Origin of the sequence: Microbacterium sp. LTA6, from assembly GCF_045690355.1 — a bacterium.
Lineage (GTDB): Bacteria > Actinomycetota > Actinomycetes > Actinomycetales > Microbacteriaceae > Microbacterium.
Window position 1 is genome coordinate 3463873 of sequence record NZ_CP147855.1, and the last position, 54682, is coordinate 3518554.

The window sequence follows — 54682 nt, forward strand, 5'->3', positions numbered from 1 at the left end:
AGGTCCTGCGGCGAGCGTGCCGACCGCGTACTCAGCGCATCTCCGAGCCGGACCTGGTCGGGGTCGCCCCGATCCGGGACGACGGGACCGGCGGCATCCGCGCCCCACAGCTCTCTCACCTCCGCTGCCGACGTGACGCACCGGGCGTCGTACTCGCGGAGGAGCCGGTGACAGCCAGCCGAGGCAGCAGAAGTCACGGGCCCGGGAACGGCGCCCAGCGGACGCCCGAGTGCTGCGGCGTGCCCTGCGGTGTTCAACGAGCCACTGCGCCATCCGGCCTCCACGACCACCGTCGCCTCAGCGAGTGCGGCGATCAGTCGGTTTCTGGCCAGAAAGCGCCATTTCGTCGGGGCGGCCCCGCACGGCAGCTCGCTGACGACAGCCCCCGATCGCACGATGCTTCCCAGCAGCTGCTGGTGCCCGCTGGGGTACGCGCGGTCGACGCCTCCGGCGAGGAACGCGACGGTCGCGCCGCCGACCCCGAGTGCAGCGCGGTGTGCCGCCCCATCGATCCCGTAGGCGCCACCGGAGACGATGACGGCACCGTCGGATGCCAGGTCTCCCGCCAGTTCGGCGGCGAGGTGATCGCCGTATCCTGTGGACGCCCGCGCCCCGACGATCGCGACTCTCGGCCCAGCGGTGAGAAGACCGGGATCGCCGCGAACCCAGAGTACGGACGGCGCATGGTCGCCCAGCTCATCCAGTGCCGTCGGCCACTGCGCGTCACCGGGAACCAATAGAGCGGCTCCGACATGTCCGGCCGCGCGCAGCACGTCGCCGACCGCCCGCAGGTCAGCGCGCGGCCGCCAGCGCGCTCGGGCCTCCGCAAGGGCTCGGGAGGTCCGCTCGGTCGCTGCCGGTAGCCGGTCTGTGCCGTGCTCACCGTCGAGAGCAAAACGGAGGGCCGCGCCGGCACCGAGGTCCGCGATGAGCGCGCCGGCCACGCCGTCGCCCGGTTCGGCGATGAGCGACCATGCCGCTCGCGCGATGTCTTCCTCCGTGTCGCCGTCGGGGCGCAGCGCACGTAGTGCCGCGATCGTCGCGGCATCGTCGAGCAGCGAATCCATCATGGGGTCAGTCCTCTCTTCAGGAACAGTGCGCGTCCGACCTCGTCTCGTCCGGGTCTTCCAATCCCACTGAGGTCTGCCATCGTCCAGGCCAGTCGCAACACGCGGTCGTATCCGCGCAGGGTCAACGCACCGCGCTCGAGCGCGCGATCCAACGGCGCCCGCGCATCGCGCTCCAGGCGCAGTGCTCCCTGCCGAAGCCACGTCCCCGGAACCTCGGCGTTGCAGCGCCACGGCGTCCCCGACCAGCGTTCTGCGGCGCATGCGCGCGCGACCAGCACCTGAGCGCGTGCGTCCGCACTGCTCACCTCAGCGCTGACGCCCGATGTCGCGCGGGACGCCGCGACTCGCGCGACCTGCAGTTCGATGTCGATACGGTCCCGGAGCGGTCCTGAGAGCCGCGAGGCATAGCGCCTGATCGCCATCGGCGGGCAGATGCATTCAGCGCCCCGGATCCCGTAGTTGCCGCAGGGACAGGGGTTCATCGCCAGGATCAGTTGGAAGCGGGCCGGGAACGACGCCGTGAATCCTGCTCTGCTCACCTCGATCGTGCCGGACTCCAGCGGCTGGCGCAGGGCGTCGAGCGCGACGCGCGAGAATTCTGCGGCTTCGTCCAAGAAGAGGATCCCGCGGTGCGCCCGCACGATCGCTCCCGGCCTGGCCACCCGGGACCCACCGCCGACCAGCGCCGCCACCGATGCGCTGTGATGCGGCGACTCCAATGGCGGGAGCAACTCGAGGGCGGTGATCGCCTCACCGGTGAGTGAGCGGATCGACGCCACCTCGAGCCCCTCGGCTTCAGTGAGTTGCGGGAGGATTCCCGGAAGGCGCCGTGCGAGCATCGTCTTGCCTGCGCCGGGGGGTCCGCTGAGGAGCATGTGATGCCCACCCGCGGCCGCGACGATCAGAGCGTGGACCGCGTCCTCCTGGCCGACCACATCGGCGAGGTCGATCATCTCATCCTCGACGACCGTCCGAGATGCCATGCCGACCGGATCCACCTCCGGAACCTCGACATCCGCGCCATGCCACGCCGCGACTTGCGCGAGAGACGCTGCGGCGCGAATCTCGATGCCCGGCACCAACCGTGCTTCGGCCTCATTCGCGTGCGGCACGATCACCTGCTCGTATCCCGCCCTCGCCGCTGCGAACACGGCCGGAAGCACTCCGGGCACCGGACGGATGCGACCATCCAGCCCCAGCTCACCGATGTGGACTGTCCGTCCGATCGAGCGCCGGTCCACCGATCCCCCGGCAGCGAGCGTCGACATCGCGATCCCCAGATCGAAACCGGATCCGTGTTTGGGAAGGCTCGCCGGCGACAGATTGACCGTCAGCCGGCGTCGCGGAAGGTCGAGTCCGGCGTTCTTGCAGGCGTTGTGCACGCGCTGCACCGCCTCGCCGAGTGACTTGTCCGGCAGCCCGATGATCTTGAACTCCGGCGTCTGATTGGACAGATCGGCCTCGACTTCGACCAGATGCCCGTCCACACCAGTCAGCGCGACCGCCCACGTCCGAGCTGTCTTCACGACAGGTCCACCAGATGCTCGAGTTCGCCGCACGCGGGATCAGCACCGATGATGCCGATGGCTTCCAGCCGGACCGAGCGCGCACGTGCGAGATCAGGATGCGCCTCGACCCAGGCATGCGCCAACTGCCACAGTCTCCGGCGTTTGCGTCCGTCGATCGCCTCGAACGGATGCCCAAAGGCGGCCGACCGACGAGTCTTCACCTCGATGACCGCGAGATGCGCGCCTCGCACCGCCACGATGTCGAGCTCGCCCTGTGCGCACCGCCAGTTGCGGTCCAGCACCGTGTACCCGAGGTCGATCAGGTGCCGTGCGGCCCGTTCTTCACCGGCTCTGCCGAGGTCATCCTTCGCTGCCATGACGACAGCATCGTCTGCGAGAATGACTCAGCGAGCCCGAATCAGAGCGTGATCACGGCCGATGCGGAAAGGTCGTGAAAGCGGCATCCTGTGCAGAAGTGGTCGCCTCACCGGCCGGCACGGACGAGGGGTCACTCTCCGTCGAGGGAGAGCTCCTGCGGCAGTTCGAACTCTCGGCGCTGGAGCTCTTCGACGTTGACGTCCTTGAACGTGAGAACTCGGACCGCCTTGACGAATCTGTCTGCGCGGTAGATGTCCCACACCCATACGTCGGTCATGGAGATCTCGAAGTAGAAGTCGTGCTCGGTGTCACGGCGGACGACATTCACCTCGTTCGCCAGATAGAACCGGCGTTCGGTCTCGACGACGTACTGGAACTGCGACACGACGTCCCGGTACTCCCGGAACAGCGCAAGCTCGAGCTCGCGGTCGTAGTCGTCGAAGGCTTCCTCATCCATGATGACTCCATCCTAGGAGGCTTGCCGCTCCCCCGCCGCCTCGACGGCCCGGACGGTGCATCAGAACAGGGTGGGGGCGTCCGTGATCGCCCACGATGCACGGTGATACGGGGACAGCCCGAGCGCCCGGATCGCGTCCCGGTGCTCCGCACTGGCGTAGCCCTTGTTCCGGTCCCATTGGTACATCGGGTAGGTCTCGTGCAGGTCTGTCATCAGGCTGTCCCTGGCGACTTTCGCGATCACCGATGCTGCTGACACCGAAGCGCAGTCCCGGTCTGCCTTGATCACCGGGCGCACTCGGAGCGGCTCCGGATGGACCGCGGAGAGGTAGTCGTGGTTGCCGTCGAGGATGACCAGTGCGTTCTGCAGCGCCGCGCCCTGATCCACGACGCTCTGCACCGCCCGCGATGCGGCGAGCCCCAGCGCACGCATGATGCCGACCTCGTCGACCTCCGCCGCGGTCGCCCAGCCCACAGCCGACGCCTGCACCCACGCGGCAGCGCGCATGGCGACGTCCGGCCGCCGCTTCTCCGTGACGAGCTTCGAGTCGCGGAGCCCCTCCGGCACGCGCCGACGCGCCCCTGCAGCATCCATCACCGCCGCACCGACCGCGACAGGGCCGGCCAGCGCGCCGCGGCCGACCTCATCCAGCGAGATGATCAGCTCGCATTCGGAGAGCAGCGAGCGTTCGAGGGTGAGTTTCGGTGCGACGACGGTCATTCCGGATCCGGAACGCCGTTGAAGCTGTCGTGGTGGCCGTCGATGGTGCCAAGGCGATCCAGTGGCCAGGTCGTGAAGAAGGCCTTGCCGACGACGTTCGGCAACGGCACGAAGCCGCCGCTGGGCAGCTCTTGGTGCGCCCGTGAGTCACGTGAGCGATCACGGTTGTCGCCCAGCAGCCAGAGGGAGTCGTCCGGTACGACGACGTCGAAAGCCTCATTCGAGGCCGCGGTGTCTCCCTGGGGCAGATTGAGGTAGTCGAGTTCGTCGATCGGTGCGCCGTTGACGGTGATCTGACCGAGCGCGTTGCAGCAGACGACATGGTCGCCCGGCAGGCCGATCACACGCTTGACCAGGTGGTCCTGGGCATCGGAGGTGGAGAGACCGACGAAAGTCAGAACCCAGTCGACTGCTTCGACGAGTGGCGGACGCGCCGGTGTCTGCGGCTGTGCGGCCAGCCAGCCGCCCGGGTCTTTGAACACGACGATGTCGCCGCGCTCGTAGTCGGTCCAACGCGGTGTGAGCTCGTCGACGAGGATCCGGTCGTTGATCAGGAGCGTGCGCTCCATCGAGGCCGACGGGATGTAGAACGAACGCACGACGAAGGTCTTCACCACGAACGAAACGAGCGCCGCGATGACGATGATGACCACAACGTCGCGGAGGAAGACAAGAACCCCTCGTCGCCGTCTGGTTGCGGCCGCGCGGGCGGAGTCAGTCGTCATCAGTTTCCTTCACCGGTGGAGCACCGTTCTGAGACGGCACATACAAGGGTCGCATATCTCGGACACAACAAAGCACCCCGGGACATCGTGTCCCGGGGTGCTTTGAAAAGTCTGCGCGTCAGTGGTTGTCGCGCTTCTCCTTGATCTTCGCCTTCTTGCCGCGGAGGTTGCGGAGGTAGTACAGCTTCGCGCGGCGCACGTCACCACGGGTGACGACCTCGATGTGGTCGATCACCGGGCTGTGCACCGGGAAGGTACGCTCGACGCCCACCTGGAAGCTGATCTTGCGGACCGTGAAGGTCTCGCGCACGCCGTCGCCCTGGCGGCCGATGACGACCCCCTGGAAGACCTGGATACGGGAGCGGTTGCCCTCGGTGATGTTCACGTGCACCTTGACGTTGTCACCGGGGTGGAACTCAGGGATGTCGGAACGAAGGGAAGCCGCGTCTACGGCGTCGAGGATCTGCATGATCGTCTCTCTCTGCACTCGCCACAGGTCGGATGCATGATGCTGGAAGGAACAAGAATGGGTATGTGCCGCACGGTGCAATCGCGTCCGCGGACTCCCCTGAGGCAGAGCCGGTCACGGCACAAGGACCTATTCTGCCATGGATGCCGCACGCGGCCAAACCACGGGTCAGCGGTCAGCTGCCGGCTTCTCCTGAATGATGAAGACTTCGCCGTCCGCGGTCGACCTCGTCGGGGTCGTCGGGACGTCTGCAGGCGCATCGACGGTCGCCGTGGTGAAGTATCGGATGCTGGCGCCGCTGCCCTTCGCCTCACTCCACAACTGCCACAGCATCAACCAGAACAGCGCGATTCCGACCACGATCGCACCGGTCAGCAGGAGGCCGAACCACGCCTGCGGGAAGAACCCGATCGCGATGGTGAGGCCATGCCAGAGCGTGAATCCGGCCACGTCCCACCACGACACCGCGCGTTCGACGCGCACGGACGGCCGCGATCGGACCAGCAGCGTCAGCAGGAGCTGTCCGATGAACACGGCTGGCATCGAGATCAGCAGGAGCAGGAACGCCCAACCGCCGGCGCCGGTCACTCCCCAGCCGATCAGAAGCCACAGCGGCAGCAGGAACGCCGCCGGAAGGAGCCAGCGGAAGAAAGCCTGTCGCAACCACATACCGCGATGCTACGCCGCTGAAACCTCCCGATCACCGGATTTCGCTGAGAGCTTCCGGTCAACCACCGCGCGCTGATCGGCGAGAATGGAGGGGACGAGAGGAAACCCGATGATCGAACTGCGCACCCCTGCTGAGATCGACGAGATGCGCGCCGCCGGACGATTCGTGGCCGAGACGCTGGCGACGTTGCGCGACGAGACGAAGGTGGGCACGAATCTCCTGTCGATCGACCGCCGCGCGCACGACATGATCCGCAAGGCGGGAGCGGAGTCCTGCTACATCGACTACCACCCGTCCTTCGGAGCGAGCCCGTTCGGCAAGGTCATCTGCACCTCCGTCAACGACGCGGTGCTGCACGGTCTCCCCCATGACTACACACTGCGCGATGGTGACCTCGTGTCCCTCGACTTCGCGGTCTCGGTCGACGGCTGGGTCGCTGACTCGGCGGTGTCGTTCGTCGTCGGCACGCCACGCGACGAGGATCTGCGACTCATCGACACGACGGAACGCGCGCTGGATGCGGCCATCGCCGCCGCTGTCATCGGAAACCGGATCGGCGACATCTCGGCATCCATCGCCGCCGTCGCCCACGGCGAGGGCTACTCGATCAACACCGACTTCGGCGGACACGGCGTCGGTCGAATCATGCACGGCGACCCACACATTCCCAACGACGGCCGTCCCGGCCGGGGCTTTCCGCTGCGCGCTGGGCTGGTCTTCGCGCTGGAGCCGTGGCTCCTGGCGACGACCGATGAGCTCGTCACCGACCCGGACGGCTGGACTCTGCGCAGCGCGGACGGCTCCCGCGGCTCTCATTCCGAGCACACGGTCGCGGTCACCGAAGACGGGCCGATCATCCTCACCGACCGCTCGTTCCTCGGCGTCGACTGATCCGCTTCACGCCGGATCCGCGGGCAGCCACGCCCCCATTGGGCTGGAGTGGCCAAATCCGCATGTATGCCATTCTGGGTGCATGATCCCGCAGGACCGCCATGTGCCGGAGCGTTTGTATCTTGCCCGCCACGGCCAGACGGTCTGGAATCGCGAGCACCGCCTCCAAGGACAACTCGACTCTCCTCTCACTGCCGACGGCATCGCTCAGGCCGAAACCCTCGTGAAGCGACTGTCGGGCCTCGGCATCCGTACCGTCTGCTCCAGTCCGCTCGGCCGTGCGCTGCGAACGGCCGTCATTGTCGCCGAAGGAATCGGCGCGGATCTCATCCAAGTGCCAGAACTCGCCGAGATCCATCACGGAGACATGGCGGGCATGACCTGGGACGAGATCGACACGGCTTTTCCCGGCGCCCGAGAAGATCGTGCGGCCAATCGGTACGGATGGTCGTTTCCGGGCGGAGAGAGCTACGCGCAGGCGCGCGGTCGAGCTCGCGCCGCGCTGACGGCGTGCGGATGGGCTGCGGACAGCCCGCCGCTGCTCGTGTCGCACGAGATGATCGGACGGATGCTGCGTGCCGAAATGCGCGGCCTCGATCCTGCGCACGCCTTGGCGTTGCGGCATCCACCCGGCGTCGTCATCGAGATCGACCGCCGCACCGAGCGCATGCTCTGAGGGGCGCTCAGGCGAAGACGGCGAGCCCGCTCGGTCGCGCCTGGTGGAGGACCGACGTCACCGGCTTGCCGCGCGCCTCCTCGAACAGCTCCGTTGCGAAGTTCCGGAGTTCCTGCACCGAATCAGCGTCGTCCGAACCGCACACCAGCAGTTCCACGCGGGTCGGCGCGCAGACGATCGCTGCACCTGTGAGATCGATTTCGGAGAGCCACAGCTCCGGCGTGAGCACCAGTGAGCAGGCGAGGTCCGGCTCGGACGGCGTGTGGAGCCGGAAACGCCCGTTGCCGCCCTCGATCGCGACATCGGATCCGACCCGGGCGACCATGTTCCGAAGCGCCGTTGAGTGCAGAGCATCCGCTCCGCCGAAATCCGCGACCTGACCGCCCTGGACGAGTTCCCACGTTCCCTCAGGGTCGACGGCGTAGGTGACCCACAGCTCCTCCGAGATGGACGTCGCGAACGGCCTGGCCTCGTCCGGGAATCCAGGGATCCGGCTGAACGTCTCCTCGTTCGCCTCCATCCAGGCCCGGCCGGCGATGAGCGGTACGACGAGCTCGGACGGTGGTACCGTTGCCGCGGACGACGGTGCGGCTTCCTTCTTCTTCCTGCTGAACAGTCCCATGCGTTCCCCCTCCGGCGCCGATGCAGGCCCTCAGCAGGGCCCGCTTCTCGATCTTAGACAGGGGGACGACTCAGCGCGGTGGCTGCTCGTCGCCGAGGAGATCCGGCCGACGACGTCGTGTCCGCTCGATCTGCTGATCACGTCGCCATGCGGCAATGGCCCCGTGGTTGCCGCTGAGCAGGATGCTCGGTACGGCATGTTCGCGCCAGACCGACGGCTTCGTATACGAGGGGTACTCGAGCAGTCCGTCCTCATGGGACTCTTCGACAAGACTCTCTGGATTGCCGACGACCCCGGGCACGAGTCGACCGATGGCTTCGATCATCGCCATCGTGGCGACCTCACCACCGTTGAGGACGTAGTCACCGAGGCTGATCAGACGGACCTCTCCGAGCGAGCCAGCGAAGTCGAAGACACGCTCGTCGATGCCCTCGTAGCGGCCACAGCCGAACACGAGATGCTCTCTGGTGGCCAGTTCGCGCGCGGTCTTCTGCGTGAAGACCTCGCCGGCCGGCGACGGGAAGATGATCGTCGGAGCGTCGCTTCCACGAGTGACCTCGTCGAGTGCCAGTCCCCACGGCTCCGGCTTCATGACCATGCCGGCACCGCCACCGTATGGCGTGTCGTCCACGGTGCGATGACGGTCGCTGGTCCAGTCGCGCAGGTCCCGCACCCGGAGGTCGAGAATGCCGGATTCCTGCGCCTTCCCGAGCAACGAGAGGGTCAACCCATCGAAGTACGACGGGAAGATGGAGAGAACATCTATGCGCACAACGGCACCTGTCCCGGGCCTACTCGGCGGATTCGGCGTCCGCGGTGTCCGCCTGATCGTCTTCGGCGGCATCCGGGAGCTCTTCGAAGAGTCCGGGAGGAGGCGTGACGATCACGCGCCCGGCTGCGACGTCGACGGTCGGCACGATGGCCGCGACGAAGGGAACCATGATCTCGCGCTCACCGGAACGCACGATGAGGAGGTCCTGAGCGGGGAAATGCTCGACCCGCGCCACGCGACCAACGACGGTCTCATCGCGGACGACATCGAGACCGACCAACTGATGGTCGAACCAGGCGTCGTCCTCGACTTCGTCATTGTCCTGATCGATCCACAGGATCGCGCGGACGAGGCTCTCGGCGCCGCTGCGGTCATCGACGTCGTCGAAGAACACGACAGGGCTGCCGTTCATGACCCGGTACTCGCGCACAGTGATGGTCTTGCCGTGCCACGGAGATGCCTCTGGCACCTGCAACGTGAACTCGGCCCCGATGACGAAGCGTCGCTCGGGATTGTCGGTGTACAGCTCGAGCTTGAGCCCGCCCTTGAGGCCATGGGCCTTGACGAGGCGTCCGACTCGAAGCTGGTTCTTACCCTGGTTTCGCTCGTTCGGCACCACGTCAGTCGTCCGCGACGTCGACGCGGACGCGACGCCCGTCGGCAAGGGCGGTGACGAGCGTGCGCAGGGCCTTCGCGGTGCGGCCGCCGCGCCCGATCACGCGTCCACGGTCATCGGGGTGCACACGCACCTCGAGGAGGTCGCCTCGCGGCGACGCGGAAGCGTGGATCTGGACATCCTCCGGGTGATCGACGATCCCCTTGACGATGTGTTCGAGCGCGGCGGCGAGCACGACGATTACTCTGCGTCGGCTGCGGGGGCCTCAGCGGCCTCCGCGTCGGCCTTGGCGGCGGGAGTCTCCTCAGCGGGAGCCTCCTTCTTCTCCACCTTCGGCTTCACGACGGACTTCTTCTTCGCGTCGATCTCGAAGGGGGCCTTGGGGTCTGCGACCCGGAGGGTGGACTTCGCGTCGGCGTCGCCCTTGAACTTGCCCCAGTCACCGGTGATCTTGAGGATCGCGGCGACCTGCTCGGTCGGCTGCGCGCCGACGGAGAGCCAGTACTGCGCACGCTCGGAGTCGACCTCGATGAACGAGGGCTCCTCAGTGGGGTGGTACTTGCCGATCTCCTCGATCACGCGACCATCGCGCTTGGTGCGCGAGTCGGCGACGACGATGCGGTAGTACGGCGCACGGATCTTGCCCATGCGCTTGAGACGAATCTTGACAGCCACGATTCTCCTGAATTGTGTGGAAGGAAAATGAACCGATCGCCTGGAGAGTGGGGTGCACACCCGGCGGAAGCTCTAATAGGTGGACGCGAGCTGGATAGAGGGTCGAGCACGTCGTCCGACCTTCTATTCTGCCAGATCCGCGCGCCAGGAGCGAAACGTGGCGACACGGTCTTTGCGGCGCGTCCTGGCCCGCGTGCCAGAATGTGCTCGTGAAGCTCGAGTTCGCCCCGTCCGCCCGGTCCACTGTCGGCCTGGAGTGGGAGATCATGCTCGCTGATCCGGCCACTGGCGATCTCGTCGGCCGAGCGCCCGAGTTGCTCGCGGCGTTGGAAGCGGAGAGCGCCGACGAACGGCACACCGTGACCGGCGAACTGCTCACGAACACGATCGAGGTCACCAGCGGTGTCGGTCGTTCCGTCGCCCATGCGGTCGACGACATCGCGCAGGCGATCGCGGCCGTCCGCGCCGCCACCGAGCCGGCCGGCATCGAGCTGCTGTCGGCAGGCAGCCATCCTTTCGCCCAGTGGTACGACCAGCGAGTCACCGACAAGTCCCGCTATCACACGCTCATCGAGCGCACGCAATGGTGGGGGCGCAACATGATGATCTGGGGCATCCACGTGCACATCGGCGTCGAGTCGCAGGCCAAGGTGCTGCCGCTCGTCAATGCCCTCGCCGCCTACCTTCCCCACCTTCAGGCATTGGCAGCCTCGAGTCCGTTCTGGGCGGGCGAGCGCACCGGATACGCCTCCAATCGTGCGCTCGTCTTCCAGCAGCTGCCGACCGCCGGTCTCCCCTGGCCCCTGCACGATTGGTCGGAGTTCGAGTCGTACCTCGACGACATGGTCCGCACGGGCGTCATGGCCGATGCCTCCGAGGTGCGCTGGGACATCCGGCCGGCGCCGCGCTGGGGAACGATCGAAGTGCGCGCATGCGATGGCATGTCGACACTTCCCGAGCTCGCCTCGGTAGCCGCACTCACACAGGTCCTCGTCGAGCATTTCTCGCGTCGCCTCGATCAAGGGCTCCCTCTCCCCCAGCTTCCCGCCTGGTATCACCGGGAGAACAAATGGCGGGCGGCGAGGTACGGCCTGGAGGCGCGGGTGATCATCGATGCCGCCGGAACCCAGCTGCCGGTGCGCGAGCACCTCGCCCAGATCCTGTCGGACCTCGCTCCGGTCGCCCAGGACCTCGACTGCGGTCGCGAATTCGGTCGTGTCGCGTCGATCCTCGACGGTGGGGCGAGCTATGCACGACAGCTCGCAGCCGCGGATGCCGCGGACGGCGACCTCGGCGCAGTAGTGCAGCACCTCATCCGCGAGTTCCGCTCAGGTCCCGAGTCGTCCGTCGCCGAGGAGCACCGGTGATGCGGGCTCAGCCCTCCAGCAGCTGACGTGCCAGTCCCTCATCGAGCACGACGTCGGTGATGAGCTCTGCGGCGATCGCGGCACGCAGGCTGACGAGCTTGGGCACGCCGGAGACGACGCACATGCGGCGAGGCACCCGGCGCAGGCGATCGAGACCAGGGCCGGTCGCGCGGGCATTGACGCGGATGTCCTTCCAGCTGCCGTCCGCGCGGAAGAACACCGTCGCCACGTCGCCGATCGCCCGGTCCTCCCGAAGACTCCGATAGTCATCGCGTCCGAGATAACCGCCGACGTAGACCCGGCTCGGCACCTCGGCCGCCGGCGAGCCGAGACTGAACACTGCGATGTCCATCTTCGATTGGAGATCGAGCACGCGGAGTGTGCTGCGCTCCCGCCACATCGCCTCACGCGTCGAGGGGTCATCGAAGAAGGCGGGTACCGGAAACTGCTGCACCTGGGCACCGAAGGCGCTGCCGAAGCGCTGCAGGATGTCGCTCGAGTACTCCACACCACTCGTCTGCGTGTTCCCAGCGCCATTGAGCTGCACGAATGTCGTGTTGTGCGTCTCCTTCTGTGTGAGCCCGCGACTGACGGCACTGATGGTCGATCCCCACGCGATCCCGATGATCATGTTGGAGTCCACGAACTGCGAAAGCAGCCGCCCTGCTGTGAGCGCGACGCGCTCGAGTCGCTCCATCTCACTGACGATCTCCGGCATCGGCACGACGTGAGCGGCGACCCGGTAGCGGTCTCGGATGCGCTGCTCCAGCATGCCCAGCCGTTCGAGTGGCGAGTTGATGCGGATGTCGACGAGGCCGCTCTCCCGCGCGAAACTCAGCAGACGGGAGACCGACGATCGGGAGGTGCGCAGCTCGCGCGCGATCACCTCCATGGTCTTGTCCTGCATGTAGTAGAGCTGCGCCGCCGTGAGCGCGGCGATCAGTTTCGCCTCTTGGGGTCGTGCGTCCGAGTGCGCCATAAAGTCCTCCTCGCAATCGATCCTTGCACATATGTGCACTGGGGTTGCGCACCGTGCTCGTGCGGGTTGATGCTGGTCGCAAGCAAGGAAGAAGGGGTCGAGGATGATCGATCAGACACACTCGTCGGCGGAGCGAGCCGAGGTACGCAACGTCCGCGAATCGGGGCGCACGTCCGTCCTGGTGATCGGCGCAGGGATCAACGGGATATCCACGTTCCGCGATCTGGCCCTTCAGGGCGTCGATGTCGTCCTGGTCGAACGCGGCGACTTCGCGTCCGGCGCTTCGTCGGCATCCAGCCACATGATCCACGGCGGCATCCGCTACCTGGAGAACGGTGAGTTCCGCTTGGTGCGCGAGTCCGTGCAGGAACGCAACGGCCTCCTGAAAATCGCGCCGCACTACGTGAAGCCTCTCGAGACCACGATCCCGATCTACTCCACCTTCTCCGGCATCCTCTCCGCGCCCCTCCGTTTCCTGACGCACAAGAGCGGCAAGCCTCAGGAGCGCGGCGCGTTCCTGATCAAGGTCGGGCTGATGATCTACGACACGTTCTCTCGTGATGGCGGCATGGTCCCCCGGCACCGCTTCCTCGGCCGGAAGCGCTCGCTGTCCGAACTGCCGTCGCTCGACCCGCACATCAAGTACACCGCGACCTACTACGACGCCTCGATGCACGACCCGGAGCGTCTCGCACTCGACGTCCTGCAGGATGGCCGTGCGGCGCACACCGGCGCGCACGCGCTCAACTACGTCGAGGCGATCGCCCGCGACGGCGACAAGGTCGTGCTGCGGGATCGGGAGAGCGGCACGGAGTTCACCATCACGGCCGACGTCGTGGTGAATGCATCAGGACCCTGGACCGATCTCACCAACGACGCCCTCGGCGCGGACACCCGTTTCATGGGCGGCACCAAGGGCTCGCACATCGTGCTCGACCACCCTGAGCTCCTCGATGCCACCCGTGGCCGGGAGATCTTCTTCGAGCACTCCGACGGCCGCATCGTCCTCATCTACCCACTCAAGGGAAAGGTGCTCGTCGGCACGACCGACATCGACGCCGACCCTCGCGAGGTGCCGGTGTGCACGGAGGATGAGGTCGACTACTTCTTCGACTTGATCCACCACGTCTTCCCGCAGATCAATGTGTCGCGCGAGCAGATCGTGTACCGGTTCTCCGGCATCCGCCCGCTCCCCCGCCATGAAGACACCGCCCCGGGCTTCGTGTCCAGGGACTACCGCATCGAAGTCGACAACGAAGGCGCCGCTCCCCTGGTCAGCCTCGTCGGCGGCAAGTGGACCACCTTCCGGGCACTCGGTGAATCCCTCTCCGATGTGGTTCTCGGCCTGCTGGGCCGCACGCGCAAGGTCTCCACCGTGGGCGTCCCGATCGGCGGCGGTCGCGATTTCCCGCGCACGACCAAAGCTCGGCGCATCTGGATCCAGGAGAACCTGCCGGGCGCCGGAGAACGGGCGGAGAAGCTCCTCACCCGCTACGGAACACGTGCGGCAGACGTCTGGGCGTTCATCGAGCAGGGGGATGACGCTCCCCTCGCCGGCGGCGATCTGTCCACCCGCGAGCTCGCGTGGATGGTCGAGAACGAGCTCGTCGCCCGTCTCGAGGACGTCATCCTCCGTCGCACCAGCATCGCCTTCACCGGGCACGCCGATACCGCCGTCCTCGATGAGCTGGCCGATGCACTTGCACAGCTGCTCGACTGGGATCGCAGCCGCCACGACGCGGAAGTGGACCAGACCCGCACGCTCCTCAACGATCGGCATGGACTCACCCTCTCGTCCCGCACCCGCGGCTGACGAGAGATCCGACCGTCGCCCTCCTCGCGACGTTCTCTATCAAGTGCCATGGCAGAGGGGCCATGACACGCAAGAAAGGTCAATGAAGACATGACTGAAGTCAATCTCGGTCTCTACTTCCTCTCGGAACTGGTGGGCACAGCGATGCTCGTCCTGCTCGGCTGCGGCGTCGTCGCCAATGTCGTGCTGGCGAAGAACAAGGGGTTCGGTGGCGGATTCCTGATGATCAACTGGGGATGGGGCCTCGCGGTCTTCGCCGGTGTGCTCGTCTCGGCATACTCCGGCGCGATCCTCAACCCGGCCGTCGGAATCGGCCTCCTCGTCGCCGGCAAGATCACGTTCACGATGTTCCTCGTCGCCACCGGCGCCGAGCTGCTCGGCGCGATCCTCGGCGCGATCGTGTGCTGGGCCGCGTACAAGCAGCACTTCGACCTCGAAGAGGACCCGGCGAACAAGCTCGGCGTCTTCTCGACCGGCCCCGCGATCCGCTCCTACGGCTGGAACCTCGTCACCGAGGTCATCGGCACCTTCGTGCTGGTGTTCGTGATCTTCGCCTTCGCAGATTATGGTGACATCGAGGTCGGCACGCCGGGAGGCCTCGGCCCGCTCAGCGCACTGCCCGTCGCCCTGCTCGTCGTCGGAATCGGCGCGTCGCTCGGTGGTCCCACCGGCTACGCCATCAACCCGGCCCGTGACCTCGGCCCGCGCATCGCGCACGCGATCCTGCCGATCAAGGGCAAGGGTTCCAGCGACTGGTCCTACTCGTGGGTTCCGGTCGTCGGACCGCTCATCGGTGGTGTGCTCGCCGCTCTCGCAGCCCCGGCGCTGCTCGGCCTCGCGTAACCCATTCGCCGTCCACCACTCTGACTTCAAAGGAGAACACTATGGCTGACTACATCATCGCCATCGATCAGGGAACCACGTCCAGTCGCGCGATCATCTTCGACAAGAAGGGCAGCATCGTCGAGACCGGCCAGAAGGAGCACGAGCAGATCCTTCCTCGGGCCGGCTGGGTGGAACACGATCCTGCCGAGATCTGGCGCAACGTCCAGGAAGTCATCGGCCAGGCATTGAGCCGCGCCGACCTCACCAGGCACGACATCGCCGCGATCGGCATCACGAATCAGCGCGAGACGGCAGTCGTGTGGGACAAGACCACCGGGCAGCCGATCTACAACGCGATCGTCTGGCAGGACACCCGCACGCAGCAGATCGTGGATCGTCTCGCCGCCGAGGGAGGCGTCGAGCGCTTCAAGCCGGTCGTCGGCCTGCCGCTGGCGACGTACTTCTCCGGCACGAAGATCGCCTGGATCCTGGAGAACGTCGACGGTGCTCGCGAGAAGGCGGAGGCCGGCGATCTGCTCTTCGGCACCACCGACTGCTGGGTGCTCTGGAACCTCACCGGCGGCGTTGACGGTGGCGTGCACGCCACCGACGTCACCAACGCCTCCCGCACCATGTTCATGGACCTCGAGACTCTCGAGTGGCGCGACGACATCCTCGAGGCATTCGGTGTACCGCGCTCGATGATGCCGGAGATCCGTTCGTCCTCCGAGGTCTACGGCAAGGCCGAGGATTCGTCGCTCCTGCGCGAGACCCCGATCGCCGGCATCCTGGGCGACCAGCAGGCCGCCACGTTCGGTCAGGCTGCGTTCAACACCGGTGAGAGCAAGAACACCTACGGCACCGGTTGCTTCCTGATCTTCAACACGGGCGAGGAGATCGTCCACTCGAAGAACGGGCTGCTCACCACTGTCGGCTACAAGCTGGGCGACGGCCCGACGCACTACGCGCTCGAAGGCTCGATCGCCGTCACCGGATCGCTGATCCAGTGGCTGCGCGACCAGCTCGGAATCATCGACTCGGCTCCCGAGGTCGAAGAGCTCGCCAAGCAGGTCGACGACAACGGCGGCGTCTACATCGTTCCCGCGTTCTCGGGTCTGTTCGCGCCGTACTGGCGTCCGGACGCACGCGGTGCGATCGTCGGGCTCACCCGCTACGCCAACAAGAACCACATCGCGCGCGCCGCACTGGAGGCCGTCGCCTACCAGACCCGCGACGTGCTCGATGCGGTCAATGCGGATGCCGGTGTGGATCTGACCGAGCTCAAGGTCGACGGCGGCATGGTCGCCAACGACGCGCTCATGCAGTTCCAGGCGGACATCCTCGGCGTGCCGGTCGTTCGTCCGGTCGTCGCCGAGACGACGGCCCTGGGTGCGGCATACGCTGCCGGACTCGCTGTCGGCTTCTGGGACGGTCTGGACGACCTCTCCGCCAACTGGCAGGAGGACAAGCGCTGGGAGCCGTCTATGGAGGACGCCGAGCGCGACCGCCAGCTGCGGTTGTGGCGCAAGGCCGTCACCAAGTCGATGGACTGGGTCGACGACGACGTGAAGTGATCTCGCATCGCTGAGAGGGCGGGCTCGGAGGATTTCTCCGGGTCCGCCCTCTTCGTCTGCAACGCGGATGAGTCAGTCGAGCGCAGCGAGGAAGGCTCTCGCGACACTGCGGGGTGAGGCTGCATCCCATGCGACGTACTCGACGCGATGCGGACCATCGAGCACCTGTTCGGACACCACGTCTGCGTGCGATGTCGCGACGGTGCCTGGTGCGAGGAGGGAGACGGCGAGACCGGCAGCGACCAGCCCCAGGATGAGTCCTGCAGAATCCGCCTCGAACGCGACGTCGCGCTCCAGACCCGCCGCGGCGAACGCCGCATCGCTCTGTGCCCGACCGGACGTCCCCGCGGGAAAATCCGCGAAGACCTCTCCGGCGAGATCCCCCAGCACCGCATCGCGCCCGACGAGCCGATGTCCGCGCGGAAGAGCGACCACGAGACGTTCGCGGGAGAGCGAGCGCACCTCCACTCCCGTCGGGACGCTGTCCTCGTGCAACCCGAGGAGCGCGACGTCAAGATCTCCGCGCTGCACGGCGGGGACGAGGGCGTCGCTGTTTCCGACCCGAAGCTCTACCCGCACGGCAGGATGCGCGGCACGGAACCGCACGAGCAAAGCCGGCAGATCCACGGCCGTGACCGTCGGGATCACTCCGAGCCGGAGCGTTCCGACGACGTGGCCCGCAGCCGCTGCGGCGTCTTCCCTGGCTGCATCCGCGGCGGCAACCGCGATCCTCGCCTGCCTGACGAAGGCCTCCCCCGGCTCGGTGAGCCGTACACTTCGGCTGGTCCGCGCGAAGAGCCTCTCTCCGATCTCACGCTCCAGCGCCGCGATCTGATGGCTCAGCGCCGACTGGGTGACGAAGCAGCGCTCCGCTGCACGAGTGAAGCTCGAGGCATCGGCCACCCCGACGACGTAACGCAGTTGCTGAAGGTCCATACGTTCATGATTGCTCTTCATGGATGCGGTGACAACTATGTGTTGGACTCATCAACTCGGTTTGGACAGGCTGGAAGCATGAACCGCCTGACCCTCCTGCTGATCACCGCACTCGCTCCGATCGCCTGGGGCACGACCTACCTCGTCACCACCGAGCTGCTCCCCGTCGGGCATCCGATGTTCGCCGGTCTTCTGCGCTCCCTTCCCGCCGGACTCATCGCGGTCGCCGTCAGCCGGACCCTCCCTCGCGGCGGCTGGTGGTTCAAGTCTTTCGCACTGGGTGCGCTCAACATCGGGGCCTTCTTCCCTCTCCTCTTCCTTGCCGCCGAACGGCTGCCAGGAGGGGTCGCCGCGGCTGTCGCCGGGGTCCAGCCTCTCATCGTGCTCTCGCTCGGGGCTCTCGTCCTGAAGGAGCGGATCCGGCCGATCACCGCGGCGGCGGCCGTGGCCGGCGCAGGCGGTGTCGCGCTCGTCGTGCTCGGCCCGGCGGCACGGCTCGATGCACTGGGCATCCTGGCTGCGCTGGGCGGCGTCACCGCCACAGCGCTCGGCATGATCCTCACCAAACGATGGGGACGGCCCGTCGGCGTCGGACCCGTCGCCTACGCAGGATGGCAGCTCTCGGCCGGAGGCCTCCTCCTGCTCCCGCTCACACTTCTCGTCGAGGGGACGCCAGCTTCGATCGACAGCGGAGCCGTCCTGGGTTATCTGTGGCTGGCAACAGCGGGCGGGATCATCGCGTACACGCTCTGGTTCCGCGGAATCCAGAAGCTGCCGATGATCGCATCCGGTCTGCTCGCTTTGCTCTCCCCGGTCGTGGCGACGCTCCTGGGAACGCTCGTCGCCGGTGAGTCCTTCACGCCGATCCAGGCAGTCGGATTCGCGATCGCACTCCTCGCTCTGATCGGCGGACAGCTCTCCGTCCGCCCCGCCCAGAGCCCGCAACCTCCGCTGGTGGATCCGAACGCCGCGACGGCTCTCACCGTCGGCCGTTGATCGCGGCTCAGCCCTTGCCGAAGAGCTTCTGGATCTCGGCGAGGTCGGCCTCGCTCGGCGCCTGAGCCGCACCACCGCCGAGGCCGAAGCCGGAGCCGGTCGGCTGCGCCGTCGGGAGCCCGGCGTTCTCGGCTGCCCGCTTCGCCGGGTTCCCGGAGCGCGAACCGCTGACCGCCTTGCCCTTCTTGCCGCGCTTCGAGGAGGCGCCAGGGCGCCCCATGCCCGGCATCGCACCCATTCCGGGGATGTTCGGGGTGCCGCCGCGCGCGACGGTCTTCATCATCTTCGCGGCCTGCTCGAAGCGCTGAACGAGCTGATTCACGTCGGTCACCGTCATCCCGGAGCCACGCGCGATGCGCAGTCGACGCGAGCCGTTCAGCACCTTCGGGTTGCGCCGCTCACCCGGCGTCATCGAGCGGATGATCGCTTCTGTACGGTCGATCTCGCGGTCATCGAAGTCTTCGAGCTGCTGCTTCATCTGGCCCATGCCGGGGAGCATTCCCAGCATCTTCTTCATCGAGCCCATCTTCTTCATCTGCTGAAGCTGGTCGAGGAAGTCCTCCAGGGTGAACTGCTCGGTTGCGAGCTTCTCGGCCATCTTCATGGCCTCTTCCTCATCGAAGGCCTGCTGGGCCTGTTCGATGAGGGTCAGGATGTCGCCGAGGTCGAGGATACGGCTCGCCATGCGGTCGGGGTGGAACGGCTCAAGGTCTTCGAGACGCTCACCGGTGGAGGCGAAGAGGATCGGGCGCCCGGTCACGGATGCCACGGAGAGTGCCGCGCCACCGCGGGCATCACCGTCGAGCTTCGACAGCACGACACCGGTGAAGTCGACGCCCTCCTGGAAGGCCTTCGCCGTGTTCACGGCATCCTGTCCGATCATCGCGTCGATGACGAACAGGACCTCGTCCGGGTTCGTGGCCTTGCGGATGTCGGATGCCTGCTTCATCAGCTCGGCGTCGACGCCGAGGCGTCCGGCGGTGTCGATGATGACGACGTCGTGCTGGTGCCGACGGGCGTGCTCGACGCCGTCGCGGGAGACCTTGACCGGGTCACCCACACCGTTGCCCGGCTCGGGTGCGTAGATGGTGGCGCCGGCCTGCTCGGCGACGACCTGCAGCTGGTTCACCGCGTTCGGGCGCTGGAGGTCTGCGGCGACGAGGAGCGGCGTGTGCCCCTCGCTCTCGAGCTGCTTGGCGAGCTTGCCGGCGAACGTCGTCTTTCCCGAGCCCTGGAGGCCGGCGAGCATGATGACAGTCGGTGCGGTCTTGGCGAACTGCAGTCGACGCTGCTCGCCGCCGAGGATGGCCACGAGTTCCTCGTTCACGATCTGCACGACCTGCTGAGCGGGGTTCAGCGCCTTGCTGACCTCGTCGCCGAGCGCTCGCTCGCGCACCTTGGCGGTGAAGTCCTTGACGACGATGAGAGCGACATCGGCATCGAGCAGTGCCCGCCGGATCTCGCGTACGGTGCCGTCGACGTCGGCAGCAGTGAGCTTTCCCTTCGTGCGCAGATTGCGGAAGGTCTCGGTGAGCCGATCGGAGAGCGTGCCAAAGGTAGCCATGGTGCCCACAATCTTACGCGAGCGGAGCCTCTACGCTCAGCGCAGCGCGGAGTTGCTCCCGCGCGCGCTGGTAGCGGCCCCGAGCGGTGGATGATGGGATGCCGAGAACGTCGGCGGCTTCAGCGAGGGTGAAACCGTCTCCTCATGACCTGTCCGGCCGGCCGGAGTTCGTCCGTGCGCGGTTTCAGCGGCCCCAGCGAACTTCATGCACAACGGCGACAGCTTCATCCAGCACCTGCTCCGGCGTGCTCTGCCCGGCTCCACGCACCGCCCAGATGCGCAGCGAAGAGAGCAGCGCCCCCGCGTACGCGGCACCGACGACGTCCGCGCGGATCTCTGCGATGCCTGCTCGCTTCGCGGCTGCCGCGATTCCGCCGGCAAGGCGCGCCTGACGAAGAGCCGAGTCTCGGAGCAGTTCGTCCTCGACGCCCATCGCCGCTGTGTTGCGCAGTGCCAGCGCGAGCGGATCCGGCGCGAAGTCGTGAACCACGGCCACGAGGATCATCTCGACGGCGCTCCCGTCTGCGTCGGCGTCCAATCGCTCAAGGGCAGCGAGAGCGGTCTCGACTCGCGCATCCAGACCCGACCACAGCACGTCGCTCTTCGAGGAGAAGTAGTTGAAGAAGCTCGACCGGCTGACTCCCGCGCGCTGCGTGATGTCCGCCACCGACGTCGCGTCGTATCCCTGCTCGAGGAACAACTCGCAGGCAGCCTCGGCGAGAGTCTCCCTCGACGAGACCTTGGGTCTGCCGGCGCGCGATTCTGTGGCCATCCCCTCACGCTACCGCGACGGCGGCTTCGCGCCGGTCGCGTGCGAGGAGGAGTATTGTTAGACCCGATCCAACTACCTATTCGAAGGTGAAGGCGCATGCTCGACATCCTGACGCCCGGTATCGCTCCGGACTTCGTCCCCTACACCGAAGGGTGGGACCTGCAGCGTCGGGTCCACGCCGACATCGTCGCCGGCGTCCGCCCGGACACACTGATCCTGCTCGAGCACGAGGCCGTGTACACCGCCGGGAAGCGCACGGAGCCACAGGAGCGCCCGCAAGACGGCACCCCCGTCATCGACGTCGATCGCGGCGGAAAGATCACCTGGCACGGACCTGGGCAGCTCGTCGGCTACCCGATCGTGCGGCTTCCCGAGCCGATGGATGTCGTCGCCCATGTGCGCCGCCTGGAGCGGATCCTCATCGACATCCTCGGCCCGTTCGGGGTCGACGGCTACCAGGTCGAAGGACGCAGTGGAGTCTGGGTGCGCCGACCGCTCTCCGAAGACAAGGTCGCCGCGATCGGCGTCCGGGTGCAGCAGGGGGTCGCCATGCACGGCTTCGCCATCAACTGCAACAACACCCTCGCCGGCTTCCGGGGGATCATCCCCTGCGGAATCACCGATGCCGGCGTCACGACGGTCAGCGAGGTGGTCGGCGCGGATGTCTCCCCCGCCGACATCATCGCCAGCGTCACGACCGCGTTCCTCGCCGAGTACGCGGAGGTCGCCGCGTGAGCGCCGCCGCACCGGAAGGGCGAAAGCTCCTGCGCCTGGAGATTCGCAATGCCGAGACACCGATCGAGCGCAAGCCCGAGTGGATCCGCACAAAGGCGAAGATGGGCCCGGAGTACACCGCGCTGCACTCGCTGGTGAAGGAAGAGGGTCTGCACACCGTCTGCCAGGAAGCGGGCTGCCCGAACATCTTCGAGTGCTGGGAGGACCGCGAGGCCACGTTCCTCATCGGCGGTTCGCAGTGCACGCGCCGCTGCGACTTCTGCCAGATCGACACGGGAAAGCCGGATGCCTACGACACCGACGAGCCCCGGCGTGTGGCCGAGAGCGTCGTGCGGATGAACCTCCGCTACGCCACCGTGACAAGCGTCGCGCGAGACGACCTGCCCGACACCGGTGCATGGCTCAACGCCGAGACGGTGCGCAAGATCCACGAGCTGAACCCGAACACCGGCGTCGAGCTGCTGGCGAACGAGCACAATGCCGATCCCGCTTTCCTCGGCCAGATCTTCGACGCTCGCCCCGAGGTCTTCGCGCATAACGTCGAGACGGTCCCGCGCATCTTCAAGCGCATCCGCCCGGCGTTCAAGTACGAGCGTTCGCTCGACGTGTTGACACAGGCGCGGGCTGCAGGGCTCATCACGAAGTCGAATCTCATCCTCGGCATGGGTGAGGAGCCGGAGGAGGTCATTCAGGCTCTGCAGGACCTGCATGACGCCGGCTGCGACATCATCACCATCACGCAGTACCTTCGCCCGACTCCGCGACACCTTCCGGTCGCACGCTGGGTGAAGCCTGCTGAGTTCGTGGAGTTCAAAGAAGAGGCCGAGCGGATCGGTTTCCTCGGCGTCCTCGCGGGCCCACTGGTGCGCTCGTCGTACCGTGCGGGACGCCTGTGGGCGCAGTCGATGCTGTCCAAGGGCCGTGAGATCCCGCCGCACCTCGCGCACATCGCGGAGAGCGCCGATCTCGGCTTCGCGCAGGCCGTCTGACCGGGCCAGTCGGGCGAGGCGACTCGGCGCAACGGAGCGCCGCGTCGCCGCGCTCGACGGATATCAGATGATCGCGGTCAGAACGCCTCCGTCCGCACGCAACGCGGCGCCGTTCGTCGCGGACGATACCGGACTGGCCAGATAGACGACCAGGCTGGCGATCTCCGCGGGATCGATGAACCTCTGCAGGAGTGACGTCGAGTTCCCGGAGATGATGGTGGCCTTCAATCCGTCTACGGGCACGCCCTGCGCCTGCGAGATCCGACCGACGACATCAGCCACCCCATCGGAATAGGTCGGGCCGCCGAGGATCGCATTCACCGTCACCTCGGTACCGCGCGTGAGCTTGGCGAGTCCGTTGCTGAGTGCCAGCATCGCCGCTTTGGTGACGCCGTAGTGCAGCATGTCCACCGGGACGTTCACCCCCGACTCGCTCCCGATGAAGATGACGCGGCCCCTCCCCCTGTCGAGCATGCCGCCCAGCACGTGCCGGGAGAGCCGCACGCCACTCATCACGTTGACGGCGAAGTAGCGCTGCCATTCGTCATCCGCGATATCACTGAAGGGCGCGACCTCGAACAGCCCGACGTTGTTCACCAGTACGTCGACATCGCCCAACGATTCCAACAGGTGCCCCACCTCTGCGGGGTCCTCGAAATCCGCGACGATGCCCTCCACGTCTGCTCCCGGCACCTGCGCCGCGAGCCGCTGCACGGCACTCTGGACTTTCTCCTCGCTACGCCCGTTGATCACGACCGACGCGCCCTCGTCGAGAAGCGCTCGCGCGATAGCGAATCCGATCCCCTGGGTGGAACCACTCACAAAGGCCCTCTGGCCACTCAACTTCAGATCCACGATTCTCCCGTTCACTTGCTCAGTCAAGTCAAGTGTCACTTGCTTTACTTGCTCAGTCAAGTTAAATGGGAAGCGAGACGTCGGCGCATCGCGTAGTCTGACGGCATGGCAGCACACGACTCACCAGCCGCGCTGAGTGGAGAGGACCTCGAGACCTGGGCGTCACTCGCCACGGTTCTGGAGTGGTTGCCTGCCGCTCTCGATGCCCAACTGCTCCGCGACTCGGAGATGACGCACTTCGAGTACGGGATCCTTTTCGCGCTCGCCAGCGCTCCTGAATCGACACTCCGCCTGAGCGTGCTCGCAACCCATGCGAACAGCTCGCTGACGAGGCTGTCGCGTGCGGCGACCCGCTTGCAATCCCGAGGATGGATCCAGCGTGCACCCGACCCTGACGATGGTCGGTACACTCTGGCGATCCTGACCGCGCTCGGACGCGAGAAGTTCGACCAGGCGACGCCCGGCCACGTACAGACGGTCGATCAGCTGGTTCTCAACCCGCTGACCACGTCACAGCGACGGCAGTTGCGCGAGATCAGTCGCCGCGTGCTGCGGGCGATCCGCACGGAAGAAGGCTGGCAGCCGACGTCGTTGGCCGAAACCCCTGGCGGTTGATCCGGAGATCCAGGACCGCGGCGAGCCTAGTCCGCGCTCATCACCGACTGCACGCTGCCGTCGGATCCGAGATTCACCAGCAGGACGTCGTCGGTGGAATCAGCATCCAGTGCGTATTCGAGGACGGCGAACGGCTCTGACCCTCCATGCTCGTCGGCGAGAATCGTCATGCTCATGAGGCGGAGCGACCGGATGATGTCGACCGCCGGGTCGCCACTGACGTCGACCAGGACTTCAGCCAGTTCTTCGCCGTAGACCTCCTGCTGCTGGAGGATGTACTCGGTCACTTCGCTGGCACGATCGTCGACCTCGGCCAGCATTCCGCGGCGCGCCACGGCATCTACGTTCTCCAGTCCCGAGATGAGAGACGCAGCGATGTCGAGGGCGTCAGACGATACGTCTTCCTGATCTGGCGCGGTGAGGTCGACAGTGACGGACTGCTCGCCCAGCTCCACCGTCTCGGACCAGAAGATCGATCCGTCAGGCCCCGACGAGAGGAGTCCGAAGTAGTCGTGTTCGATCGCCATAACGCTATGAAACCAGTCTCTTGGGTGCCGCGGTAGTCCCGTCGTCAGTTGACGAGGGCGGAGACGAAAACATGAGGGGTGAAACCGGTGAGATCATCGATCCCCTCGCCTTGCCCCAGAAGCTTTACGGGGATGCCGGTGCGCTCCTGCACCGCCAGGACGAAGCCGCCCTTCGCGGAGCCGTCGAGCTTGGTGAGGACCAATCCGGTCACCCCTGCATGCTCGAGGAACGCCTCGGCCTGCATGACACCGTTCTGGCCGGTGGTGGCATCCAGGACCAGGAGCACCTCGCTGATCGGCGCCTGCTTCTCGATGACCCGGCGGATCTTTGACAGCTCGTCCATCAGCCCGCCCTTGGTGTGCAGGCGACCAGCGGTGTCGATGATCGCGATCTCGATGCCCTCGCGCTGCGCGAACTCGACAGTCTGGTAGGCGACGGACGCCGGGTCCTGGCCCTCCTGCTGGGGGCGGACGATCGCCGCTCCCCCGCGCTGCGCCCAGGTGGCGAGCTGGTCGACGGCCGCGGCGCGGAACGTATCTGCCGCGCCCACGACGACACTGCGCTGGTAGCCGCGCAGGAACTTGGTGAACTTGCCGATCGTGGTCGTCTTGCCGACACCGTTCACGCCGACGACGAGCACCACGGCCGGGCGTTCGGTGAGCTTGAGTGTGGTGTCGAACTTGGCGAAATGCTCTTCCAACGTCTCCCGGAGCATGCGCTGGAGATCCTGCGGATCCGTCGTGCGGTAGCGATCGACCTTGTCGCGCAGCTCCTGCACGACCCGCTCGCTGATGTCCGGTCCGAAGTCGGCAGTGATGAGGGCGGTCTCGAGGTCCTCCCACGTCGTCTCGTCGATGGTGGGCTTGACGAACATGCCGCGCAATGCGCGACCGAGGGACCAGGACTTCTCCGCCATGACACCAGCCTACGGGTAGCATCCTGAGATGCTTCACGAGCGCGCTCCGTGAGCACGGCTCGGACCTACGAACGCGACGAAGCTCAGCCTGCCGCGGCGCGATCGCCGACGCGCTGGCCGACGACGGCGGATACACCGTCCTGTCGCATGGAGACGCCGTACAAGGCATCAGCGATCTCCATCGTGCGCTTCTGATGCGTGATCACCAGCAACTGCGAACTCTCCCGCAGTTGCTCGAACACGGTGAGCAGACGCCCGAGGTTGGCGTCGTCGAGCGCTGCCTCCACCTCATCGAGGATGTAGAACGGGCTCGGTCGCGCCTTGAAGATCGCGACGAGGAGCGCAACGGCTGCCAGCGACCGCTCTCCGCCGGACAGCAGTGAGAGGCGCTCGATCTTCTTCCCGACCGGACGCACAGAGACATCGATCCCCGTGGAGAGCATGTTCTCCGGATCGGTGAGCCAGATGCTGCCGGATCCGCCAGGGAAGAGCAGCGGGAAGACCTCGCCGAACGCCCGCTGCGTGTCCTCGAAGGCGTCCGCGAAGATCGTCTGCATCCGCTCATCGAGATCGGCGATGATCGTGAGCAGATCCTGGCGAGTCTGCGTCAGGTCCGCGAGCTGTTCGGTGAGGAACGCGTGACGCTGCTCGAGCGCGGCGAACTCCTCCAGCGCGAGCGGATTGACTCGACCGAGCTGAGCGAGCTTGCGCTCCGCCTCGGCGAGCCGTCGCTCCTGGATGCGGCGATCGAACGGGATGGCAGTGTCATCTTCATCGCCGTCCTCGATCACGGCGAGAGGATCGCGCGGCACAGCCTGGTCCGGTCCATATTCCGCAACGAGAATATCTTCGTCGAGGGCGAGTTCAGAGCTCACGCGTTCGAGCAGGCTCGTCAGGTGCAGCTTCTTCTCGTGGATCTGCAGTTCGAGTCCGTGCACGCTCTCGGTGAGTCCGGCGAGCCGCTCTCGCAGCGACGTCTCCTGGGCCCTGAGCCCGGTGAGCTCCGCGTTCTGCGCCGAGCGCGCGGTCTCTGCCTCGGAGAGCGCGACCCGAGCCTCCGTCACCGAGCGATCCAGCGAATCCAGGACCCGGGGCAGTTCCTCGACCACTCCGGTCGCCGCCCCGCGCTGCGCGCGGCGGATCACCGCCCGGCGGGCGGCCTCGGCCGCGGCATCCCGCTCCTGCTCGCGCTGGCGTTCCAGACTCGCAACCCGCGCCTGCGCGGCACGCACGCGCTCACGGAGCGTCTCGATCTCCAGACGGGCGCGCACCTCACCTTCGCGCGCCTGCTCGAGGGCCTCGAGCAGATCGTCGCGGGCCGAAGCGTCGAGCACGGGTCGAGGGGCAGAGATCGCATCGTCGAGTTCCGTCTTCGCCTTCGCGGCCTTGGCCTCGGCATCCGCGACCGCCGCTTGGGCCTGACCGAGGCCGGACTCGAGCCGCTCGCATTCCGCGACGGCCGACTCATGGCGCACCGTGACCCGGTTCACGTGCTCGGCATGGCTGGCGAGTGCCGCGTCGTGCTCACGGAGGAGACGCAGCGCCTCCTTCGCGTTCCGCCTTGTGGTCTCGACTGCCTCGTTCGCATCTTCGCGCGCTTCACGGAGCGAATCGACGATTACCTGCACCTCGGCGAGCCGCTCGGATGCCGCATCGCGCTCTGCGGCGAGCTCGAGTCGGGAGCGCTCTCCACCTGATCCGGTGCGCAGTGTCTGAGCGGTGATCACATCACCGGTGACCGTGACGATGGTCGTGGTGCTGTCGCCTGCCGAATCCAGCGCAGCGCGAGCTGCACGAGCGGCCTCGAGATCGTCCGCGATGAGGACGTGGGCGAGGATGCCGAGCACGCCGTTCGGGGCCGTCACCGTCTCGACTGCCGGCGTCACTCCCGCGATTCGGGGCAGCTCCACGGCCGGTCGCAGCGCGTCGGCGATCACGAAGTCGACCACTCCCCGGCGCTGCTCGGCCGCATCTGCGGCCAGGGCGAACGCATCGGTTGCCGCGTCGACGAGAACGCCCTCTGCCAACGAGCCGAGCACAGCCGCCACCGCCGCTTCGAAGCCTCCGCGCACCTGCACCGCGTCGCCGACGAGCCCTCGCACACCAGATGCGCCGGATCTGACGATCTCGGCCGCGCCCCCGGAGATCGCGAGGGCGCTCCCCAGAGCTGCTGCCTTCGCTGTCAGCGCATCCACCTCGCGCTCGGCGGCGTGCAGACGTTCCCGCAGGGTCTCCCGCTCGGCCTCCGACGCGGTCGCCGCACGCTGGGCGCTCTCGTACGCGGCGGAATGCTCGGCCGCCGTACCCTCAGGCGCCTCCGCATCCTCGATCGCATCCAGGGCGTCGGCCGCCTCGCGACGACGCGTGTTCGCCGCCTCCAGAGCGTTCTCCTGCCGCAGCACCGCACCACGGACCGCGGCAAGGGCAGAGGCGGCGGCATCCGCCGTTCCTCGAAGCGTGTTCAGGCGCATGTCGTACTCGGAGACGAGCGCGCTCTGCTCAGCGATGTCGACGTCGAGAGTGTCGAGTTCGGCTCTGGCGTGCACCACCTCACGGCTCGCAGCGACCGCGGCATCCTGCGCATCGCCCAATCCCGCAGAGATCTCGGTGATTTCGTCCTTCGCCTCGTCGATCGTGCTCTGCGTCACCGTGACGGCCGTCACGGCCGCGTCGTCCTCCTCAGAGCCGAGCAACGCGAGACGCTGATTGGCGAGGGTGAACAGCCCGCGCATCCGCTCCTGCACCTGCTCGAGTCCGAACGCGATGCTGCGCGCCTTGTCGACGGCGACCGAGTTCTGATCCTGTTCGAGTCGGACGATGCTCGCGCGCACGCCCTCTGCCTGATCGGAGAGGACGAGGCGCTCGGTGTGACGCTCGTGCTCTGTCCGGGTGTGATCGGCAAGCGCAGTGCGCAGTGCGACGACATCGTCGGCGAAGATCCGCGCCTTGGCATCTCGGACGACGGCGGCGATCGTCTGCGCTTCTCGGGCGATCTCGGCCTGTCGCCCGAGAGGCTTGAGCTGGCGCCGGATCTCGCCTGCGAGGTCGCTGAGTCGAGTGAGATTCGCCTCCATCGCATCGAGCTTGCGAAGAGTCTTCTCCTTGCGACGCCGATGTTTGAGGATGCCGGCGGCCTCCTCGATGAAGCCACGACGATCCTCCGGGGAGGCCTGCAGGACGGTATCCAGTCGCCCCTGGCCGACGATGACGTGCATCTCACGACCGAGACCCGAATCGCTGAGCAGCTCCTGCACGTCGAGCAGACGGCAGTTCTCGCCGTTGATCGCATACTCGCTGGAACCGTTGCGGAACAGCGTCCGGCTGATCGTCACCTCGGCGTATTCGATGGGCAGCAGGCCATCGCTGTTGTCGATCGTCAGCTGCACCTCAGCGCGCCCGAGCGGTCCCCGTGTGGACGTGCCGGCGAAGATGACATCCTCCATCTTGCCTCCGCGGAGCGTCTTCGCTCCCTGCTCCCCCATCACCCAGGCGAGCGCGTCGACGACGTTGGACTTGCCGGATCCGTTCGGACCGACGATGCACGTCACGCCGGGTTCGAAGACGAAGCTCGTCGGCTGTGCGAACGACTTGAATCCCTTGAGCGTCAGGCTCTTCAGATGCATGCGAACCGCCCGCTCATCGGGCGCACACGCGCATGCTTTGAGGACGGATCACGACTTCACGGTACCGGACTCGCCGATCGATGCTTGACGAACACACCAGACGTTCGCTAGCGTGACTGCTCGGATCGCTGTGAAAGGAGGTTACCGATGATGATTACAACTGCTCGTAGACAGGCCCCAGGCCATGTCGCGTCCAGCGCCTTTGCGCTGCGCACTGCCCTCTCGGTGACCGACCCCAGCTTCCGCCTCGTCGCGGCCGCTTAACAGTTCGGCGCGAGAACTCTGCCCCTATCGGGCATTCTCCGCCTTGCCGGCACCACGCCATCGACTGATCTCAGGATCGTCGATCCCTGGTGCTCCACTCCGGAGCACCGCTCCCGCGCCCGACGCATTCCGCGTCGCGCTCCGCATTCTGCGATCCGCTGCGCACCTTGCGCGCCCCGTGCACCACGCACATCCGTACATCCGTACATCCGTAAGAAATCAACTCTGAAACGAGAAACTCGTGAACACCCTCACGCTGCCCCGCAGCGCATCCCACCCGCCCGATACACAGGACCTCACGGTCCTCGAGATCACCGTCCCCAGCGACCGAAGCGAACTCGCGCTCGCCGATCGATTGTCCCTTCGCCTCGGCCTCTGGCTGATGCAGCGGGGACAACGAGCCCGCAGCCGGTCCGAACGACGTGCACAGCGCGCACAGGAGCTCGGTCTTCTGCTCCTCGAGGAGCGGAACCGCCCACCGTTGGAGACATACGCACTGCTCACCCACGACCTGCAGCGTCAGCTGCGCTGACCTGGAGGTCTCCGAATGAGCATTCCGCTCACCGCAGGTGCGACCCTGCATCCGCTCGTGCTCCCCGCACGGGCGGATGCGGGGCCCACCCCCTTGATCCAGGCCTACGCCGAAGCGCGCAACGCTTCGATCCGCGAAACCACCGGCCGTGACGACGACGCCCTCACGGCCGAGGCGCTGATGCCGCTGCTGCGCTCGAGTCCGGAGCGAACGAGGCGCCAGTGGTACGTCGAGCACGACGGCGAGGTCGTCGGCTGCAGCGCGATCAACCTGCTCACCGATGACGATGGCGCCACCGCAATCGCCACGATCGCACTCGCGAAGCGGCTCTGGGGTCGCGGCATCGGCGCTGCTGCATACCGCGAGTTGGAGGCCGATGCCCGCGGCGCCGGCGCAGAGAAGATCCTGCATTGGGCGGAACACCACGATGAAGAAGGCACCGAACTGCTGCCATCCCCCACCGGGTTCGGTGCGGTTCCGCTCGATCATGCCGCCCGGTTCCTGCGGCGGCAGCTCTACGCCCTTGAGCAGGTCGTGCGCGTGAGCGCCCTGATCTGGGACGAGCAGACGCCCGGAGCACTGACCAGACTGCGCGAGGAGGCAGCGGCACACGCCGACGAGTACCGAATCGTGCAGTGGACGCTGCCTACGCCGGCCGAGTACGTAGACGGATACGCCTGGTTGAAGTCGCGCATGTCGACCGACACCCCCGATGCCGAACTCGGCCAGCCAGAGGAGCTCTGGGACGCCGAACGCGTCGCCCGCCACGATGACCGGTACGCGCAGATGAGCCACACGGTGCTCGTCACCGCCGCGCAGCATGTGGCTACCGGCGTGCTGTGCGCGTTCAACGAGCTGTCCATCGGCCCCGACGAGGCATCCGTCACCCATCAGGAGGACACCCTGGTGGCGGCGCCGCATCGCGGTCACCGCCTCGGCATGCTCGTGAAGACCGCCGGCCTTCTGAGCTGGCGTGAGCACCACCCGCAGTCGTCCAGAGTCGTCACCTACAACGCCGAGGAGAACCGGCCGATGCTCTCCATCAACGAAGCCATCGGCTTCGCCCCGATCGCCTACGAAGGCGCCTGGAAGAAGGTACTGACATGACCACGACCACTCTGACGATCACGCCGCTGAGCGTGCCGCAGTCGGTCGATGCCCCGGACGCGGCCGAATTTCTCGCATACGCCGAGTTGAATCGGCAGATCTGCGATGAGGAGGCCGGCCTTCCGGGCCTTGCCCAGAAGGCCGTCGACATGCTTCCGGGTTGGCTCGATGACACCGACGAGGTCAGCCACGGCTTCGTCGCACGCCGCGACGGAGTCATCGTCGGCATGGTCACCGTCTCCTTCGCGCAAGACGAAGGCGCCAGCACGGCCGAGTTCGACCTGATGGTGCCCCACGAGCACTGGGGGCACGGCGTCGAAGACGCGCTCCTCACGTGCGCCGAGGACGACGCCCGGCTCGCCGATCGCCGCGTCCTGCAGACCTGGACCCTGCATCGCCCCATCGAGGGCCCGCGGATGCTCACACCGAAGACCGGGTGGGGGCGGGTGCCCGCGACCGGGCTCACCGCGTTGTTCGAAGCGAACGGCTTCAGCTTCGAACAGGTGGAGCGCAACAGTTCCTTCGACCTGCGAAACGATCCCGCGCCTGTCGCAGGCGCTCTCGCAGAGGCTGTCGAGAGTGCCGGTGCCGCGTATCGGGAGTTCTCCTGGGTGATGCCGACTCCTGTCGACATCAGGGCGGGCTACGCGGCCGCGCTCGCTCGGCTCTCCACGGACGCGCCAAGCGGAGACCTGGAGATCGACGAAGAGCAGTGGAACGCCGAGCGCGTCGCCCGACGCGATGCCCGGTTGACAGGAAGCGGCCAACTCGTTTCGGTGTCAGCGGTGGAGCACATTCCTTCCGGCACGATCGTCGCGTACAACGAGCTCCTGATCGGTGCCGACCGCTCCGAGGTCACGCACCAGATGGGCACCCTGGTCCTCAAGGAGCACCGGGGTCACCGCCTCGGGACCATCGTGAAGTGCGCGAACCTGCTGCGCTGGCGCGAGCTCGCTCCGGAATCTCCCTGGGTTTCGACCTTCAACGCCGAGGAGAACCGCCCGATGCTCGACATCAACGAGGCGATCGGCTTCGTACCGGTCTCGTACGCAGGCGCCTGGCAGAAGAAGCTCTGAGTCGGCGCCGAGGGCGGAGCGGATCTCATCCTGGAGGATGAGGTCCGATCCGCTCTCTTCATTCTCCTGGCCGACGACGCGGCGACCCCCGGCGGCGAGGCTGGAAGCATGAACGTCGCTGCCATCAATCCGCCCGTCATCGAAGCACACGCTCTCACGAAGAGCTTCGGCTCCACCCGCGCACTCGCCGGCGTCGATCTCGCGATCCACCGCGGAGAATCCGTCGCGATCATGGGAGCATCCGGCTCGGGAAAAACGACGCTGCTGCACGTGCTCGCCGGCATCACCGCACCGGATACCGGACGCGTCACCTTCCGCCCTGCCGCCGGCGCTCCGGTCGAGGTGAACGACCTCGGCGAAACCGCTCGCTCTCGCCTGCGCCGCGAGCGGTTCGGGTTCGTCTTCCAGCAGGGGCTGCTCATCCCGGAACTGACCGCAGTGGAGAACGTCGCGTTGGCGTCGATGATCAACGGCGTGAAACGAGCGGAGGCCATCCCGCACGCTGCGTCCTGGCTTGCCGCCCTTGGTCTTGCCGGGATGGAGGACCGAAGGATCGGCGAACTCTCGGGTGGCCAGGCCCAGCGCGTGGCGATCGCTCGCGCCCAGGCTACGGGTGCAGAGCTGGTCTTCGCCGACGAACCGACCGGAGCACTCGATTCGCAGACCTCGAACGAGGTCATGGACGCGCTGCTGTGGTCGACATCGGGTCAAGGACGCACCCTGATCGTCGTGACGCACGACTCGGAAGTCGCGGCTCGCTGCACGCGCACCATCGCGGTTCGTGACGGCCTGATCCTCTCTGCTGGGGTGTCCGCATGAATCCGAGGGTTCTCGCCATCCTGCTCCGCCCCGCTCCTGGTCAAGGTGCAGTGCTCGCGCTCCCGATCGTCGCCTTCGGCATCGTGACGACGCTGGTGCTGACAGTGATCGGCGGCGCGCAGTCCTTCTGGGGCTGGAGCGATGAATACGCTCCGATCTATCAGGCGCTGGCCGCGACCGCCCTGGTGCTCCTCATCGTTCCGCTGATGAGCCTCGGTGGCGCGGCGGCCCGCCTGTCGGCGCGGCGCCGCGATGAACGCCTCTCCACCCTCCGCCTGCTCGGCGTCTCCCCCGGCGGTGTCGCGATGGCGACTGTTGTCGAGTCGGTACTGGTCGCGGGAGTGGGAGCGTTCGCCGGCGTGCTGGGCCACCTCGCCCTCAGCCCGCTGATCGGTCTCATCCCGTTCCGAGGCCAACCGCTCGGTCTCTCAGCCGTCGTGCTTCCGCCGATGCTCGTCGTCGCCGTCTTCGGCGGCGTGCTGCTCCTCGCCACCGTCAGCGCAGCGGTCGGGCTCCGGCGCGTCGTGATCTCACCTCTCGGGGTGCGCATGCGCACCACCGCATCGAACGTGCATTGGATTCGTGCCGTGATCGCCGCGGTCATCCTCGCGATCGCCTTCGCACTGATCAAGGTCTTCCCCTCGAGCGGCGGATTCATCGCCGTGATCATCGTGCTGGCCGCGCTGTTCGCCGGGGCGCTCGCCGTGCTGAACATCATCGGGCCATGGGCACTGAAAGTAGCCGCTTCCCGCCAGCTGCGGCGCGCCGAACTGCCGGATCGTCTGCTCGCCGCTCGGCTCGTCCTGGATTCTCCGAAAGCGGCCTGGCGGCAGATCGGCGGCATCGCCATGGCGAGCTTCATGGCCGTGTTCGCGGGCACCGGCGTCGCGCTGATGAACGTGATGAGCGACGAGAACGCCGCGGCCGGAGACTTGGCGCTCGCGGCGGACATGCACACCGGACTCGTCATCACCCTCGTCGCGTCGTTCCTCATGGTCGCTGCGTCTGTCGGTGTGAATCAGGCATCGGACATCCTCGATCAGCGCGAACTGCATCGCAGCCTCCATCATCTGGGCATGCCGTTGGACACTGTCGATCGTGCCCGCCGCCGGGCGATCATGTCACCGCTGCTGGTCACCGCGATCGGGTCGTCTCTGTGCGCCGGCGCGCTGGTGCTCCCGCTCCTCGGTCTCGCCCTCGTCATCTCCCCGCTCTCCCTGATGACGATCACGCTTGTCGTCGCCGGCGGCATCGGCGTGGTGTGGGTGAGCACGAGGGCAACGCGCCCGCTGCTCGCGCGGTCGTTCTCCGCAGCCTGATCGACGTCGGGTCAGGCCGTCTGCCGCGCGGCGGACGGGCTGACCCGCACATGGATGCTCTTCATCAACGGCTGATCGCTCTGCGCGCTGAAGTCGGCCGGGCCGATCAGGATGTTCATCTCGGGCATGTAGCCGGCGGCACTCCCGCGCGGCGTGTTGTACGCCACCGCGCGATACTGGCGCAGCTCACGGAGTGAGCCGTCCTTCGACGTCGACACGATGTCGACGAAGTCTCCTTGGGCGATACCGCGATCGCTCATGTCGGTTTCGTTCATGAAGATCAGCTCACGGATGTTCTTCACGCCGCGATAGCGATCGTTGTTCGCGTAGATCGTCGTGTTCCACTGATCATGGGAGCGCATCGTCTGCAATACGAGCATGTCCTCGGATGCCGGAAGCACGTCGTACAACGCCGGCAGGGAGAACTCGGCCTTCCCCGACGCCGTCCGGAAGTCGAGTTCGCGCGCCGGTTGCGGGATGCGGAATCCGTTCGGATGCGCGATGAGATCGTTGAACCCCTCGAAGCCGGGGAGCACCTCGGCCATCACGTCACGGATGACGTCGTAATCGGCGACATAGGATTCCCATGGCAGCGGGCTGTCCGGAAGAACCGCTCTGGCCATCCGGGCAATGATGTCGGGTTCGGACAGCAGATGCTCGGAGGCCGGCTTCTTCTTTCCGACCGAGAGATGCACCATGCTCATCGCATCCTCGACGGTCTGCCCCTGCAGGCCGGATTCCTGCTCGTCCCGCTCGGTGCGCCCGAGGCACGGCAGAATCAGCGCCTTCTCCCCGTGCACGATGTGACTGCGGTTGAGCTTCGTACTCACCTGCACGGTCAGATTGCACTGACTCATGCCCTGTGCGGTGTACAGCGGGTCAGGAACCGCAGCGACGAAGTTGCCGCCGAGAGCGATGAAAACCTTGACCGCTCCCTCGTGCATGGCACGGATGCTCGCGACCGTGTCGAGACCGGGTTCCCGCGGTGAGGTGATGCCGAGGACCGCGTCGAGGCGATCGAGCAGCGCCGCGGGCGCGTGGTGATCGATGCCGCAGGTGCGGTTGCCCTGCACGTTGCTGTGCCCGCGCACGGGTGCGGGTCCGGCGCCAGGGCGTCCGATATTGCCGCGGAGGAGCAGCACGTTCGTGAACTCGCGCACCATGTCGACGGCGTGCTCCTGCTGACTCACGCCGAGGCACCAGCTGATGATCGTCTTGTCCGCCTTGAGGTACAGGCCGCCGGCATGACGAAGCTGCTCCTCGGTGAGCCCGGACTGCAGGACGAGCTCAGACCAGGGAGTCGCCTCCACCAGCGCCCGATATTCGGCGAAACCCTGCGTGTACCTCTCGATGAAGTCGGCAGCGAGCACCGAGGGGTCGGCCTCCGCCGCCTCGAAGACGACCTTCGCGACGGCACGCATCAGCGCCATGTCTCCACCCGGCCGCACCTGAAGGTCGAGCGTTCCCGTGGTGTGCGTCTTGAAGAGCGCCATGTCGACGAAGTCGTGCGGCACGATCGTGCGCGTGGAAGCCGCCTCGACGAGCGGGTTGACGTGCACCACCAGGGCGCCGTTCTTCACCGCGTTCGAGAGCGAGGTGAGCATCCGTGGAGCATTCGACGCCGCGTTGACGCCGATGAGGAAGAGCAGGTCGGTGTTCTCCCAGTCCTCGAGCGTCGTGGTGCCCTTGCCTGTGCCGATGGAGGCACGCAGGGCACGCCCGGACGCTTCGTGGCACATGTTCGAGCAGTCCGGCATGTTGTTCGTGCCGTACTCGCGCATCATGAGCTGGTACATGAAGGAGGCTTCGTTGCTGAGGCGACCCGAGGTGTAGAAGGTCGCCTGATCCGGGCTGTCCAGCGCTCGCAGCTCCTCGCCGATGAGGGCGAAGGCGTCGTCCCAGCTGATGGGCGCGTACCGATCGGTCTCGGGGTCGTAGACCATCGGCTCGGTGAGCCGACCGGCATTCTCGAGCTCGAAATCCGTCCAGGTCGCGAGTTCGGCGACCGTGTGCTTCGAGAAGAAGCCACTCCCCACCCGCTTGTGGGTCATCTCCCACGTCACGTGCTTCATGCCGTTCTCGCAGATGTCGAGCCCGAGCCCGTTCTGGTCGTCCGGCCACGCGCAGCCGGGGCAGTCGAATCCCTTGATCGGATGATTCATCGTGAGCATCGCCAGCGCGCCGCTCACCGGCGCTTTCGAGCGCAGCAGCACTTCACCGACGGAGACCGTCGCACCCCAACCGGCCGCCGGGTGATGGTAATCCTTCTGCGACCACGGCCGATCCGTCACCGGCCCATATCCTCCCTGGCGCGGGATCTCAGGCATGAGCCCGAACGCCACGCCCTGCGTCGACTTGTCATCGAGACTGGTCATTGCCCGACCCCTCCAACTGGAGCGCTCCATCGGCGGGCTCTCCTGTTTCTACGGTCACCCGATGCGGGTGCGAATAGACGTTCATCGACCGACCTCGCAGGAAACCCACGAGCGTCAGGCCTCGTGCCTCTGCCAGTTCGGCCGCCAGCGACGAGGGTGCCGAGACGGCGGCCAGAATAGGGATGCCCGCCATGGCGGCCTTCTGAACGAGTTCGAAGCTCGCTCGCCCCGACACCTGAAGCACCGTGCCTCGCAACGGGAGCCGGTCGTTCAGTACGGCCCATCCGACGACCTTGTCGACAGCGTTATGCCGCCCGACGTCCTCTCTGAGTACGAGCAACTCGCCGGTTTCAGCGTCGAACAGCGCAGCGGCATGCAGTCCGCCGGTCTTGTCGAAGACATCCTGTTGTGCGCGCAGCCGGGTCGGGTATGCGGACAGCGCTTCGGCCGTGACCGCTGCTTCGTCGGTCGAGACGTCGTAGCGTGAGACGGTCTCCACCGCGTCGATACTGGCCTTGCCGCACACGCCGCAGGAGCTGGTCGTGTAGAAGGACCGCGCGAGATCGGGGGCAGGCGGCTGCACGCCGGCCGCCAGAGTGAGATCGAGGACGTTGTAGGTGTTCTCGGCACCACCGGTGCCCGGACCGCCGCAGTGGATCGCGGACTGGAACTCGCTCCCCTCGGCGATCACTCCCTCGGAGACGAGAAAGCCGGCAGCGAGTTCGACGTCATGCCCCGGCGTGCGCATGGTCACCGCCAGCGGCGTACCGGCGACACGGATCTCGAGCGGTTCCTCGGCGGCGAGCGTGTCGGCTCGTCGCTGAGATCCGCTGTCCAACGAGATCTTCAGCACCGACCGCCTCGTCGTGATCCGTCCCATATCCAGAGCGTACCCGGGGTACGGCGGCCTGACGATCCGCACCGTGCGTGGAGCGGTACCGTTGCTGCATGGCCTTCCCACCCCTTGTGGCGCCCGCTGCATCTCTTTCCGACGCGGAACGCGTGCGCACCGCACGACAGTTGCGACTGACCGAGATCGGCGAACTCGGACAGCTCCGTCTCTCGGCCGCACGCGTCGGCGTGCTCGGCGCCGGCGGGATCGGCTCCCCCGTACTGCTGTATCTGGCCTCCACCGGGGTCGGCACGATCGGGATCATCGATGACGACGATGTGGAGCGCAGCAACCTTCAGCGCCAGATCGCCTTCGGCACGGCCGATGTCGGGCGCCCCAAGACGACCGTGGCCGCTGAGCGCATCCGCGCCCTCGCCCCGGATGTCCGGATCGTCGAGCACCGCGCGCGACTGACCGACGCGAATGCCCAGGAACTGCTCGGCGGCTACGACCTGATCATCGATGGCAGCGACAGCTTCGACACGCGCTACGCGGTCGCCGATGCCTGCGATGTGCTCGGCATCCCGCTGGTGTGGGGGTCGGTTCTGCGATTCGACGCACAGGTGAGTGTCTTCTGGTCTCGCCCGTCCTCAGGCTCGCCCATGCGCCTGCGCGACGTCTTCCCGGAGCCGCCGGCCGCCGGCACCGTTCCTTCGTGCGCGGACGCCGGAGTGCTCGGATCGCTGTGCGGACAGGTGGGCTCGATGCTGGTGACCGAGGCGGTCAAACTGATCTGCGGAATCGGCGAGCCGTTGGTGGGCCGGATGCTGGTGCTCGACGCGCTCAGCGGACGAACACGGGAGATTCCTCTCGCTGCCCCGTCCCGCCCTGCGGCGCTCCCCCGGGTCTCCCCGGAGGAGCTCGCGGAGCTGATCGCCGAAGAGCCGACGATCACTCTGCTCGACGTCCGGGAGCCCGACGAGTTCGCCGCCGGGAGCATCCCCGGAGCACGCTCCGTTCCGCTGCGCACTCTGCTCGCGGATCCCGCCGCCGTGGACGTCACCGGAACCATCGTGGTGTTCTGTCAGCAGGGTCCTCGGGCGCGCGCCGCGGGGCGTGCGCTCGCGGCCGCGCACCCTGACGCGGATCTCCGCCTCCTCGCCGGCAGCTATGCGGCCTGGTCCGCCGCGTTCGAACCGTCCGGGACGCTGTGATGATCACCGTCGACGAACACCGCGCGCGCATCCTCGAGGCGACGTCCGCGCTCCCCGCCGAGCGTCTTCCGCTCGCAGCGGCACTCGGGCTCGTGCTCGACGAGAATGTCACGAGCCGCTGGCCGGTTCCGCTCTTCGACAACTCCGCCATGGACGGCTACGCCGTGCGGCGGGCGGATGCGACCGCTGGTGCGGTGCTGCGCATCGTCGCCGACGTCGCGGCGGGTTCGAGCGAGGATCCGTCGCTCGGCGCCGGAGAGGCAGCGCGCATCATGACCGGCGCGCCGATCCCCTCGGATGCCGACGCCATCGTCCCCCTGGAGCAGACCGATCTCGGGACAGCGATCCAGGAGACACCTCCGGATCAGATCACCGTCCTCACGGCGCCGACTCCCGCCGCGCATATTCGCCCCCGCGGCGAGGACTCCCCCGCGGGGGCTCTGGCCGTCGCCGCGGGCACGCCGCTCGGCGCCTGGCAGCTGTCGTCGATCGCGTCAGCCGGTCATGATCACGTCCTGGCGATTCGCGCGCCGCGAGTGGCCGTGATCTCCACGGGTAGCGAGCTCATCTCTCCCGCAGGCACACCGAAGCGCGGACAGATTCCGGAGTCGAACTCAGTGCTGATCAGCGCCGCCGCCCGCTCTGCCGGTGCGGAGATCGTCACGGTGGTCACCGTGGCTGATGATCCGGCCGCTCTGCGCCGCGCGCTGGACGAGCTGGAAGCCGATGTCGTGATCCTCTCCGGAGGCGCAAGCGTCGGCGCGTTCGACGTCGTCAAGGCGGTGCTGGGCGGTGAGCGCGGCGTGCGATTCGACGCGGTCGCGATGCAGCCGGGCAAGCCCCAAGGCTTCGGAGTCCTCGATTCCGGGATGCTGGCGTTCTGCCTGCCGGGGAATCCGGTGAGTGTGGCAGCGTCATTCGAGATGTTCGTGCGTCCCGCGCTGCGCCGGCTGGCCGGACACACCACGATCGAACGGGCTCAGGTCATCCGCACCGCCGCAGTCGGCTGGCGGTGCCCTCCGGGGCGCGTGCAGGTCCTGCCCGCCGTGATCGACGGCGAGACCGTGCGACCGGCGACGAACCGCGGCAGCGGTTCGCATCTGGTCACGTCGCTCGCCATCGCTTCGGCATTCGCGATCATTCCCGCAGAGGTCGAGCGGGTCGAAGAAGGAGATCCTGTGACTGTGATGGTCCTGTCATGAACCAGCCGTTCACGCACCTGGACAGCGCGGGCCACGCGCGGATGGTCGATGTCACCGAGAAGCAGCCGACGGTGCGCTCGGCGACGGCATCCGGATTCGTCCGCTGCTCCCCCCTCGTGGTGTCCGCACTCCGCGACGGGACGACGCCGAAGGGCGATGTCCTGGCTGTCGCCCGGATCGCCGGCATCCAGGCGGCGAAACGTACCGCCGAGCTGCTGCCGCTCGCACACGTGATCGGCGTGCATGGGGCGCAGGTCGACCTCGAGATCGTCGACGACGGCGTGCAGATCGAAGCCACCGTCCGCACGGCCGATCGCACCGGCGTCGAGATGGAGGCCTTCACGGCGGTGAGCGTCACGGCGCTCGCTCTCGTCGACATGGTCAAAGGCCTCGACAAGTCGATCACGATCGAGAACATCGCTCTGCTCCGCAAGACCGGTGGGAAGAGCGGCGACTGGGTGCGCGTACCGTGACAGCTTCGTCACCTGAATCGGCGGCGATCGTCCTCGCCGGCGGCCGCGCGACACGCATGGATGCCGCGGACAAGGCGTCAGTGGTCCTGGATGGCACAGCACTCGTGGATCATGTGTTCGCCGCCGTGCGCGGATGCGCGCCGATCATCGCTGTCGGCCCCGACAGTCTCTCGCGTCCGGGGATCCGCGTGGTGCGGGAGGATCCCCCGTTCGGAGGGCCGGTCGCGGCCATCTCGGCAGCGCTGAATGCATTGGACGGAGTGGATGTCGTCGAGACATGGTTGCTCGCCTGCGACCTGCCGCGTGCGCAAGATCTCGTCGCCCTGCTCGCCGCCGTCGCGATCCCCGATGATGCGGATGCCGTGATCGCTGTCGACGCAGACGGACGCGAGCAATGGCTCGCCGGCCGGTATCGGCTCAACGCGCTCAGACGCGCAGCTGCGGCGCTCCCCGAGGTTGCCGGCGTCTCCATGCGGAGCCTGATCGCTCCGCTCACGCTGCATGCGGTCGATGACGCCGGAACCGCACTCGACCTTGATACCTGGTCCGCCATCGAGGACTATCGGAACAGTCGAAAGGATCACCATGTCTGACTCCCCCGCCGACCTCGACGTCTGGGTTGCGGAACTCGCCGACGCACTCGGCCTCGAAACCGCAGAGGTGCCCACAGGTCTGCTGCTGGACGTCACGCGCGAAGCCGCGCATGCCATCATCAGGCCGGCTGGGCCGCTGACGACCTATCTCATCGGCCTCGCCGTCGCACAGGGCATGCCGGTGGAGGAAGCGGCGGCGCGCACGCGCGCAGCCATCGAGGCCAGGGCGACGGCATCCGAGGTGCAGTCATGAAGCTTCGGTATTTCGCCGGCGCGGCCGATGCCGCGGGACGCGAGGAGCAGCAGGTCCACGGCCCGATCACGCTCGGCGCACTGCGGGTGGTACTGAGCACGGAGCACGGGCCGGAGTTCGCCGACGTGCTCGGGCGCTGCTCGCTGCTCGTCGACGGGACGCGCGGCGGGGACGACGTTGTCGTGCCGGATGACGCGACCGTCGACGTGCTCCCGCCGTTCGCCGGCGGCTGAGGGCACTCGCCGCAGAGGAGCGCGCCCACAGGCGATCAGGTCGCGAGGCTCCCCAGCCCGACCCAGATTGCAGTGCCGTCGGCTTCGACCTGCTTCTTCCACACCGGGAGTTCGGCCTTGACTCTCTCGACGAGCTCACGGCACACCTCGAAGGCGTCGGCCCGGTGAGCCGAAGATACGGCGCAGATGATCGCCGCGTCGCCCACAGCCAGGGCGCCGATCCGGTGACTCACCGCGATCCGGATTCCGTCGCCGTCGAGAGACGCGGAGATCTCGCCGAGGATCCGCTCCGCATCGGGGTGGGCGCTGTACTCCAGGAGCACGACTTCGCCCGCGGCATCCGGGTCGTGGTCGCGCACGGTACCGACGAAGAGCGCACTGGCACCGGCCTCCGCCCCTGCCACCGCGTCGAGATGCTCTGAGGGATCGAGCACGACGTCGGACACCCGACTGAATGCGATCATGCGTGGTCACTGCCGTCCAGTTGCGCGGCGACGTGCGCGGCGACCTGCAGGACGACCGGGACGCCATCCCGGACCGCCCCAGGGGAACCGGCGAGGTTCACCACCAGGGCACCGTCCACGATGCCGGCGCGCCCCCTGGACAGCATCGCCTGCGGAAACCCTGCGGTGCCGACGCGACGGATCTCCTCGGCGATGCCGGGGATCTCGCGTTGCAGCAGGCCGGTCATCGCCTCGGGGGTGACGTCCCGGGGCGAGAGGCCGGTGCCGCCGGTCGTCACGACCAGACGAGCGCCGAGAGTCACGACCTGACGCACCGCGCCCGCAATGGCCTCGACTTCGTCCGGCACGACGCGAACAGTTGCAGACCACCCGTCCGCGGCGAGAAGTTCAGCGGCGAGCGGACCGGAGACGTCTTCTCGCAGGCCTGCCGCTGAACGATCAGAGACCGTGATCACGGCGGCGGAAAGAGCGGAGGAAGTCACGATTCCCAGTGTAGGTCGCTGTGGGCCCGGTCAGTCGATAGGAACCGGCCCGGACCAGGGGCGGGCGAACCGTTCCGCTGACCCGCGCCCCGGGCATCCACACCCCAGCCGGAAATCCGCTAGGACGTGATCACGTCGCGAACGAAGGACAGCTCCGTGATGCCCTCGGCGGCGAGGAAGTGCCCCGCGCCGGGAACGACCTGTGCCGAGATTCCGAGCTGTTCGGCGAGACGGTCAGTGTGCCCGGGCGGAACGATCGAGTCGTTGTCGGAGCGGACGACCACAAGCCGGCCGATGTGGTGACGAAGTTCCGTCACGTCGCAGCCGCCGCCGATGAATCCGTCCAACTCGGGCAGGGCAGGCAGTGGGTCTACGAAACCCGACACCAGCACCAGCGTTCCCAGCTGCCAGGCACCAGGAAGGGAGCGCAGACAACGCAACACCGCCAGGCAGCCGAGGCTGTGCGCGATCACGATCGTGCGCTCGTCCGGCTGTTTCAGTGCAGCGCGGACGTCGTCCTCCCACTGCTCGGTTTGCGGCATGAGGGGGTGCGCGAGGGGCGGGATCGCGGTCCTGATGCTCTCGGTCTCGAGCTGCTCGGCGAGCCAACCGAACCAGTGATCCTTGGGGGTCGCCCCGTAGCCGTGGAAGATCAGGGCGCGCTGATGCGTTGTGCCTGGAGTCTGAGATGCTGCAGTCGTCATAGGACAGGACAGTAGGGGTTCACGCTAGCGTGAAGGTCAATTCGAGAAAGAGGAGCGAAGCGTGCAGATCGGCGAACTCGCGAAGCTGACGGGCATGAGCACACGAGCACTCCGACACTACGAAGACAGAGGACTCCTGCTCCCCGACCGCACCAGCGGCGGCTACCGCGACTATTCCGAAGAGGATGTGACTCTGGTGGCGCATATCAAGGCGATGATCGCCGCCGGTCTGGGTACCGCCACCATCCGGCGCTACCTCGACTGCGCTCGGCTCGGAGATCACGGGACCTCTTTGGAGATGTGCCCGGACCTCCGCGCCGAACTGAACTCGATCGCCGAGTGCCTCGCCGCGAAGAAATCCGAGCTCCGTGAGACTGAGCGACGACTGAACGAGCTCGCATCGACCAGTTGAGAATGGTGCCTGCCTGGTCGCGCTCGCCGCACATCCGCTCAACTAGCGTTTTCGCTGACAGACAGGGCAGAAGTGTGAAGAGCGGTTCATGAACGCCTCGCGGCGGATGCTGCCGCCGCACCGAGGGCAGGGCTGACCGCCGCGCCCGTAGGCGTTCAAGGAATGCGCGAAGTACCCGGACTCCCCGTTCACGTTGACGTACTGAGCGTCGAAGCTGGTGCCACCCTCGGCGAGTGCCTTCGCCAACACGGCCCGTACCTCGGCGAGCAGCCGGCCGACGGCGACCGCGGACAATCGGTTCGCCGGGGTCTCCGGATGGATCCGCGCGGCCCACAGCGACTCGTCGGCGTAGATGTTGCCGATACCGCTCACGACGCTCTGGTCGAGCAGCACGCGCTTGATCGCGCTGGCTCGCTTGCCCAGCGCCGCGCGGAAGGCGACGTCATCGAATGCGGCATCCACCGGATCCCGCGCGATGTGCACGACTTGCGAAGGGATCAGCGAGTTCCCGTCCGTGACGAGAGAGTCGACGGCGAGCGAGCCGAAAGTGCGCTGATCGGCGAAGACGATCGCGAGATGACCGTGCTGGGGATGCTCCAGGTGGATGCGGATGCGCTCATGGCGTTCCGCCGCCGCATCCGGTGCCCGCAGCAGCATCTGTCCGCTCATGCCGAGGTGGGCGATCAGCGCGGCTTCCTCGCCGTCCAGCGGGAGCCAGAGGAACTTGCCGCGACGTTCCGCCGCACGGAAGGAGCGACCTTCGAGGCGCCCGACGAAATCGGCCGCGCCTGCGGGATGACGGGTCAGGGCGCGCTCATCGAACACGCTGACGCCGCTGATCCGAGAGCCCACTGCGGCCGGAGCGAGGCCCGCTCTGACGACCTCGACCTCGGGAAGCTCAGGCATGCTCGCTGAGCGAACGCCACGCACTCAGCGCGGCCGCCATCTCTGCGGTCTTCTTGCTGCTGCCGACGCCGGTCATGCTGAGGTCGCCGACGAGAACCGTCGCCAGGAAGCGTCGATCATGATCGGGGCCGCTCGACTCCACCGAATACTGGGGCGGGCTCGCCCCTGTCCTCGCAGCGAGCTCCTGAAGACTCGTCTTCGGATCCATTGCCGCGCCGTAGCGCTCCGGGTCTGCGAGCAGCGGCTCGGTGAGCCTGAGCACGAGTTCGGTGGCGGCCTCGGGGCCTACGGAGATGTAGGTCGCCCCGATCACCGCTTCCATCGTGTCGGCGAGGATCGAATCCTTGTCGCGACCGCCGGTCTGCTCCTCGCCGCGTCCCAGCAGCAGATGGCTGCCGAGATCGATCCCTCTGGCCACTTCGGCGAGGGCCACCGTCGAGACGACGCTCGCGCGGCGCTTCGCCAGCTGACCTTCGTCGAGCTCAGGGTGCGTCGTGAACAGCATCACCGTCACGGCCTGACCGAGTACGGAGTCGCCGAGGAACTCGAGCCGCTCGTTGTGCGGAATCCCGCCGTGCTCGTACGCGTAGGAGCGATGCGTCAGCGCCAACTCCAGAAGCTCCGCGTCGATATCGACGCGGAGCTTCTGCGAGAGAGCCTGCACGGCAGGATCAGACGTCAGCGACCTTGCGGCCCTTGTACTCCATGAAGAGCTCGGTGCCCTGGGAGTCGGTGACGACCTTCGCCTGGTGAGGGCGGCTGTAAACGGTCTTGCCGTTCTCGATCGTCTTGACGAGAGCGATGGGCGCCGCCTTCCACTGCGCGCGACGCGAGCGGGTGTTGGAACGGGATACCTTGCGCTTCGGGGGGTTACCAGCCATGGCTAACTCTCTTCTGTGTTCTTGGACGCGCTGCTTTCTGCTGCGCTTCCTTGGTCTGTGATCTGTTGGAGCGCGCTCCATCGAGGATCGATGGGAGCGGCTTTCTCCGCCCCGGTGTTCACGGCCAGCCGCTCACCCGTACTCGGGTCGAGTCCAGGGCAGTCCGGCTGACACACCGGTTGAAACGGAAGCGCCAATACGGCCGCTTCCCTGACCAGAGTTTCAAGATCCACGTGGTTGTCTTGAACCTCGAAGTCAGTTTCTTCCTCACCAGGATACGCGAAAAGCTCCTGGAACTCGACTTCGACAGGCTCGGCGATGTCGATGAGGCATCTTCCGCACACTCCGACGTACTCCGCGTCCACTGTTCCGGTCGCGAGAATGCCCTCGTGAACGGACTCCAGGCGCACGTCGATGTCGATCTCGGAACCCGCCTCATAGGAGACGATTCCCTCTCCCCACTGCTCGGCGAGGGGCACGGCGAAACGGTGTTCACGCATTTCGCCTGGCTTGCGGACGATGTCACGGACGGGAAGGATGAACGGGCCATTCAGACGAGGTCGCACCACCCAATGCTACCGCGTCAGATGCCGCGGGCCCCTGTGTCGAGGAAGGCAGCGACGGCCGGCGGCACGAACGGGGTGACGTCCCCGCCCAGGGATGCGACCTGCCGCACCAGGGAACTGGACACCATGGCATGCGCCGGATCCGGCAGCAGGAACACCGTCTCGATATCGGCGAGGTGCCTGTTCACGATCGCCATCGGCGACTCGTAAGCGACGTCGATCTGCGAGCGGATCCCCTTGATGAGGACGTGGGCGTCGACATCGCGCGCGTAGTCGACCAGAAGGCCCATGCTCCACGATCCGACGATGATGTTGCCCTCCATGCCGTCTTCGGCGATGGACTGCTCGAGCAGGGAGAGCCGCTGCGCGATCGGCAGCATGGCTTCCTTGCCGGGGTTGTGTACGACGAGCACGTGCAGCTCGTCGTACAGCTTCGCGGCCCGACGGATCACGTCGAGGTGGCCGAGGGTGGGGGGATCGAAGGAACCCGGGACGACGGCGATCCGGCTGCTCATGCTTCCAGCCTAGGGCACGCCCTCGCCGCGTCAGTTCTTCGCCAGCGCCGCCCGATCGTCATCGCTGACGCGCCGGGCGATCACCTCGCGCAGCCCCGGATGCAGGCTCAAATGGGGGTCGTCGGCGAGGATCGTCTCGCCGATCTCCCGCGCCATCATGATGAGGCCGGAATCCTTGACCACGCGCAGCAGCTTCAGGGACGAGCGGACACCGGCTTGCGCGGCACCGAGAACATCGCCCTCACCACGCAGCTCGAGATCGACTTCGGCGAGCTTGAAGCCGTCCAGCGTGCCGGCGACCGCATCGACGCGCTCCCGGGCGATGGATCCGGATTCCGCCTCTGTCACCAGCAGGCACAGCCCCGGCACTCCCCCGCGGCCGACACGTCCGCGCAGCTGGTGCAACTGGGACACGCCGAAGCGATCGGCATCGAGCACGATCATCGTCGACGCGTTCGGCACATCCACCCCGACCTCGATGACGGTCGTCGCCAGGAGCAGATCGATCTCTCCCCTGGCGAAGGCCTGCATCACCGCGTCCTTCTCGTCGGAAGGCATCCGCCCGTGCAGGACCGCACGTCGGAGTGCACCGAGCTTCGGATGCGTGGCCAGAGCCTCGTCGAGCTGCACGACACCCCAGCGCGGACCGTTCGCGCCTTCAGGAGCCGGCGTCTGCTCCGCGCCGGCCTCGACGGTCTTCTTCGCCGTGTCGATCGCCGCACACACCGCGAAGATCTGATGCCCCTTGGCGATCTCCTCAGCGGCGCGATCCCAGACCCGGTTGAACCACCCGGGGTGCTCGGCGAGCGGGGCGACGAAGGTCTCGATGCCCGCCCGTCCCGCCGGCATCGTACGGATGACGGACGTATCGAGGTCGCCGAACACCGTCATCGCGACCGTGCGCGGGATCGGAGTGGCCGTCAGCACGAGGGCGTGCGGGCTGGAGCCCTTGGCCCGCAGGGCTTCTCGCTGCTCGACGCCGAAACGATGCTGCTCGTCGACGACGACGAGGCCGAGATCGGCGAAGGTCGTCTTCTCACCCAACAGCGCGTGCGTGCCCACCACGATCAGCGATTGGCCGGATGCCACGCGCAGGGCCGCGCGACGACGGTCGGCGGCTCCGAGCTGACCGGTCAGCAGCGTGGGCATCACGAGAGGTGCGAGCTCGGGCCCCAGCATCCGCGTGATCGAGCGCAGATGCTGCCCGGCGAGCACCTCGGTCGGAGCGATGAGCGCCGCCTGCCCTCCGGACTCCGCGACCTGCAGCATCGCACGCAGCGCCACCAGCGTCTTGCCGGAGCCGACCTCGCCCTGCACCAGCCGGTTCATCGGCCAGGAGCCGACGAGGTCAGCCGCGACCTGCGCGCCGACGCTCTGCTGGTCGTCGGTGAGCGTGTACGGCAGCGCGCTGTCGAAGCGTTCGAGCAGGCCACCCGGTTCCGCAGGACGCGCGGTCGCCGAGAGGGCGCGAACGGCATCGCGCTGCTGAAGGAGTGCGGTCTGCAGGACCAGAGCCTCATGCATCCGCAGCGTGCGTACCGCTGGATCGATGTCATTGCGGGTTCGCGGCCGGTGAATCTGCTCCAGCGCCATGCGCGCCTCGAGCAGATCCTCGCGTTCGCGGACCGGGGCAGGCAGCGGATCGGGCACGTCTTCCAGCCCGTCCAGGACGCGGCCGATGAGCTTGGCGATCTGCCAGGTCTGGATGCTCGACGTGGCCGGATAGATCGGGATCGGCACCGCCGCCCTGGCGTCGGCACTGCGGCGCGCGGAATCCTCGTCCTCGAAGAGCTCGTACTCAGGGTGCGCGAACCGCGTCACGTCGTTGTACATGCCGACCTTGCCCGAGAAGACGCCACGACGCCCGACGGCCAGCTCTTCCGAGCGCCACTTCGCCGCCCCGAGGTTCTTCGCGAAGAAGGTCAGCGACATCCGACCGATGCCGTCGCCGATGATCACATCGACCATCGCCCCCTTGCGATTGCGCATCGCGCGGGCACTGGACGAGAGCACCTCGGCGACGATCGTCACCGTCTCTCCGATCGGAAGGTCGCGGATCGGCGTCAGCTCGCCCGGGTCGGCGTAGCGTCGGGGGTAGTGCACGAGCAGATCGCCGACGCTGCGCATGCCGAAGGCCCGGTCCAGGGTCTTCGCCGGTGCCGCGCCGAGCGCGTCCTCCAGCGATGAATCAAGCGTGAGCGACATGCTCCGAGTCTAGGGAACGCCGCGGACACGGAATCCGGACCGATTGTCGTATCGTGAACGGGTGACGAGGATCATCGCCGGTTCGGCCAGAGGCATTCGCCTGGAGGTGCCGAGTGCAGGTACCCGCCCGACGAGCGACCGCGTCAGGGAGTCGCTCTTCGGGGCGTTGGAATCGGCGGATGCCATCGTCGGAGCACGCGTTCTCGACCTCTACGCCGGCTCCGGAGCGCTCGGACTCGAAACGCTCAGTCGGGGCGCCGTGAGCGCCGACCTCGTCGAGCGGGCCCGCCCCGCGGCCGCGATCATCCGCCGCAACGCCGCCACTGTCGCGAAAGCCGGCGGAGTGGCGACGGCGCGGGTCCACGAGAGCGCGGTGCGGACCTTCCTGCAGCGCACCGCCGGACCATACGATCTGGTGTTCTCCGATCCGCCGTACGATCTGGACGACGATGCGATGAACGGCGATCTGGCGGCTCTTGCACCCCTGCTGTCCGCGGACGCTCTCGTGATCGTCGAGCGCGCCCGCCGCTCGACGCCGCCCGATCTTGAGGCTGCGGGACTGGAGCTGCTCCGAGACCGGAGTTACGGCGACACCACCCTGTGGTGGGCCGCGCCGCAGACGACCGAAACACCGGTCGAGGCGTCGGGGGTCGGGGAGACTCAGCCCGACGCCGAGTCCCAGTCCCGGTAGGGGTCCCACCCTTCGACGTCCACCGGAGCGCCGTCGCACAGCAACGCATCCGCCCCGGCCGGGAGGACGGTGCCGATGACCCGGAATCCTGGAGGCAGCACGCCGTCGGGGAATGTCGCGAGCAGCGCATGATCCTCGCCGCCGGCCAGAGCCCGCCCCCGATTCTCGCCGAGCGCGTCGCCATCGAGCGCGATCGTCACCCCTGATGCCTCGGCCATCCGCCGCGCATCGAGCGCCAGCCCATCGGAGATGTCCATCATCGCGGTCGCTCCCGCCACGGCAGCGACCGGCCCCAGGCCGATCGGCGGTGCCGGACGCAGCTGGGCGGAGAGCGCCGCACGTTCACCATCGCGAAGCAACGCGCTGTCGACAGCCACCGGCGTCTCCCCGTCGCGGAATCGGCCGAACAGCACGGCCAGTCCGTGCGCGGCGTGGCCGAGTTCGCCGGCGACCGCGACGGCATCCCCCGGCCGCGCACCCGACCTCGTGATCGCCGCACGTCCTTCGAGATCGCCGAGCGCCGTCACCGCGACCGTGAGCGTGTCCGAGACGGTGAGGTCACCACCGACGACTCCGCACCCCGGAGCCAGTGCTGCGCAGGCATCGCTGAACCCGTCGGCGAGCCGCTCGACGAACGACAGCCGCAGATCGCGCGGAACGGCCAGGGCGACGAGCAGCGCGGTCGGACGGGCACCCATCGCCGCGACATCGGCGAGGTTCACCGCGGCGGCCTTCCAGCCCAGGTCGTAGCCGCTGGACCATGCCAGGCGGAAGTCCGGACCGTGCACGAGGGTGTCGGTCGTCGCCACCACCGTGCCTGATGGGGCGGCGATGACCGCGGCGTCATCACCAGGTCCGATCAGCGTGTGCGAGGCCGGCGCGGTGCGCGCCAGAATCGCCCGCAGGATGCGCCCCTCTGAGATGTCTCCCAGGCGCGGATCGTCGTCTTCGGGTCGGGAGGGCATGCTGTCAAAGGTAGCCTGGAACCATGTTCCGCTCTCGTCGCCTCGCAGTCGCCGCGGGCGCTCTGATCGTGGCTTCCGCCCTTTCCGGATGCTCCACCACAGTGCATCTGGAACCGGCCGACGCCGCGAACGATCCCGCCTGCGCCGACGTCTCCGTGCTCCTGCCCGAGAACGTGGCAGGCCTTGACCGCGTCTGGACCGATGCGCAGGCGACCGGCGCATGGGGCGACCCGAGCATCGTGCTGCGCTGCGGGGTTGCTCCGCCTGCCCCGTCCGCCCTGGATTGCACGACGATCGGCGGCGTCGACTGGCTCGTACTGGATCAGGAGGACACCAGGCAGCGCCTCGTCACCTACGGCCGGGATCCTGCGATCGAAGTGACCATCAAGCGGGGCGAGGAGTTCGACTTCGCCACCGTCGTCGACACGATCTCCAAGAGCATCCAGTCCGGACTCGCGCCGGCCACCGCGCGCTGCACAGAGCGCGGCTAGGTCCGCTCCGCCTGAGCGGAGACGGACCGCCGCACTCGAACCTCAGCGGTCCAGACCCGATTCGATGAGCTCGGTGATGAGCTCGCCGTAACCGAGGCCGGACGCGATCCAGCACTTCGGGAACATCGAGATCGGAGTGAACCCCGGCATCGTGTTCAGCTCGTTGACGATGAGCTCGCCGGACGCCGTGACGAAGAAATCGACGCGGGCGAGGCCCTTGCCGTCCACGGCCTCGAAGACGCGCACCGCCGTCTCACGCAGACGCTCGATCAACTCGTCGTCGACATCGGCAGGGCAGACGATCTCGACGCCGTCACCGCCGAGGTACTTGCCCTCGAAGTCGTAGAAACTGCGCGATGTCAGCACGACTTCGCCAGGCAGCGATGCTCGTGGCCTCTGCCCGCCACGACCGGCGAGCACACCGACCTCGATCTCGCGCCCCTCGACCCGCGACTCGACGAGGACCTTCTCGTCCTCGGCGAAGGCGATCTCGAGAGCGGCATCCAGCCCTTCGCCGTCATCGACCCGCGACACGCCGACGCTCGAGCCGGCACCGGCCGGTTTGACGAACACCACGGGACCGAGCGCTGCGATCTGCGCGCGGACGGCCGACGGATCCGCCGACCACTGCGCGCGACGCACGGTGATCCCTGGCGACACTGCGATACCGGCGGAGCTCAGTGCGAGCTTGGTGAAGTGCTTGTCGAGGGAGATGGCGGAATCCAGGATGCCGCAGCCGGCGTAAGGCATGTCGATGACCTCGAAGAAGCCCTGGATCGCACCGTCCTCGCCGTGCAGGCCATGCAGGAGCGGCAGTACGATGTCGACTTCGCCGAGCCCCTCCGTCACGCCGTCGGGGTGCACGACGCGCAGCGTGCGTTCGCCGCCGGGTTCGGGCCACAGCATCCGAGTGCCGTTGTCGACGACCTCAGGCAGGTGCTCCGCCTCCAATGGGAACTTCTCCGGACGGTCCTCTTCGAGCACGAAAGCGCCGTCGCGGGTGATCCCCACCGGGATCACCCGGTAGCGATCGCGATCAATCGCGCCCAGTACCCCGCCCGCCGTTGCGGAACTGATCGAATGCTCGCTGGAGCGCCCTCCGAAGAGCACCACCACCGTCTGCTTGTCCATGGTTGGTCCTCTCACCCTGCGGGGTGTCGTCGTCCGTCGTCAGGTGCGGTGCGATGTCGCGGGGGTTCATCTTCCCGTCGAGCACCATCTTCACCTGTTCGACGATGGGCATGTCCACCTCGGACTCGCGTGCGAGCTGCAGAATGGGGGCGACCGACGCGAGTCCCTCCGCAGTCTGCTGCATCTGCTTGACGACGTCCTGGAAGCTGTATCCCTGGCCGAGCAGGCGCCCGGCCGTGTTGTTGCGGCTCAGCGGCGACTGGCAGGTGGCGATGAGGTCGCCGAGTCCGGCCAGACCCTGCAGCGTCTCCGGATGCGCGCCGTTGGCGACGGCGAAGTCCGTCATCTCCACGAGTCCGCGGGTGATGATCGAGGCCTTCGTGTTCTCGCCGTATCCGACGCCGTCGACGATGCCGATCGCGACGGCGATGAGGTTCTTCAGCACACCGCCGAACTCGGTGCCGATGACATCAGTGTTCACGAAGGTCCGGAAGTAGCTGTTGCGCGCGGCGCGGGCGATCGTCTCGGCGGTCTCCCGACTGCGCGAGGAGATCACCGCAGCGGTCGGCTGCTCCTTCGCGATCTCCAGCGCGAGGTTCGGCCCGGATGCCACGGCGATGCGATCGGGGTCGCATTGCATCTCCTGCTCGATGACCTGGCTCATCCGAAGCCCGGTGCCTCGTTCGACGCCCTTCATCAGGCTGACGATCTTGGCGTCGGAGTCCGCGAGGAGCGGGCGCAGCGCCTTGAGGTTCTCACGCAGGGATTGACTGGGAACCGAAAGGTACACCTGCTCGACGCCCTGGAGTGCCAGGGCGAGCTCGTGCGTCGCCGCCATCGATCGCGGGAGATTGATGCCCGGCAGGTAGCGGGAGTTCCGCTTCGCCTCGTCGATCTCGTGCGCGAGCTCGGCCCGGCGGGCCCACATGGTCACCTGCGCTCCGCCGTCGGCGAGGATCTTGCCGAAGGTGGTGCCCCAGCTGCCGGCACCCACCACAGCGACCTTGGGACCGGTGGGGAGAGTTCTCTTAGGGTTCAAGGCGACCGGTCTCCTTCTGGCCGTGCGTCGCCGGATTCCAGCGCTCTGCCGGCGCTTTCGCGTCGCGAAGCTCCTCGAGAAGAACGGTGATCGCGTTCATCAGGCGTGTGGTCGCCTCGTTGAGCACGGCCTGTTCGCTCCCCCGGCCCTTCAGATCCGAGAGGTCGACAGGATCTCCGATGATCACCTGCACCGGCTTGCGCAACGGCCAGATGCTGAGCTTCTTCTGGTAGCGCCCCATGATCGCCTGGGTGCCCCATTGCGCCATCGGGATCAGCGGGATGTCGCCGGCGAGAGCGAGGCGCACTGCGCCGGACTTGCCCCGCATCGGCCACAGCTCGGGGTCACGCGTGAGCGTGCCCTCGGGGTACACGATGACCCCCCTGCCGTGCTCGACGAGCTCTTTCGACTGTCTCATGGTCTGTTTCGCCGCGGACGCGGACGAAGTGCGGGCGACGGGGATCATCCCGGTCTTGCGCAGCAACCACCCGAGCACCGGGACGCGGAACAGACTGTCCTTCGCCATGAATCGCGGCGCTCGCCCCAGCCGCCAGACGGCGACAGCGACGATCAGCGGATCGAACTCCGAGTAATGGTTGGGGGCGAGTACAAAGGCGCCGTCGCGGGGAAGCTTCTCACGCCCGGTGACGCGGATCTTCGCGAGCAGCGAGACCGCCGGGATGACGAGCGCCGCAAGCGGCCAGAACAGGCTGGGCCGGCTCTTCTCGGGCGACGAAGAACCCATCGGGGTCACCGGATGACGTCGAAGTCGGCGCCGACGGCGTCGAGCTTGGCGAGGAACTTCTCGTAGCCGCGGCTGAGGATGTCGACGCCGGAGACCTGGGACTCGCCCTGTGCGGTCAGCGCAGCGATGACGTGGCTGTAGCCGCCACGGAGGTCCGGAACCACGATGTCGGCGCCGTGCAACGGCGTCGGACCGGTGATCACGGCCGCCTGCTCCAGGTCGCGACGCGGCACGCGACGAGGGCCGTCCTGGAGTCCGCGCGGGTGCACGACGATGTCGGCGCCCATCTTGACCAGCGCGTCGGTGAAGCCCAGCCGGTTCTCATAGACGGTCTCGTGCACGACGGAGCGGCCGCGCGCCTGGGTCAGCGCGACCACCAGCGGCTGCTGCCAGTCGGTCATGAAGCCAGGGTGCACGTCGGTCTCGATGACCACAGGGTGCAGTTCGCCGTCGCGGCGGAACAGGATGCCGTCCTCCTGGATGTCGAACCAGCCGCCCGCCTTACGGAACACGTTCAGGAACGTCAGCATCTCCTGCTGCTTGGCGCCGCCGACGAAGATCTCGCCGTCGGTCGCGAGCGCAGCGGATGCCCAGGACGCGGCTTCGTTGCGGTCGAAGATCGAACGGTGATCGTAGCCGCGGAGCTTCTCGACTCCCTCGATCACGATGACCCTGTTGGGCTCGTAGGAGATGATCGCGCCCATCTTCTGCAGGACGGCGATGAGATCCATAATCTCGGGCTCGATGGCCGCGTTGCGAAGCTCGGTGACACCCTCTGCGCGCACGGCGGTCAGCAGCACCTGCTCGGTGGCGCCGACACTCGGGTACGGGAGGTGGATGTTCGCGCCGTGCAGTCG

At 67.1% G+C, this 54682-nt stretch carries 62 protein-coding genes (2 of these 62 running past the window's edge); 24 read left to right on the forward strand and 38 right to left on the reverse strand.

Going from position 1 to position 54682, the window contains the following annotated elements; translation table 11 throughout:
* The 8 genes from dprA to LTA6_RS16540 form a co-directional block, all read right to left on the reverse strand.
* On the reverse strand, positions 1-1070 hold the 5' portion of the coding sequence (gene dprA / locus LTA6_RS16505; protein WP_407358280.1) for a DNA-processing protein DprA. 124 nt of this gene lie to the left of the window's left edge; the window shows 1070 of its 1194 coding nt (coding positions 1-1070); it begins with the start codon at positions 1068-1070; its stop codon lies beyond the left edge, outside the window.
* Positions 1067-2596 carry a YifB family Mg chelatase-like AAA ATPase gene (locus tag LTA6_RS16510; RefSeq protein ID WP_341974953.1) on the reverse strand — a complete coding sequence of 510 codons (1530 nt, stop codon included), beginning with the start codon at positions 2594-2596 and terminating at the stop codon, positions 1067-1069. Before LTA6_RS16510 ends, dprA begins: the two co-directional genes overlap by 4 nt.
* Complete coding sequence (locus LTA6_RS16515; protein ID WP_341974954.1) at positions 2593-2955, reverse strand: YraN family protein; 363 nt, start codon at positions 2953-2955, stop codon at positions 2593-2595. The genes LTA6_RS16510 and LTA6_RS16515 overlap by 4 nt, the downstream gene beginning before the upstream one ends.
* A gap of 131 nt (positions 2956-3086) precedes the next feature.
* Positions 3087-3413 (reverse strand): DUF2469 family protein, encoded by a 327-nt coding sequence (locus tag LTA6_RS16520; RefSeq protein ID WP_017830719.1) that lies wholly within the window; start codon positions 3411-3413, stop codon positions 3087-3089.
* A 60-nt stretch (positions 3414-3473) separates the two neighbouring features.
* Positions 3474-4133: a ribonuclease HII gene (locus tag LTA6_RS16525; protein WP_341974955.1), complete on the reverse strand. Its 660-nt coding sequence runs from the start codon at positions 4131-4133 to the stop codon at positions 3474-3476.
* Complete coding sequence (gene lepB / locus LTA6_RS16530; RefSeq protein WP_341974956.1) at positions 4130-4858, reverse strand: signal peptidase I; 729 nt, start codon at positions 4856-4858, stop codon at positions 4130-4132. Before lepB ends, LTA6_RS16525 begins: the two co-directional genes overlap by 4 nt.
* Before the next feature lie 118 nt (positions 4859-4976).
* Positions 4977-5327 carry a 50S ribosomal protein L19 gene (rplS, locus tag LTA6_RS16535; protein WP_102192009.1) on the reverse strand — a complete coding sequence of 117 codons (351 nt, stop codon included), beginning with the start codon at positions 5325-5327 and terminating at the stop codon, positions 4977-4979.
* 168 nt (positions 5328-5495) lie between these two features.
* On the reverse strand, positions 5496-5996 hold the full coding sequence (locus LTA6_RS16540; protein WP_341974957.1) for an MFS transporter permease: 501 nt from the start codon (positions 5994-5996) through the stop codon (positions 5496-5498).
* A gap of 109 nt (positions 5997-6105) precedes the next feature.
* Between LTA6_RS16540 and map the strand changes: the two genes are divergently transcribed.
* A complete protein-coding gene (gene map, locus LTA6_RS16545; protein WP_341974958.1) occupies positions 6106-6888 on the forward strand; it encodes a type I methionyl aminopeptidase in 783 nt (260 codons plus the stop codon).
* An 82-nt stretch (positions 6889-6970) separates the two neighbouring features.
* On the forward strand, positions 6971-7564 hold the full coding sequence (locus LTA6_RS16550; RefSeq protein ID WP_341974959.1) for a histidine phosphatase family protein: 594 nt from the start codon (positions 6971-6973) through the stop codon (positions 7562-7564).
* A gap of 7 nt (positions 7565-7571) precedes the next feature.
* On the opposite strand, the gene LTA6_RS16555 is transcribed toward LTA6_RS16550, so the two are convergent.
* The 5 genes from LTA6_RS16555 to rpsP form a co-directional block, all read right to left on the reverse strand.
* Positions 7572-8186, reverse strand: a complete 615-nt coding sequence (locus tag LTA6_RS16555) for a hypothetical protein (protein WP_341974960.1) — start codon at positions 8184-8186, stop codon at positions 7572-7574.
* Between the two features lie 70 nt (positions 8187-8256).
* Entirely contained in the window at positions 8257-8958 is a 702-nt protein-coding gene (trmD, locus tag LTA6_RS16560) for a tRNA (guanosine(37)-N1)-methyltransferase TrmD (protein WP_341974961.1), read from the reverse strand.
* A gap of 19 nt (positions 8959-8977) precedes the next feature.
* On the reverse strand, positions 8978-9577 hold the full coding sequence (gene rimM / locus LTA6_RS16565; RefSeq protein WP_341974962.1) for a ribosome maturation factor RimM: 600 nt from the start codon (positions 9575-9577) through the stop codon (positions 8978-8980).
* 1 nt (position 9578) lies between these two features.
* Positions 9579-9809, reverse strand: coding sequence for an RNA-binding protein (locus LTA6_RS16570; RefSeq protein ID WP_341974963.1), 231 nt, complete (start codon positions 9807-9809; stop codon positions 9579-9581).
* 5 nt (positions 9810-9814) lie between these two features.
* A complete protein-coding gene (gene rpsP, locus LTA6_RS16575; protein WP_407358281.1) occupies positions 9815-10249 on the reverse strand; it encodes a 30S ribosomal protein S16 in 435 nt (144 codons plus the stop codon).
* Positions 10250-10458: 209 nt separating this feature from the next.
* On the opposite strand from rpsP, the gene LTA6_RS16580 reads away from it, so the two are divergent.
* On the forward strand, positions 10459-11616 hold the full coding sequence (locus LTA6_RS16580; protein ID WP_341974965.1) for a glutamate--cysteine ligase: 1158 nt from the start codon (positions 10459-10461) through the stop codon (positions 11614-11616).
* A 7-nt stretch (positions 11617-11623) separates the two neighbouring features.
* Here LTA6_RS16580 and LTA6_RS16585 read toward each other — a convergent pair whose 3' ends face one another.
* Positions 11624-12595: a sugar-binding domain-containing protein gene (locus LTA6_RS16585; RefSeq protein WP_341974966.1), complete on the reverse strand. Its 972-nt coding sequence runs from the start codon at positions 12593-12595 to the stop codon at positions 11624-11626.
* A gap of 103 nt (positions 12596-12698) precedes the next feature.
* Between LTA6_RS16585 and LTA6_RS16590 the strand changes: the two genes are divergently transcribed.
* The 3 genes from LTA6_RS16590 (at position 12699) to glpK (ending at position 16807) form a co-directional block, all read left to right on the forward strand.
* Positions 12699-14408, forward strand: a complete 1710-nt coding sequence (locus LTA6_RS16590; protein WP_341974967.1) for a glycerol-3-phosphate dehydrogenase/oxidase — start codon at positions 12699-12701, stop codon at positions 14406-14408.
* A 90-nt stretch (positions 14409-14498) separates the two neighbouring features.
* Positions 14499-15251: an MIP/aquaporin family protein gene (locus LTA6_RS16595; protein WP_341974968.1), complete on the forward strand. Its 753-nt coding sequence runs from the start codon at positions 14499-14501 to the stop codon at positions 15249-15251.
* Between the two features lie 41 nt (positions 15252-15292).
* Positions 15293-16807 (forward strand): glycerol kinase GlpK, encoded by a 1515-nt coding sequence (gene glpK / locus LTA6_RS16600; RefSeq protein WP_341974969.1) that lies wholly within the window; start codon positions 15293-15295, stop codon positions 16805-16807.
* A 72-nt stretch (positions 16808-16879) separates the two neighbouring features.
* Here the strand turns inward: glpK and LTA6_RS16605 are convergent, their stop codons facing one another.
* Positions 16880-17743, reverse strand: coding sequence for a LysR family transcriptional regulator (locus LTA6_RS16605; RefSeq protein WP_341974970.1), 864 nt, complete (start codon positions 17741-17743; stop codon positions 16880-16882).
* Positions 17744-17821: 78 nt separating this feature from the next.
* On the opposite strand from LTA6_RS16605, the gene LTA6_RS16610 reads away from it, so the two are divergent.
* Positions 17822-18739, forward strand: coding sequence for an EamA family transporter (locus tag LTA6_RS16610; RefSeq protein ID WP_341974971.1), 918 nt, complete (start codon positions 17822-17824; stop codon positions 18737-18739).
* A gap of 7 nt (positions 18740-18746) precedes the next feature.
* Here LTA6_RS16610 and ffh read toward each other — a convergent pair whose 3' ends face one another.
* From ffh to LTA6_RS16625, 3 genes are all read right to left on the reverse strand, one after another.
* Entirely contained in the window at positions 18747-20303 is a 1557-nt protein-coding gene (ffh, locus tag LTA6_RS16615; RefSeq protein ID WP_341974972.1) for a signal recognition particle protein, read from the reverse strand.
* A gap of 13 nt (positions 20304-20316) precedes the next feature.
* Positions 20317-20403: a hypothetical protein gene (locus tag LTA6_RS16620; protein ID WP_407359295.1), complete on the reverse strand. Its 87-nt coding sequence runs from the start codon at positions 20401-20403 to the stop codon at positions 20317-20319.
* Positions 20404-20487: 84 nt separating this feature from the next.
* Entirely contained in the window at positions 20488-21075 is a 588-nt protein-coding gene (locus LTA6_RS16625; RefSeq protein ID WP_341974973.1) for a TetR/AcrR family transcriptional regulator, read from the reverse strand.
* Between the two features lie 96 nt (positions 21076-21171).
* Between LTA6_RS16625 and lipB the strand changes: the two genes are divergently transcribed.
* Both lipB and lipA read left to right on the forward strand, forming a co-directional pair.
* On the forward strand, positions 21172-21810 hold the full coding sequence (gene lipB, locus LTA6_RS16630; RefSeq protein WP_341974974.1) for a lipoyl(octanoyl) transferase LipB: 639 nt from the start codon (positions 21172-21174) through the stop codon (positions 21808-21810).
* Positions 21807-22799: a lipoyl synthase gene (gene lipA, locus LTA6_RS16635; protein WP_341974975.1), complete on the forward strand. Its 993-nt coding sequence runs from the start codon at positions 21807-21809 to the stop codon at positions 22797-22799. Before lipB ends, lipA begins: the two co-directional genes overlap by 4 nt.
* 63 nt (positions 22800-22862) lie before the next feature.
* On the opposite strand, the gene LTA6_RS16640 is transcribed toward lipA, so the two are convergent.
* Positions 22863-23621, reverse strand: a complete 759-nt coding sequence (locus tag LTA6_RS16640; RefSeq protein ID WP_341974976.1) for an SDR family oxidoreductase — start codon at positions 23619-23621, stop codon at positions 22863-22865.
* Between the two features lie 138 nt (positions 23622-23759).
* Between LTA6_RS16640 and LTA6_RS16645 the strand changes: the two genes are divergently transcribed.
* Positions 23760-24269 carry a MarR family winged helix-turn-helix transcriptional regulator gene (locus tag LTA6_RS16645; protein WP_407358282.1) on the forward strand — a complete coding sequence of 170 codons (510 nt, stop codon included), beginning with the start codon at positions 23760-23762 and terminating at the stop codon, positions 24267-24269.
* A gap of 26 nt (positions 24270-24295) precedes the next feature.
* On the opposite strand, the gene LTA6_RS16650 is transcribed toward LTA6_RS16645, so the two are convergent.
* The 3 genes from LTA6_RS16650 to smc all read right to left on the reverse strand — a co-directional run bounded on the left by LTA6_RS16650 (position 24296) and on the right by smc (position 29336).
* Entirely contained in the window at positions 24296-24796 is a 501-nt protein-coding gene (locus LTA6_RS16650) for a DUF2004 domain-containing protein (RefSeq protein ID WP_341974978.1), read from the reverse strand.
* Between the two features lie 44 nt (positions 24797-24840).
* A complete protein-coding gene (gene ftsY / locus LTA6_RS16655; RefSeq protein ID WP_341974979.1) occupies positions 24841-25713 on the reverse strand; it encodes a signal recognition particle-docking protein FtsY in 873 nt (290 codons plus the stop codon).
* An 83-nt stretch (positions 25714-25796) separates the two neighbouring features.
* A complete protein-coding gene (gene smc, locus LTA6_RS16660; RefSeq protein WP_341974980.1) occupies positions 25797-29336 on the reverse strand; it encodes a chromosome segregation protein SMC in 3540 nt (1179 codons plus the stop codon).
* Positions 29337-29841: 505 nt separating this feature from the next.
* On the opposite strand from smc, the gene LTA6_RS16665 reads away from it, so the two are divergent.
* The 5 genes from LTA6_RS16665 (at position 29842) to LTA6_RS16685 (ending at position 34453) form a co-directional block, all read left to right on the forward strand.
* Positions 29842-30132: a hypothetical protein gene (locus LTA6_RS16665; RefSeq protein ID WP_341974981.1), complete on the forward strand. Its 291-nt coding sequence runs from the start codon at positions 29842-29844 to the stop codon at positions 30130-30132.
* A 15-nt stretch (positions 30133-30147) separates the two neighbouring features.
* The gene (locus LTA6_RS16670) at positions 30148-31239 is read left to right on the forward strand and encodes a GNAT family N-acetyltransferase (protein ID WP_341974982.1); all 1092 of its coding nucleotides are present in this window, start codon (positions 30148-30150) and stop codon (positions 31237-31239) included.
* Entirely contained in the window at positions 31236-32315 is a 1080-nt protein-coding gene (locus LTA6_RS16675; protein ID WP_341974983.1) for a GNAT family N-acetyltransferase, read from the forward strand. Before LTA6_RS16670 ends, LTA6_RS16675 begins: the two co-directional genes overlap by 4 nt.
* A gap of 108 nt (positions 32316-32423) precedes the next feature.
* A complete protein-coding gene (locus LTA6_RS16680; protein ID WP_341974984.1) occupies positions 32424-33134 on the forward strand; it encodes an ABC transporter ATP-binding protein in 711 nt (236 codons plus the stop codon).
* Positions 33131-34453 (forward strand): FtsX-like permease family protein, encoded by a 1323-nt coding sequence (locus LTA6_RS16685; RefSeq protein WP_341974985.1) that lies wholly within the window; start codon positions 33131-33133, stop codon positions 34451-34453. Before LTA6_RS16680 ends, LTA6_RS16685 begins: the two co-directional genes overlap by 4 nt.
* A gap of 11 nt (positions 34454-34464) precedes the next feature.
* On the opposite strand, the gene LTA6_RS16690 is transcribed toward LTA6_RS16685, so the two are convergent.
* Both LTA6_RS16690 and fdhD read right to left on the reverse strand, forming a co-directional pair.
* Positions 34465-36828: an FdhF/YdeP family oxidoreductase gene (locus LTA6_RS16690; RefSeq protein WP_407358283.1), complete on the reverse strand. Its 2364-nt coding sequence runs from the start codon at positions 36826-36828 to the stop codon at positions 34465-34467.
* The gene (fdhD, locus tag LTA6_RS16695) at positions 36812-37708 is read right to left on the reverse strand and encodes a formate dehydrogenase accessory sulfurtransferase FdhD (RefSeq protein ID WP_407358284.1); all 897 of its coding nucleotides are present in this window, start codon (positions 37706-37708) and stop codon (positions 36812-36814) included. The genes LTA6_RS16690 and fdhD overlap by 17 nt, the downstream gene beginning before the upstream one ends.
* Positions 37709-37830: 122 nt before the next feature.
* Between fdhD and LTA6_RS16700 the strand changes: the two genes are divergently transcribed.
* The 6 genes from LTA6_RS16700 to LTA6_RS16725 are packed head-to-tail and all read left to right on the forward strand — an operon-like array spanning position 37831 to position 41628.
* Positions 37831-38874 (forward strand): ThiF family adenylyltransferase, encoded by a 1044-nt coding sequence (locus tag LTA6_RS16700; protein WP_407358285.1) that lies wholly within the window; start codon positions 37831-37833, stop codon positions 38872-38874.
* The gene (gene glp, locus LTA6_RS16705; RefSeq protein ID WP_407358286.1) at positions 38874-40076 is read left to right on the forward strand and encodes a gephyrin-like molybdotransferase Glp; all 1203 of its coding nucleotides are present in this window, start codon (positions 38874-38876) and stop codon (positions 40074-40076) included. Before LTA6_RS16700 ends, glp begins: the two co-directional genes overlap by 1 nt.
* Complete coding sequence (gene moaC / locus LTA6_RS16710) at positions 40073-40549, forward strand: cyclic pyranopterin monophosphate synthase MoaC (RefSeq protein WP_341974990.1); 477 nt, start codon at positions 40073-40075, stop codon at positions 40547-40549. The genes glp and moaC overlap by 4 nt, the downstream gene beginning before the upstream one ends.
* Positions 40546-41142 carry a molybdenum cofactor guanylyltransferase gene (locus tag LTA6_RS16715; RefSeq protein WP_407358287.1) on the forward strand — a complete coding sequence of 199 codons (597 nt, stop codon included), beginning with the start codon at positions 40546-40548 and terminating at the stop codon, positions 41140-41142. Before moaC ends, LTA6_RS16715 begins: the two co-directional genes overlap by 4 nt.
* Positions 41135-41395: a DUF6457 domain-containing protein gene (locus tag LTA6_RS16720; RefSeq protein WP_407358288.1), complete on the forward strand. Its 261-nt coding sequence runs from the start codon at positions 41135-41137 to the stop codon at positions 41393-41395. The genes LTA6_RS16715 and LTA6_RS16720 overlap by 8 nt, the downstream gene beginning before the upstream one ends.
* Positions 41392-41628, forward strand: coding sequence for a MoaD/ThiS family protein (locus LTA6_RS16725; RefSeq protein WP_407358289.1), 237 nt, complete (start codon positions 41392-41394; stop codon positions 41626-41628). Before LTA6_RS16720 ends, LTA6_RS16725 begins: the two co-directional genes overlap by 4 nt.
* A gap of 35 nt (positions 41629-41663) precedes the next feature.
* Here the strand turns inward: LTA6_RS16725 and LTA6_RS16730 are convergent, their stop codons facing one another.
* From LTA6_RS16730 to LTA6_RS16740, 3 genes are all read right to left on the reverse strand, one after another.
* Positions 41664-42092: a molybdenum cofactor biosynthesis protein MoaE gene (locus LTA6_RS16730; RefSeq protein WP_341974994.1), complete on the reverse strand. Its 429-nt coding sequence runs from the start codon at positions 42090-42092 to the stop codon at positions 41664-41666.
* Positions 42089-42574, reverse strand: a complete 486-nt coding sequence (locus LTA6_RS16735; RefSeq protein WP_407358290.1) for a molybdenum cofactor biosynthesis protein B — start codon at positions 42572-42574, stop codon at positions 42089-42091. Before LTA6_RS16735 ends, LTA6_RS16730 begins: the two co-directional genes overlap by 4 nt.
* Before the next feature lie 119 nt (positions 42575-42693).
* Positions 42694-43278 carry an RBBP9/YdeN family alpha/beta hydrolase gene (locus tag LTA6_RS16740; RefSeq protein ID WP_407358291.1) on the reverse strand — a complete coding sequence of 195 codons (585 nt, stop codon included), beginning with the start codon at positions 43276-43278 and terminating at the stop codon, positions 42694-42696.
* 94 nt (positions 43279-43372) lie between these two features.
* On the opposite strand from LTA6_RS16740, the gene LTA6_RS16745 reads away from it, so the two are divergent.
* Complete coding sequence (locus LTA6_RS16745) at positions 43373-43690, forward strand: MerR family transcriptional regulator (RefSeq protein ID WP_407358292.1); 318 nt, start codon at positions 43373-43375, stop codon at positions 43688-43690.
* A 42-nt stretch (positions 43691-43732) separates the two neighbouring features.
* On the opposite strand, the gene mutM is transcribed toward LTA6_RS16745, so the two are convergent.
* The 6 genes from mutM to LTA6_RS16775 are packed head-to-tail and all read right to left on the reverse strand — an operon-like array spanning position 43733 to position 48763.
* Positions 43733-44596, reverse strand: a complete 864-nt coding sequence (gene mutM, locus LTA6_RS16750) for a bifunctional DNA-formamidopyrimidine glycosylase/DNA-(apurinic or apyrimidinic site) lyase (RefSeq protein WP_407358293.1) — start codon at positions 44594-44596, stop codon at positions 43733-43735.
* A complete protein-coding gene (rnc, locus tag LTA6_RS16755) occupies positions 44589-45260 on the reverse strand; it encodes a ribonuclease III (protein ID WP_341974999.1) in 672 nt (223 codons plus the stop codon). The genes mutM and rnc overlap by 8 nt, the downstream gene beginning before the upstream one ends.
* 7 nt (positions 45261-45267) lie before the next feature.
* Positions 45268-45477, reverse strand: a complete 210-nt coding sequence (gene rpmF / locus LTA6_RS16760; protein ID WP_188436709.1) for a 50S ribosomal protein L32 — start codon at positions 45475-45477, stop codon at positions 45268-45270.
* Between the two features lie 2 nt (positions 45478-45479).
* Positions 45480-46031 (reverse strand): DUF177 domain-containing protein, encoded by a 552-nt coding sequence (locus LTA6_RS16765; RefSeq protein WP_341978440.1) that lies wholly within the window; start codon positions 46029-46031, stop codon positions 45480-45482.
* 29 nt (positions 46032-46060) lie between these two features.
* Positions 46061-46558 carry a pantetheine-phosphate adenylyltransferase gene (gene coaD / locus LTA6_RS16770; RefSeq protein WP_341975000.1) on the reverse strand — a complete coding sequence of 166 codons (498 nt, stop codon included), beginning with the start codon at positions 46556-46558 and terminating at the stop codon, positions 46061-46063.
* A gap of 30 nt (positions 46559-46588) precedes the next feature.
* Entirely contained in the window at positions 46589-48763 is a 2175-nt protein-coding gene (locus LTA6_RS16775; RefSeq protein ID WP_407358294.1) for an ATP-dependent DNA helicase RecG, read from the reverse strand.
* Between the two features lie 61 nt (positions 48764-48824).
* Here LTA6_RS16775 and rsmD point away from each other — a divergent pair, with 61 nt between their 5' ends.
* Positions 48825-49454, forward strand: coding sequence for a 16S rRNA (guanine(966)-N(2))-methyltransferase RsmD (gene rsmD / locus LTA6_RS16780; RefSeq protein WP_407358295.1), 630 nt, complete (start codon positions 48825-48827; stop codon positions 49452-49454).
* Here rsmD and thiL read toward each other — a convergent pair.
* Positions 49424-50419, reverse strand: a complete 996-nt coding sequence (thiL, locus tag LTA6_RS16785; protein WP_341975003.1) for a thiamine-phosphate kinase — start codon at positions 50417-50419, stop codon at positions 49424-49426. The genes rsmD and thiL overlap by 31 nt on opposite strands.
* A 23-nt stretch (positions 50420-50442) precedes the next feature.
* Between thiL and LTA6_RS16790 the strand changes: the two genes are divergently transcribed.
* Positions 50443-50910 (forward strand): DUF3515 family protein, encoded by a 468-nt coding sequence (locus tag LTA6_RS16790; protein ID WP_341975004.1) that lies wholly within the window; start codon positions 50443-50445, stop codon positions 50908-50910.
* Positions 50911-50952: 42 nt separating this feature from the next.
* Here the strand turns inward: LTA6_RS16790 and LTA6_RS16795 are convergent, their stop codons facing one another.
* The 4 genes in view from LTA6_RS16795 to murA are tightly spaced (at most 5 nt apart) and all read right to left on the reverse strand, a layout consistent with a single transcriptional unit that may run on beyond the window.
* Complete coding sequence (locus tag LTA6_RS16795; RefSeq protein ID WP_407358296.1) at positions 50953-52041, reverse strand: D-alanine--D-alanine ligase family protein; 1089 nt, start codon at positions 52039-52041, stop codon at positions 50953-50955.
* Complete coding sequence (locus LTA6_RS16800) at positions 51947-53080, reverse strand: NAD(P)H-dependent glycerol-3-phosphate dehydrogenase (RefSeq protein ID WP_341975006.1); 1134 nt, start codon at positions 53078-53080, stop codon at positions 51947-51949. Before LTA6_RS16800 ends, LTA6_RS16795 begins: the two co-directional genes overlap by 95 nt.
* Positions 53070-53825, reverse strand: a complete 756-nt coding sequence (locus tag LTA6_RS16805; protein WP_363546363.1) for a lysophospholipid acyltransferase family protein — start codon at positions 53823-53825, stop codon at positions 53070-53072. Before LTA6_RS16805 ends, LTA6_RS16800 begins: the two co-directional genes overlap by 11 nt.
* A gap of 5 nt (positions 53826-53830) precedes the next feature.
* Positions 53831-54682, reverse strand: partial view of a UDP-N-acetylglucosamine 1-carboxyvinyltransferase gene (gene murA / locus LTA6_RS16810; RefSeq protein ID WP_363546360.1) — the 3' portion only. 516 nt of this gene lie beyond the right edge of the window; the window shows 852 of its 1368 coding nt (coding positions 517-1368); its start codon lies off the right edge, out of view — the gene reads right to left on this strand; the stop codon is at positions 53831-53833.

Excerpts from the sequence above, each read along its gene's own strand:
- rplS (WP_102192009.1), bottom strand. The coding sequence starts at position 5,327 with ATGCAGATCCTCGACGCCGTAGACGCGGCTTCCCTTCGTTCCGACATC.
- LTA6_RS16650 (WP_341974978.1), bottom strand. The coding sequence starts at position 24,796 with ATGGCGATCGAACACGACTACTTCGGACTCCTCTCGTCGGGGCCTGAC.
- mutM (WP_407358293.1), bottom strand. The coding sequence starts at position 44,596 with ATGCCTGAGCTTCCCGAGGTCGAGGTCGTCAGAGCGGGCCTCGCTCCG.
- LTA6_RS16690 (WP_407358283.1), bottom strand. The coding sequence starts at position 36,828 with ATGACCAGTCTCGATGACAAGTCGACGCAGGGCGTGGCGTTCGGGCTC.
- LTA6_RS16525 (WP_341974955.1), bottom strand. The coding sequence starts at position 4,133 with ATGACCGTCGTCGCACCGAAACTCACCCTCGAACGCTCGCTGCTCTCC.
- LTA6_RS16725 (WP_407358289.1), top strand. The coding sequence starts at position 41,392 with ATGAAGCTTCGGTATTTCGCCGGCGCGGCCGATGCCGCGGGACGCGAG.
- fdhD (WP_407358284.1), bottom strand. The coding sequence starts at position 37,708 with ATGGGACGGATCACGACGAGGCGGTCGGTGCTGAAGATCTCGTTGGAC.
- LTA6_RS16585 (WP_341974966.1), bottom strand. The coding sequence starts at position 12,595 with ATGGCGCACTCGGACGCACGACCCCAAGAGGCGAAACTGATCGCCGCG.
- map (WP_341974958.1), top strand. The coding sequence starts at position 6,106 with ATGATCGAACTGCGCACCCCTGCTGAGATCGACGAGATGCGCGCCGCC.
- LTA6_RS16740 (WP_407358291.1), bottom strand. The coding sequence starts at position 43,278 with ATGACGACTGCAGCATCTCAGACTCCAGGCACAACGCATCAGCGCGCC.
- LTA6_RS16720 (WP_407358288.1), top strand. The coding sequence starts at position 41,135 with ATGTCTGACTCCCCCGCCGACCTCGACGTCTGGGTTGCGGAACTCGCC.
- LTA6_RS16590 (WP_341974967.1), top strand. The coding sequence starts at position 12,699 with ATGATCGATCAGACACACTCGTCGGCGGAGCGAGCCGAGGTACGCAAC.
- LTA6_RS16745 (WP_407358292.1), top strand. The coding sequence starts at position 43,373 with ATGAGCACACGAGCACTCCGACACTACGAAGACAGAGGACTCCTGCTC.
- ffh (WP_341974972.1), bottom strand. The coding sequence starts at position 20,303 with ATGGCTACCTTTGGCACGCTCTCCGATCGGCTCACCGAGACCTTCCGC.
- lepB (WP_341974956.1), bottom strand. The coding sequence starts at position 4,858 with ATGACGACTGACTCCGCCCGCGCGGCCGCAACCAGACGGCGACGAGGG.
- lipB (WP_341974974.1), top strand. The coding sequence starts at position 21,172 with ATGCTCGACATCCTGACGCCCGGTATCGCTCCGGACTTCGTCCCCTAC.
- moaC (WP_341974990.1), top strand. The coding sequence starts at position 40,073 with ATGAACCAGCCGTTCACGCACCTGGACAGCGCGGGCCACGCGCGGATG.
- LTA6_RS16805 (WP_363546363.1), bottom strand. The coding sequence starts at position 53,825 with ATGGGTTCTTCGTCGCCCGAGAAGAGCCGGCCCAGCCTGTTCTGGCCG.
- ftsY (WP_341974979.1), bottom strand. The coding sequence starts at position 25,713 with ATGGCGGAGAAGTCCTGGTCCCTCGGTCGCGCATTGCGCGGCATGTTC.
- LTA6_RS16645 (WP_407358282.1), top strand. The coding sequence starts at position 23,760 with ATGGCAGCACACGACTCACCAGCCGCGCTGAGTGGAGAGGACCTCGAG.
- LTA6_RS16610 (WP_341974971.1), top strand. The coding sequence starts at position 17,822 with ATGAACCGCCTGACCCTCCTGCTGATCACCGCACTCGCTCCGATCGCC.
- LTA6_RS16540 (WP_341974957.1), bottom strand. The coding sequence starts at position 5,996 with ATGTGGTTGCGACAGGCTTTCTTCCGCTGGCTCCTTCCGGCGGCGTTC.
- LTA6_RS16675 (WP_341974983.1), top strand. The coding sequence starts at position 31,236 with ATGACCACGACCACTCTGACGATCACGCCGCTGAGCGTGCCGCAGTCG.
- thiL (WP_341975003.1), bottom strand. The coding sequence starts at position 50,419 with ATGCCCTCCCGACCCGAAGACGACGATCCGCGCCTGGGAGACATCTCA.
- LTA6_RS16775 (WP_407358294.1), bottom strand. The coding sequence starts at position 48,763 with ATGTCGCTCACGCTTGATTCATCGCTGGAGGACGCGCTCGGCGCGGCA.
- LTA6_RS16520 (WP_017830719.1), bottom strand. The coding sequence starts at position 3,413 with ATGGATGAGGAAGCCTTCGACGACTACGACCGCGAGCTCGAGCTTGCG.
- LTA6_RS16730 (WP_341974994.1), bottom strand. The coding sequence starts at position 42,092 with ATGATCGCATTCAGTCGGGTGTCCGACGTCGTGCTCGATCCCTCAGAG.
- LTA6_RS16555 (WP_341974960.1), bottom strand. The coding sequence starts at position 8,186 with ATGGGACTGTTCAGCAGGAAGAAGAAGGAAGCCGCACCGTCGTCCGCG.
- smc (WP_341974980.1), bottom strand. The coding sequence starts at position 29,336 with ATGCATCTGAAGAGCCTGACGCTCAAGGGATTCAAGTCGTTCGCACAG.
- LTA6_RS16790 (WP_341975004.1), top strand. The coding sequence starts at position 50,443 with ATGTTCCGCTCTCGTCGCCTCGCAGTCGCCGCGGGCGCTCTGATCGTG.
- coaD (WP_341975000.1), bottom strand. The coding sequence starts at position 46,558 with ATGAGCAGCCGGATCGCCGTCGTCCCGGGTTCCTTCGATCCCCCCACC.
- LTA6_RS16680 (WP_341974984.1), top strand. The coding sequence starts at position 32,424 with ATGAACGTCGCTGCCATCAATCCGCCCGTCATCGAAGCACACGCTCTC.
- LTA6_RS16795 (WP_407358296.1), bottom strand. The coding sequence starts at position 52,041 with ATGGACAAGCAGACGGTGGTGGTGCTCTTCGGAGGGCGCTCCAGCGAG.
- glp (WP_407358286.1), top strand. The coding sequence starts at position 38,874 with ATGATCACCGTCGACGAACACCGCGCGCGCATCCTCGAGGCGACGTCC.
- LTA6_RS16685 (WP_341974985.1), top strand. The coding sequence starts at position 33,131 with ATGAATCCGAGGGTTCTCGCCATCCTGCTCCGCCCCGCTCCTGGTCAA.
- LTA6_RS16625 (WP_341974973.1), bottom strand. The coding sequence starts at position 21,075 with ATGGCCACAGAATCGCGCGCCGGCAGACCCAAGGTCTCGTCGAGGGAG.
- LTA6_RS16605 (WP_341974970.1), bottom strand. The coding sequence starts at position 17,743 with ATGGACCTTCAGCAACTGCGTTACGTCGTCGGGGTGGCCGATGCCTCG.
- glpK (WP_341974969.1), top strand. The coding sequence starts at position 15,293 with ATGGCTGACTACATCATCGCCATCGATCAGGGAACCACGTCCAGTCGC.
- LTA6_RS16550 (WP_341974959.1), top strand. The coding sequence starts at position 6,971 with ATGATCCCGCAGGACCGCCATGTGCCGGAGCGTTTGTATCTTGCCCGC.
- LTA6_RS16515 (WP_341974954.1), bottom strand. The coding sequence starts at position 2,955 with ATGGCAGCGAAGGATGACCTCGGCAGAGCCGGTGAAGAACGGGCCGCA.
- LTA6_RS16595 (WP_341974968.1), top strand. The coding sequence starts at position 14,499 with ATGACTGAAGTCAATCTCGGTCTCTACTTCCTCTCGGAACTGGTGGGC.
- rpmF (WP_188436709.1), bottom strand. The coding sequence starts at position 45,477 with ATGGCTGGTAACCCCCCGAAGCGCAAGGTATCCCGTTCCAACACCCGC.
- LTA6_RS16670 (WP_341974982.1), top strand. The coding sequence starts at position 30,148 with ATGAGCATTCCGCTCACCGCAGGTGCGACCCTGCATCCGCTCGTGCTC.